This window comes from Bacillus cereus group sp. MYBK220-1, assembly GCF_051916445.1.
Classification (GTDB): Bacteria; Bacillota; Bacilli; order Bacillales; family Bacillaceae_G; genus Bacillus_A; species Bacillus_A cereus.
The window spans coordinates 1-57671 of record NZ_JBQAGQ010000008.1; the positions used below are offsets into that span (position 1 = coordinate 1).

The window sequence follows — 57671 nt, forward strand, 5'->3', positions numbered from 1 at the left end:
TAGTTTGTCTAGCATCTAAAATAAAAATTGACGTTTCACGTTGTTTGTTTCGTTCAGTTTTCAAAGAACTACTTGGTCGCTCATTTGCGACTTCCTTATGTTAACATCTTCATTTTTCAATGTCAACTAAGTTTTTTAATTTCTTTTTTGTCGTTTTCTGCGTTTCCGCATCAGCGACGGTTATTAATATATCATGCAGTATATACAGGGTCAATACTTTTTATAAAAAAATTTCACATCCCGTTAAAAACTTAAAATCCGCTTTAAAAATCATTATAGCGTCCATTCATTCTTGGCTCCCCTCCTATTCATTTCATATCTTATCTCTTTATCAATTCACACGAGAGTGAAAATTCTAAATTTTATGTTATATTATTAGTATAGGAGCGTGGTGAGAATGAGCATTAAGTATTCAAACAAAATCAATAAAATCCGGACCTTTGCATTAAGTTTAGTATTTATCGGCCTCTTCATTGCATACTTAGGTGTCTTTTTCCGCGAAAACATTATTATTATGACAACGTTTATGATGGTTGGCTTTTTAGCTGTTATCGCTAGCACTGTCGTTTACTTTTGGATTGGTATGTTATCTACTAAGACTATCCAAATTATTTGCCCAAGCTGTGATAAGCCAACCAAAATGCTGGGCCGTGTCGATGCATGTATGCACTGCAATCAACCTTTAACACTAGATCGAGATCTAGAAGGAAAAGAATTTGATGAAAAGTATAATAAGAAGAGTTATAAATCATAAGTATCAAGGGAAATACGAATTTGCAACACTACAAACGTTTCAACTCATTAAAAAGTTGATTTCTTAAAAAATCAACTTTTTAATTGTTTTATTAAATTTATTACACCTATTTTTTCGAAATAACAGCAAACATCCCTGTCATATTAGGCGAATAATCTTTAAAATCATATTTTTCGTAGAATGATGTTTTACCTTGCGACGCAAACAAACCAATGAATGCTTTATCTGGAGCATTCCCATTTAAGTATTCTACTAAAGTATTCATTATTTTCTTTCCAATACCATTCTTTTGATACTCTGGATGAACCACTATATCTTGAATATAGAAATAGATAGCCCCATCACCAACAATTCTCCCCATGCCGATGATTTGATTATTATCCTTGACTGTTATACAGTAAATCGAATTTTGAAGTGATATTTCCGCCACCTCAAAGTTCATATAGTTAGTCCATCCCACAGAATCACATAAATATTTATATTCTTCCAATGTTGGAATGTTATTTTTAATCTCATATTTCTTCAAAATGTCCCCTCCAAGAATTCATTTCCACCAATACAAAGTAAATTCGACAAACTTTTATCTAACCCTTCTTACTAACTTAGCACTGTAAATCCCGATTAACCTCACGCTAATCCTTATATAATAAAGAAAGAGGCTGACGTATAGCCGTCAGCCTCTTTCTTTATTATATATTACGCCTTATGACACTCTGGACAAACGCCATAAATTTCTAAGCGATGACTATTGATAACGAAGCCTGTCGTTTTCGCAGCTTCCTCTTCCAGCTTTTCCAAGCCTCCATAAGGAAAATCAACAATCTTACCACATTTTTCGCAAATCACATGATAATGTTGACTTGTAACATAATCAAATCTACTTGAAGCGTCTCCATAAGTTAATTCCTTTACAAGTCCAACCTCTTTAAACACACGTAAGTTATTATAGACAGTTGCAACACTCATATTTGGAAACTTACCTTCTAATGCTTTATAAATATCATCCGCTGTTGGGTGCGTCATTGATTCCACAAGGTACTCTAAAATAGCATGACGCTGTGGAGTAATGCGTACACCCGTATTTTTCAGCATTTCTAGCGCTTCTTTTAATTCTTCTTTGACCACCGTCATGCACCCCGATTCTATACGGATTATTATTTTATAATTCTTATAAAGAGTGTACTCCTTTTCTTATAAATCGTCAATATTTCTACTATAAGTATGTAGTTTATTTTTATATTCAGGACTTGTTTTTATGTATCTTTCCCTTTTTTCTTCATATATTCCATAGAAAAAAGTGCGACATAATCGCACTTGGAATACTATCATCTGAGGAGGTATGCCCTACACTTCCACTTTATGTAAGGCAGTAAAATATGTATAGACACTTGCCTTGTTTCTGCATATTTTATCTCCAATGTAGATTTATTTTATATAAGAAAGAACATCCTCAATATGTCCTTTCACTTTCACTTTACGCCACTCTTTTACAAGTTCACCGTCTTTATTAATAAGGAATGTAGAACGCTCGATTCCCATATACTCTTTCCCAAAGTTCTTTTTTAACTTCCAAACATCGTATAACTCTGCTACTTTATGATCTTCATCTACTAAAAGTGTAAATGGCAATTCATGTTTCTCAATGAATTTCAAATGTCTATTCGCTGAATCAGGACTTACTCCAAGAATAACCGTATCCTTCTCTTGAAATACTCCATACGCATCACGAAAATCACATGCTTCAGTTGTACACCCTGGCGTCATATCTTTCGGATAAAAATAGAGAACTACATTTTTACCGCGGAAATCAGCTAGGCGAACTTCTTCTCCGTTACTTCCCTCTAATGTGAATTCTGGTGCCATTTCTCCTACTGTAATCATAGTTATCACTCCTACTCTTTTCCTTTACTATAACAAATGCTTCCTTATTTTTCATTGTCTATTACAGACCTCATCACAAAAGCAAAAGGGAGTGTATATCCAATTAGCGCTTCTGCGATTGCAATCCATCGCCCAATTCCAATCGGAGATATGTCACCATATCCAACAGACAATAAAGTAACTGCGCTAAAATATAAACAAACTTCGACGAGTTGAAAAGAATGAGCGTTCAAACTTTCTCCGTCCTCTTTCAAAACTGCGAAACCCATTTCCTCTAATACAACGTAACTTAATCCAAATGCGATTAGTACTGTTGTATAGATTAAAAATAATGTGGCCAAATTATAGAGCGAAAAAAAACGCGTTGAATCCGAATAGGAACTCCATAATAATTGGACACTTTTCAAAATAGCGATTGCTGCAATTAATAGAATAAATCCCCATAACATGTCCTCCACCTCATTTTATATGTATGAGGTGGAGAACTGATTTATCCCTTAGAAACGAACAAGCTTCTATAATTAATTACCCGCGCCACGATACCTTTTTACCCCTTGGTTCCAGAGGGTGATTGCAATCGTAAAACAGATAACACCAACAATTGGCGTCGCAAATGCATAACTATTCCATTCTGTTTTTCTTAAAAAGTATGCCGCTGGATATACTCCAACAAACGCAAACGGTAAAACAAACGTTAAAATGAAACGAATTACACGATTATAAATATTAACAGGATAGCGCCCGTAATTACCTATGTTATACATAAGAGGCATAATTGAACTTTTCGCATCCGACCAAAAACCAAGGCTCGCCAGCGTAACAAATATACCTCCATATACAAGTGCTCCTCCTCCTACCATCAATATAAATAAGAAGAAATCATACCAGTAAAAAGATAATTGTAACTCCACAGCTGCATATCCCATTACAACAATCCCTGTAATAGCTCCAATTAAAGATTCAAGTTCCATTCTTTCTAATATAATTTGAAATAGGCTATGGATCGGCCGCGTTAATACACGATCCATCTCCCCTTTAATAATGTATCGATCATTAAAATCCCATATATTAAAGAAAGCTGAAAAGATGGCAAATGGTACTAAAAAGAAACCATAAATAAAGATTACTTCTTCTCGACTCCATCCCTTCAATGCTTGTGTATGCCCAAATACAACGAGAATAAATATTAAATTAACTGCTTGAAGCGATAAATCAGAAAGTAAACCAACGATAAAATCGCCTCGATACTCCAATTTTGTTTTTATATATTGACTTGCATATTGTAAAAATAAGTTTATATATAGCATCTCATCATCCCCCTTGTACAATTAGACGTTTTCTCGCCGTTCTCCACATGAGTACAATTGGAATAATAAGTACAATCGCCCAAATCACTTGAAATACTAAAGCCTCATACAACTTACTCCCCTGTATACCTTCAGAAAAAATCATACTTGGAATATAACTAATAGCCTGAAACGGTAAAAACATCATTGCTTTTTGGGCCCATAGCGGATAAAAACTAATTGGTAATAATAGACCTGAAAATAAATCAATAACAACGCGTTTTGCATACATAATCCCACTATTATTAAATAGGAAAAACGTAAGCATTCCCGTCATTAAATTAATTTGTGTATTAATAATAAAACTAAATATTAAAGATAAGAAGAAATATAACCACGTTTGAAAATTTGTTGTAATTTGCAACGAAAATAATAACGTAACGATAACCATGCCTGGAATGGAAAAGAAGGCAAAACGAAATATTCCCTCGCCAAGACCTTGCATAACTTTCATTCCCAAATAGTTATACGGACGAATTAATTCTACAGCCACACGTCCTTCTTGAATCTCCATCGCAATTTCCCTATCTATATTATTAAAATAGAAGGCACGTGCCATCCACGCGATTGCGATATACGTGGTCATTTGCGAAATAGATAAACTTTCAATATTCTCTTTTCCGCTATAAATTGCTTGCCATAAAAAATAGTAAGCACCGATATTAATCGTATAAATTAAAATCCCGCTATAGTAATTTGTACGATACGCAAGCATCATTAAAAAGCGAATTCGAATCATTTCAATATACTTACCCATGCGTAATACCTTCTTCATAAATGTTACGAATAATTTCCTCTGTAGACACTTCGTTAATTTTTAAATCTTTAATTTGAAAGGCTTGTACTACTTTAGAAATAAGCATTGAAATAATAACTTCTTCATTCGGAATTTTTGCAACCCATGCATTTTCCTCTTTTGCTTTCGACCAAACGACATGATTATCTGGCATAACCATTGATAAAGCCTGATAGGAAACTGGTGCAACAAACTGAAAGTGAATTTCCTTCTCCGCTCCCCACTGCGTACGAAGATTATTTAAAGAACCGTCATACATAATATTTCCTTCATCCAGCATGATAACGCGCTCACATAAAGCTTCAATATCAGTAATATCGTGTGTTGTTAATAAAATTGTTGTTTTATAACGTTCATTCATTTCTTTTAAAAATTCACGTATTTTCAATTTCACAAGTACATCTAACCCAATTGTTGGCTCATCTAAAAATAATAACGGTGGATTATGAATTAAGGCTGCCGCTAATTCACAACGCATCCTTTGACCAAGAGATAATTTTCGAACTGGTTTATCTAATAAGGGCCCTATATCTAACGTTTCAATTACGTGTTCCATATGCTCCTTATACTGAGCGTCTGATACACCATACACTTTCTTTAATAAACGAAACGATTCTTGTACTGCAATATCCCACCAAAGTTGCGAACGCTGTCCAAAAACAACACCAATTGTTCTTACAAATTCTTCTCTTTGTTTATGTGGGTTCATTCCATTTACTGTGATTTGCCCTGATGTCGGAGTTAAAATCCCCGTAAGCATTTTAATTGTTGTTGATTTACCAGCACCGTTCTCACCGATATAACCAACCATTTCACCTTGCTTCACAGTAAAAGATACATCATTTACTGCTGGTACTATTTTATAATTACGATTTAATAAATCGCGAAATGCACCCTTTAAGCCCGGACGACTTGAATAGGCTGTAAACTCTTTACGTAACCCTTGTACCTCAATTACCGATTTCATAATCGGACCCCCCTCCTAAATGTCACAACGAATAGTTTACCCAACTGCCTTCGCTATCACAAACAATACGTCTTTTCGAAAAACATGTTAGAATAATACATAGATTTTTGTAAGGAGATGAATTGTAGTGAATTTCACAAAGTCAGAAGCATTACATAAAGAAGCTTTAGAGCATATCGTTGGCGGTGTTAACAGTCCTTCTCGTTCTTTTAAAGCAGTTGGCGGCGGCGCTCCTGTTGCTATGGAACGTGGGAAAGGCGCTTATTTCTGGGATGTAGACGGAAATAAATATATCGATTATTTAGCAGCATACGGTCCTATTATTACTGGACATGCTCATCCGCATATAACAAAAGCAATTACAACAGCTGCTGAAAATGGGGTACTTTATGGAACACCAACAGCGCTAGAGGTAAAATTCGCAAAAATGTTAAAAGAAGCAATGCCTGCATTAGATAAAGTCCGTTTCGTAAACTCTGGTACAGAAGCAGTGATGACAACGATTCGTGTTGCTCGTGCTTATACAGGTCGCACAAAAATCATGAAATTTGCTGGTTGTTACCACGGTCATTCTGATTTAGTACTTGTGGCAGCTGGATCTGGCCCTTCTACTTTAGGAACTCCTGACTCAGCTGGCGTACCACAAAGTATCGCACAAGAAGTTATTACCGTTCCATTTAACAATGTAGAAACTTTAAAAGAAGCTTTAGATAAATGGGGTCATGAAGTAGCAGCTATCCTTGTAGAACCGATCGTTGGAAACTTCGGTATTGTAGAGCCTAAACCTGGATTCCTTGAAAAAGTGAATGAACTTGTTCACGAAGCTGGCGCACTAGTAATTTATGATGAAGTTATTACTGCTTTCCGCTTTATGTACGGCGGTGCTCAAGACTTACTTGGTGTTACACCTGACTTAACAGCGCTTGGTAAAGTTATTGGCGGCGGCTTACCAATCGGTGCTTACGGTGGTAAGAAAGAAATTATGGAACAAGTTGCTCCGCTTGGACCTGCATACCAAGCTGGTACAATGGCAGGAAACCCTGCTTCTATGGCATCAGGTATCGCTTGTCTAGAAGTACTTCAACAAGAAGGGCTTTATGAGAAATTAGATGAACTTGGTGCAATGCTTGAAAAAGGAATTTTAGAGCAAGCAGCGAAACATAATATCGACATTACATTAAATCGTCTAAAAGGGGCTTTAACTGTATACTTCACAACTAATACAATTGAAGATTACGATGCCGCACAAGATACAGACGGTGAAATGTTCGGTAAATTCTTCAAGCTTATGCTTCAAGAAGGAGTTAACTTAGCACCTTCTAAATACGAGGCATGGTTCTTAACTACAGAACATACAAAAGAAGATATTGAATATACAATCGAAGCTGTAGGCAGAGCATTTGCTGCCCTAGCAGACAATAAATAATCCCTTCATTAAAAGGAAAAAAGAAAGCTCACCTTTCTTTTTTCCTTTTTTCTATTTCATAAATCACGTATTAATAGTATAATTATTCATAATTATCTGTTTTATATTCTTTTACAGCATTACTATCTCTGTGTACAAGGTGATTTGCACCTTAAATAGTAAGATTATTCTAACTTTTACAAGAGGGGGGATTGACGGATGCTCAATAAAAAAAATACATGGACACCGTCTTTATTTCGAGATTATAGAAATGCAGAACATGATGCGTGTGGAATCGTTTCCGTTATGGAGAAACGAAAAATTGCTACAAAAGAAAACATTGACCTTTGCATACAATCACTCGTCAAAATGAATCATAGAGCTGGTTTCATTAATGGCGAGGGCGATGGCATCGGCATTCACATTGATATACCAAAAACGCTTTGGAATGAAAAACTAAAAAGTAGCGGATATAATCCAACGATTGTGGATCATCCCCACTTTATCGTTGGACATTTTTTTCTAAATAAAAAAGAAAACATTACTGCCTTAAAAGATTATATTCGTACGCAATTAAACAACAAAAACTTTGCAATCATTTTCGAAAGTGATGATGTAACAAACTCAGATGCGCTCGGTCCACTTGGTAAACAAGAAGAACCTTTATTTTGGCAAGTTGCCCTCATCGCAGAAAACGAAATTACAAATATTGAGCAAACATTATTTTCTGTCACAATAAAAATAGAGGAAAACGAAGCAATTCATGTTGCTTCATTAAGTCATGATCATGTTGTATATAAAGTTCTAGGTGCTGGTGATACGCTTGTTGCCTACTATAATGATTTACAACATCCGCTTATCGCTTCAACTATGACATTAGGACATAACCGCTACTCTACTAATACATTATCTAATTTTTTTCGTGTACAACCATTTAGCATTCTCGGACATAATGGTGAAATTAACACAATTGCAAAATTACGCGATCAAGCTGAAATGATTGATGTACCACTTACTGCAGGAGGCAGTGACTCTCAAGATTTAAACCGCACCTTAGAAACCCTACTTGTTCAATACGGCTACAGCTTATTTGAAGCAATGGAAATTCTATTCCCACCAATTATTAATGAAATTAAACTTTATGAAACACCTTTACAAGATTTATATACGTATATACGTGAAGCATGGGGACATTTTGCACAAGGACCAGCTGGCATCATTTCCCGTTTTAAAGATGAAGCTGTTTTCAGCGTTGATTCCCTTGGATTACGCCCAGTATGGAAAGTAGAGACAGAGAGCTCTTATATTTTCTCTTCTGAACCTGGAGTTGTATCACCAACTAAATATGTAGCAGAACCAAAACCACTCGCTCCTGGAGAAAAAGTCGGATTAAAATGGAATGAACAAGATGAACTTGTTCTTTATGAATATGACAAATATCAAATCCAAGTATATAACCGTTTTAAAAAGCGAATTGATACTACCAATTACCATTTAAATTTATCTATCCCTGAAACGAAAAAAATCCAAGGGCTATGTGATTCTGTTCAAGTTGAAACGAAACAATACGTCGCTTTCGGATGGGACCGAGAACATATTCAACTTCTTGAACAGATGGCAACAAAAGGCGTTGAGCCAATACGCTCACTTGGGCATGACTCACCACTTGCCGCACTCGATACTGATAGACGAAATATCGCTGACTTTATTAAAGAAAGTGTAGCTGTTGTTACAAACCCTGCAATTGACCGTGACCGTGAAATTGAACACTTCTCTACACGTACTGTACTTGGAGAGCGTCCAAGTTTATTAAGCGGCGCAAAACGGCCATTTGTAGTTGAAATGCTTTCACCAATTATTTTAGAAGGCAGCGTGGCACAACCTATTGCAGAGGAATTACACACAATTACGTACGAACAACTCATAGAGCTATTTAAGACTCATAACTCTATCGCCACAATCTCTGCTACATTCAGCTCGTCAGAAACTCTGCAATGCGCATTAAGCCGCATTAGTTCTGAAGCGATAGCTGCTGTTAACAATGGCGCTTCCCTACTAGTATTAGATGACGCAAAAGCCCATCTAAATGAACGATTGTGGATTGATCCACATTTAGTTACTGCTAAAGTACATCAAGCATTAAGTGAAAATAAATTACGCCGCAATTGTTCTCTCGTTATACGTTCTGGTGCTCTTCGCTCCTTACATGACATTGTCACGCTATATGGATTAGGAGCAGATGGTATTAATCCATATTTATTATTCGCGACTGTAAATGATGGAACAAAAACACCAATTACGAATCTATATAATGCACTTAATAAAGGATTAGAAAAAGTCATTTCAACAATTGGAATTCATGAGTTACGTGGTTACGGACGTCTCTATTCATCTATTGGGTTACATGAAGAAATCGCAAATATATTACAGATTACAAATTTCTTCGGTTCAAATGATTTAGCCTTTTCACTTGAATCACTTGTTGAAGATGCAAAAATACGTGCAGAGGATTATAACAATCCTAAAATTAGAATGCGAAAATCATTTCATATATTCCCGCGAATTTGGAAAGCAATCGGCGATGTTGCAAAAGGAAATTCTTATGATGATTACCGTGACAAGTTAAGTGAACTAGAAGAGAATAATCCAATTGCAATCAGACACCTTGTTCAAACGAAACAAACAAAACAAACAAAACATGTCGTTCCAACTGAAGAAGTATCTATCGGCATCAAAAATCATAATTTACCATTTATTATTAGTTCTATGTCATTTGGTTCTCAAAACGAAATTGCCTTTCGCGCATATGCAGAAGCAGCCGATCAGCTAAATATGATTAGCTTGAACGGTGAAGGCGGCGAAATTAAAGATATGATTGGAAAATATCCACATACACGTGGACAACAAGTGGCATCTGGGCGATTTGGAGTAAATGCCGAACTACTAAACTCATCAAACTTAATTGAAATCAAAATCGGTCAAGGCGCAAAGCCTGGGGAAGGTGGGCATTTACCTGGTTCAAAAGTGACAGCCAAAATCGCTGAAGCACGTAATGCGACAATCGGCTCAGATTTAATTTCACCTTCTAATAACCATGATATTTATTCAATTGAAGATTTAGCTCAAATGATTACAGAAATTAAAACAGCTAATCAACTTGCCAAAGTAGCCGTGAAAGTCCCTGTTGTTCCTAATATCGGAACAATTGCTGTCGGTATCGCCAAAGCTGGCGCTGATTTTATTAACATTAGCGGATTCGATGGCGGAACAGGCGCTGCACGTATTCACGCATTGCAGCATGTAGGTCTCCCTGTAGAAATTGGTGTTAAAGCCGCTCACAACGCTTTATTAGAAGCAAGCATGAGACATAAAGTAGAGATTTGGGCAGATGGTGGTATTCGAAGTGTAAATGATGCCTTGAAAATCATGCTCCTCGGAGCAAACCGTATTGGATTTGGCACACTATCAATGATTGCAATCGGCTGTACTACTTGCCGTGGGTGCCATCTAGATACTTGCCATGTTGGAATTGCGACACAAATCGAGTCTGAAGCACAAGCAAAAGAACATGGGTTACGCCGCTTCGTCCCACGCGAATTAGAAAGCGCAGTTGCTGGCCTGCTAAATTTATTCACCTCTTTCGGTGTAGAACTAAAACGATTAACAGGACAGCTTGGTTATACAAATTTACAAGCAATTGTTGGGCGTTCTGATTTATTAGAGCAAGTTCGAGGCGAAAATTTATTAAACTTACGTAATTTACTACAAATAATAGAACATCCATCTGTTACAACAACAGAAGGCGTACCGGAAAAACAATTTAAGACAGTTCATTCCGCTGACTCAAAAGAATTGGTAGGCGTTGGTGTAGAGCAACGCGTTATGGGTGGTCTAGAATCATGTTATCGCGTTCGCAGTAAACTATATGAAGCTACTCAACTTGAACCACTTACATTAAAGTATACGAATGGTTCTATTCCCGGAAATGGGTTAGGTGCTTACAATAGTGAAAATTTATTTATACACGTAAATGGCGGCGCACAAGATGGCATTGGTAAAACTTCCTTTGGTGGTGGGATTTATATAACGAAATCAAAAGGAAAAGACGGAGTATATTATAACGGTTCTGTCGGAAAAGGATTTGGATATGGTGCACAAAAAGGGGCACTATACGTGCAAGGGAACGCTGATGCTCGCGCTGGCATTCGCCTTTCTGGGGCAGACATGATAATTGGAGGTAGAATAACAAAACCACTCCGTGAAAAAGAGCAAGGAAATATAGGTGCATACTCCAATATTAAAGGTTTTGCTTTTGAATATATGACAAATGGGCGAGCGCTTGTTTTAGGTGACCCTGGTCCATGGATTTGCGCTGGCATGACTGGCGGTGTTGTTTATTTGCGCCGTGATTCAAACTTAGGCTTAACAGAACAGGCCTTAAAAAGAAGAATCGCAAAAGGCGCAAATGTTACATTACAACCAATTAGTAAAAATGGTTTGAAAGATGTAACTGAATTATTGCTAGACTATATTCGTGTACTAAACGAGCACGAGCAATATGAGGAAGTTGCTTTGTTAACACCATTATTAGATGATATACAGAACAAGTTTTTTGAGATTATCCCGAAAAAAGAACAGGCAGATCCATCTATCTCAACAGAGTAAAATGAGTAATTTTCATTATTAAGAAAAAATTGACGAAGTACGCTTCTCATAGTAATCTATAGTAACAATTTGAGACCTGCTGAAATTCAGCAGGTTTTTTTACTAAAAACTGATGTTTAAAAGGAATTAGGAAAAATTATAAAGTGAAACTTTAATTAGCCTACACCAATCGGACGTTTACCGGCATCCAGCTTCTGAATTTTGAGGCGTGAATCTTACTACTCACAATTAGCGGGATAAAATGAACACTAATTTCTTTTAACGTCACTAAAATATCACTTGCTAACATATTGTAATGAATGTATAGTATCATGTTGTACATTCATTATGACAAGAGAAAGGATCTTATTAAGGGTATGAAACTTGGTGCTCGCATTTTAAAAACGGGTATTGCCATCACGTTAGCTTTATTTGCTTGTATTTTACTTCAATTACCGAGTCCGGTATTTGCGGGAATTTCAGCTATCTTTGCTGTCCAACCGTCTGTATACCGTTCTTATTTAACAGCACTTGAACAAATTCAAGCAAATGTAATTGGTGCGATATTTGCTATCGCATTTGCTACTGCTTTTGGACATAATCCTTTTATTATTGGATTAACATGTATATTAGTAATTGCTCTTACATTACAATTACGATTAGAAAACACAATATCAATTGCTTTAGTAACAGTTATCGCCATTATGGAGTATCAAGGCGAAGATTTCTTTAGTTTTGCCTTACTTCGATTTGCGACGATTATGATTGGTATTATTGCGGCTTCACTTGTAAATTTAGTATTTATGCCGCCAAAATATGAAACAAAACTTTATCATCGTATCGTTGATAATACAGAAGAAATTGTAAAATGGATTCGAATGAATAGCAGGCAGGCTTCTGATTTTACAACGCTAAAAACTGATATTGATCGTATGAAAGAAAAAATGATCAAACTAAACCATTACTATTTGCTGTATAAAGAAGAAAGAAGCTACACGAAAAAAGTAAAGTTCGCAAAAATTCGTAAGCTCGTTTTATTCAGACAAATGTTAGCGACAACAAGCCGTGCTTTAAGTACGTTAAAATCATTACACCGTACTGAAAATGAACTGCGCTATATGCCGGAAGAATTTCAGGAATCTATCCAAAACGAACTTGACTCATTAACGCATTATCATGAACAAGTTTTATTAAAATTTATTGGTAAAGCAAAAAAACAACAATCAGTTGAAATGCTTGATGAAGTTGAAACAGGTAAACAAGAATTAATTGATATCTTTATGGAATATCAAAATAAAGACGATGAAGAAGCATATAAAACATGGTTACATCTCTTCCCTCTTATTTCTTCCATCATTAACTATAGTGAAGAAGTAGAGCATTTAGATTTGCTTGTAGATAGCTTCTACACATACCATAAACCAGAAAAAGAACTCCAAATCGATGATAAAAAAGAAGACGAATAAAAAACAGCTCCTTTTATGCTAAAGGAGCTGTTTCTGTTATATGTTGAAGTTGATATAAATTGTAATAAAATCCTCTTTTTCGCATTAACTCTTCATGAGAACCAGTCTCTTTAATCTCACCGTCTTCAATGTAAATAATCGTATCAACATGCGTAATCGTCGCTAATCGATGTGCAATTATAATCGTTGTCCGGTCAGCAGCTAACGTCTGAAGCGCCTCTTGAATATACCTTTCATTTTCTAAATCTAATGCTGAAGTTGCTTCATCTAATATAAGTACCGAAGGATTCTTTAGAAACACTCGTGCAATTGCCACGCGTTGTCTTTGCCCGCCCGATAGCTTCACACCACGTTCTCCAACGACAGTATTATAACCATCTGGTAAGTCTATAATAAAATCATGAATTTGCGCAGCTTTAGCAGCTGCAATCACCTCTTTCTCTGTAGCCTTCGGATTTCCATATAAAATATTAGCTCCAATTGTATCGCTAAACAATAAATTATCTTGCAGTACAATTCCAATATGACTACGCAAATTTCTCATATTATACTTTCTTACATCTATGCCATCTACATAAACCGTGCCTTCAGAAACATCATAGAAACGCGGGATCAAACTAGCAAGAGATGACTTTCCTCCCCCACTCGCTCCTACAAGCGCTACTTTCTCTCCAGGTTGCATAGTTAATGACAAGTTGTGTAATATCTCTTTTTCATCTGCATTATAACGAAAAGAAACATTGTCAAATACAATTTCTCCATTTAATTTTTTCGTTTGTACCGCATTTGGTACATTAACAATATCGTATTTTTCATCTAACAGTTCAAACACACGGTCCATCGATGCAAAAGATTGTGTTAATGTTGTAGATGAATTAACAAGGCGGCGCAGCGGACTATATAAACTATCCATATATCCAACAAAAGCTACCATCGTTCCTAGCGTTAACTGCCCTTGAATTACTTCATATGCTGCAAAACCAATCACAAGTAACGGACCTAAATCGGTTAACGTGTTTACTGCCGAAAATGTTCTTGCCGTCCAACTTGTATGGGTTAATGCTTTCGTTAAAAATTCATTATTTCTTTTTTCAAACTGCTTCCCCTCATACTCTTCTAACGCAAAGCTACGTGTCACTTGCATTCCTTGAATACGTTCATGCAAATACCCTTGCATCGTCGCTAACGCTTGTGAACGCTCTTTCGTCAATTTCCGAAGACGTCCGAAAAAATATTTCACTGCAATTACATAAATAGGTAAAATCAATAACGCAACAAATGTTAATTTTATATTCATAGAAAACATAACAATGATAGCAATAGCAATTGTTGCAGTATCTAACCAGACGTTCATCAAACCAGTAATTACAAAATCTTTCGTTTGTTCTACATCATGGATGACACGCGAAATAATCTCCCCTGTTTTTGTATTGGAGTAATAACGTAAACTTAACTTTTGTAAGTGACCGAAAATATGCTTCCGCAAATCATACAGTATTGTATTTGCGATACGTTGGGCGAAATATTGACGATAATATTCAATCGGTGGTCTTAATACCGCAAAAATAAAGAAAGCAATTCCAATCGCTGTTATTAATTGAGATGTTTTATCTTGAAGTGAGCCAGCGCCTTGAATTACATCATCGATAATATACTTTAATAACCACGGCATAATAAGTGGGATACCGAACTTAACTAGTCCAATAATAATTGTAATAGCAATAAGCCATCGATATGGTTTAACAAATTGTAAATATCTTTTTATGCCTTGCACATAATCCCCCCTCTAATAGGACAAACCTGCCGGGAAGCCCCCTGCAGGTTTGTTTTAATTTCTGTACATTAAATATCGTTCATACCACATATCTACGAAATCTGGTGCAAATGGACCTTTTCTTTGATGAATCCACTGTGTTAAATGTGCTACATTTCGTTTTAAAATTGTATCAATAACAGGTGGATACTGCATAATTTCACTATGTTTTTCATACTCATCTTCATCTAGAAGCGTATATGTCATATCTGGATATACTTTAATATCTAAATCATAATCAATATACTTTAATGCTTCAGGATCATACGCAAAAGGTGAGCTTAAATTACAATAATAATATACGCCATCTTCCCTAAGCATCCCAATCACATTAAACCAATAGTTGGCATGAAAATAACAAATTGCTGGTTCACGAGTAATCCATGTTCGGCCATCCGATTCTGTAACTACTGTACGATCATTCGCTCCGATTACAAGACTCTGTGTCCCTTTTAAAATTGTTGTTTCTTCCCACATTCTATGAATGGAGCCATTATGTTTATAACTATGTATTTGTACTTTTTCTCCTTCTTTGGGAAATCCCATATATGCTCCCTTCTTTCAACTGCAAATGCCCTTTGAACGGCATTCACTTTTTTTCTATTATAACTTTTTTGTCGAAATTTTAAAACTAAAGGGATAAGACTCTATTTTTCAAACTGAATATGCAGGAGGTTTATCGTTGAATACTATGCCCCACCGCTTCTTAGGAGATAAAAGGATTGTACTGTATTATTTATAAGCGAGGACATGTAATAGAAAAAGCCCTTCTCTATTTCCATACAAAGAAGGACTTTTCACCTAAAGATAACAATATATCTTATCCTAAATTTGAAATCATTTTTTCAGTTGCAAAAGATTGAATTACACTATTCGTTTGTTCTTCAAATTTCTCATGTAACATCTTCAACGCTACTTCTGTTCTATATATTTCCTGGCGGATAAAATGCAGTTCTTTTTTATCGCACGTATCTTTTTCATTCATTTCAATTTGTTGATACTTCTCTAGATGTGCTTGTAACTTTAACAATTCATCCATCGTTTCTAATTGCTCCCCTACCAACTTATCAAAATCGTTCATTACTTACCCCCTTTTGGACTTATTCATCAGTTATTATTCCTAATTACATAATTCTAATTGTTAACTTCCTTCTCCTTTGACTACATTTGTTGACTTATTAGAAGTTATGTCGTTCGCTTTCTTTTCATTACAACGATCCACGCAAAAAGAAAACACTTCTCCCGAATTAGAGAAGTGTTTTTCTTTCATTACTGATTTGAGCTAGAAGATTGTGATTGTTTTGCAGCTGACTTAGCATTTTGTTTTTTCACAGAATGCACGTCTGTTTCAGTTGCAAATTCTGTACCATAACTAGCGTTTGCACTTTGTGCACCAGAAGCTTGTGCTTTCTTTGCTTCTGATTGTGCGTTTGCTTGTTTTACAGCTTGTACATCTGTTTCAGTTGAAAACTCTGTACCATAACTAGCATTTGTACTTTGAATGCTAGCACCAGAAGTTGCTTTGTTATAACCTTGTTGTTTTTTACTCATCTTTCTCACCTCCACAATCAATAATGTAACCAATTCACTTAGAAGCTATCCGTAATTTTCTTTTGAATAATTTCCGCATATATCTTTTGTTACTTATTCAAACTATAAGAAATGGAGGTGGAAATATGTATATAGGACGCGATATGACTGAACTAACGATGATTTCAAAAAATGAATGGAAAGAAGATGAATTAGCTTATTTTCATCACTCACTACAACAGGTTCTGCCTTATTTAAATGTAGAAGGGCAAAGTATTTACAAAGAAATTGTAGTAGAAATCGAATCAAGAGGCGGCTTACAAGAAGGTGAAGCTAGTTGGACTCATGGGACAAAAATTTCTTACGATTAAAAAAGTGTTCCCTAGATTGGGAACACTTTTTTATTTATTGCATTGTAATTTTCTCCACACAATTTTCATAAATAGTACGGTGTGATTTTGAGAAAGGTAATTGCTCAAATACCTCTTTCGATACAAATTTTAATGTATCTGTATCAACAATATTACCGGTTACTTTTCCGTAAAATACAAATATATCCCAAGTACGATGTGTAAACGTATGTTGTACATTCATTGCGTATTCATCAATAGAAACCTCGAGCTCAAATTTTTCTTTCATATAATCTATAAGCTGTTCCTTCTGATTTCGAATACCTTCTCCAAGTTCAGCATTAGGAAACTCCCACATGTTAGCTAACAAACCTGTACTTGGACGTTTATTAATAACGTAACGACCGTCTTCAGTTTGAAGTACGCCTGCAACAATAGGTACCATTTTAGGAGCTTTCGCTTTACTTTTTACTGGTAATTCTTTTTGAACACCTTCAGCATATCCTCTGCAATGCTCACGCACAGGACAAAGTAAGCACGATGGATTTTTAGGAATACAAATCAATGCACCTAATTCCATCAATCCTTGATTAAAATAAGATGGGTTTTCTACTGAAATAATTTCACGCACAATCTCTTCAAAAACTTTTCGAGTCTTTGGTTTTGCAATATCATCCCATACTGATAAAATACGAGATAATACACGCATAACATTTCCATCAACTGCCGGCTCTGGTATACCATATGCGATACTTAAAATAGCACCTTTTGTATATGGTCCTACTCCTTTTAACTTTTCAATTTTCTTTACATCACTTGGTACAACCCCGCCGTATACTTCTTTTACCTCTTTTACTGCCGCATGTAAATTACGTGCTCTAGAATAATATCCTAAACCTTCCCATGCTTTTAATACTTCTTCATCATCAGCGTTCGCTAACGCTTCAAGTGTAGGAAACTTCCCCATAAAATTTGCGTAATATGGTTTTACAGCTTCTACTCTTGTTTGCTGCAACATAATTTCAGAAACCCAAACGCGGTATGGATCTTTATTCTTTCTCCACGGTAAGTCGCGCTGTTCTTCTTCAAACCAACCAATTAAATCATTTTGAAACTGCTCTATATTAAAATTGTTTAGTATTTCAAGTGTCAAACTTGATCCCCCTCATTTTTTTGCATATAAGTACTATTATAAAGATTTTAGGAAAAAATTTAAGTAAGATGACATAGGAAATAGAAGGCAAAGGACTTGAGGTATCGAATAAAAAGAGTTACATTAATAAAAAACGGAGGTGGATTTCTATGGACACAGCCACTCACCTTGTTATGGGTATCACTTTAGGTAGCTTAGCAACATTAGATCCAGCCATAGCACAAAGTGATATTGGCCCCCAAGCTGTTATGCTTGCTACAATTGCTGGTTCCAACATTCCTGACATTGACACAGTTTTAAAATTGCGTAATAACGCTAAATATATAAGAAATCATCGTGGGATTACTCATTCTATTCCTGCGGTAATTCTTTGGTCATTCCTTATAAGTGGCATCTCTTTCGCCTTCTTTTCAGAAGCTCCATATCTTCATCTACTACTTTGGTCATTTATTGCCGTCTTTCTTCACGTCTTTGTAGATATTTTCAACGCCTATGGTACACAAGCATTACGACCTTTCACAAAAAAATGGGTCGCACTTGGCATAATTAATACATTCGATACCGTAATTTTCTTTATCCATATACTTGCAATTGCTTGCATGCTCGTCGGTTCTCATAAGGGATATACAGCTTTAGCGGCATATATATTAATGATTGTTTACTATATCGGACGGATTATGATGCACAGAAATATAAGAAGCGTTGTACACAAACGTTTCAAAAATGTCGAAAAGATTATCATTTCTCCTTCTTACCGATTTTATCATTACCATTTAGCAGTCGTTACGGCTGATTATTACTACGTTGCGAGATGGCACCGTGGTAACATCATGATATATGATAAGTTCGATCGGATACCGTTCCCAGACAATAATATTATGCGAGCAGCTAAACAAGATGAAAACATCTCAGCCTTCCTATCTTTCTCTCCTGTATATCGCTGGGATATTTTTGATCATGACCATTATTATGAAGTACGATTCATTGATTTACGATATCGAAGTAAAGATTATTATCCATTTGTTGCAATCGTTCAGCTCGACCACAATTTAAATATTATTAGTTCCTATACAGGATGGATCTTTAGTGAAGAAAAGCTTCGAAAAAAACTGGAATTACTTCCACATTAAAAAAAGCGACTTAAGTCGCTTTTTTTAATGTTTCAAATGATCTTCTTGATTAATTAAATGACTATACTTCGGATTATTTGTCCGCATTTCATGAAGGCGTACACCATGATTATTAATCCATGATCGTACCACTTGTTCCGTCATTTCATCGCCTTGATAACGACCTGATTTTGCATAAGTTGTTTGAAAATCTTCCCATAGTAACTCAACCCACGCACGAGCTTGTGCGTAAGAAAGCTTGTCATTCTTGTCTAATAATTCTTTCGTTAATGTTTCATAAATATCATTCATATTATAATCTCCTTTTACCTATTTATCCCTTCATTTCTAAAGGATAGTTTCTTCAATTTTGCACATTCTATAATTGATACTTCTTAAAGAGGTATCAACCGATAATGAGGAGGGCGTTCGCAATGGGTAAACAAGCCGAATTTTGGTCTGAGTCAAAAAACAACAGCAAAATCGACGGTCAACCGAAAGCGAAATCACGCTTCGCTTCGAAACGACCTAACGGCACAATTAACACGCACCCACAAGAACGTATGCGTGCTGCAAATCAGCAGGAAGAATAGTACAAATTAAATTAACTTCCTACACGAGGTGATAAAGATGAGCTACCGTGATCGCTTAGATAGTCGTTCTGAATTATTTAACCATACGTGGACTCGTCCAAAACATGCGAAAGCACAAGTTAACGGACAGACGCAACAAACCCAGTCTCTCATTATATTGGCAAATGAATGTAAAAAACGCCAATTTTAGAATCTCCTATCTCCTTTAACGCCTACCAAAGATGAAAACCAGAGAGATATATGCTCTCTGGTTTTTATTTTTCTTGCAATAAGGAAATTGGTATGCCAATCTCTTCATTATCATTTTGCTTATATCCCCAAGCAAATACCCCATTGAAATACGTAATTTTAAATAATACACCAGGTTCTTCTACTAATTCATATGTTTCACCAATACGGAATTTGTTTACATCCGTCATATAAGCACGAGCCATTGCCATTTTTCTCATTAATACATCAAATTCATTGACAATCCCAAGCTGCTCAGCTTTTACTGCTTGCTCCTTCAAAGCGCCAATTTCTTCCCTTAGCTCATGCGGTGTCATTTCACTGTAGCGTTTTGGCATATTCATCTTATTCTCCTCATTCCTCTTCGCGTTTCATTTGCAAAAATATCTCGATTTCATCAATAGAGAATCCTTTTCGATATAACGCTTGTTTCATCTTGTTTTCAAATGTCCATCCATCATGCTTCTTATATTTCTCATAATATTTATTCCCATGATAGTGTAACGCTTCTTGTTGCTTTTCGTCATCTTTTTCGTCTTTCAATTCTTCCAAACAAATTTGAATTACTTCTCTAGAATATCCTTTTCGAACAAGCATCTCATCTAACTTTAGTTTCATTTGTAAAAAAGAATGTTTTTGATAAGATTTTTTCTTCTTCTCTATGAGAAACAAGGCATTCTCAATTTGCTTTTCCTTCGGATATTCTTGTAAACTATGTGTAATAATTAAATCCTGAACACCTTTATTTAATAACTCTCTTTTAATAACAGTTGGACCTTTTCGATTCACATTACTTTGCGTTCGCGTATATAAAACAGCATACTCTTTATCATTAATATATCGGTCATGTAATAATTTCGAAACGACTTCAGAGATGATGGCCTGTCCTACTTCTTTTTTTCGTAAAAAATCTTCTATTTCTTGTTTTGTTCTCATTTGATAGGATAAATAGGAGATTGCTTGTAAATATGCTTTTTGTACTTCTTCATTGTACAAAATATTTCCTAACTCGATTTCATCAATTTCTAAGCCTTTTTGTAATCCATGTTTTATTAAGATTACTTGATCCACACTAAATCCGTACTCTTCGCCTTGACCTTTATCAATATAAATATTAAATCGTTCTTTCGATCGTTTTTGTACTTCTATTTTTGTAATGACAGCCATACTCTCACCTCTCTATTATTTTAACATAGTCGAGGAACATTTTTTCTTTTCAAGAATATATATAATGAGGAGGAAATACTTGTGAAAATCGCAATTTCTGGTGGTACAGGCTTTATCGGTAAATCCCTTTCTACTTTTTTTATTCAAAAAGGATATACTGTTTACATTCTCACACGAAAAAAAACTACTGAAACTTCCGATCCTAACCTTCAGTATGTTCAATGGACACCAGATTTACAAACCTTCCCCCTCTCTTCTATTGATATAGTTATTAATCTAGCCGGAGAGTCTATTAATAGTAGATGGACAAAGCAACAAAAGAAAGTCATTTTAAACAGTAGAATTCAAACAACAAAAGGAATCATTAAACAATTGCAGACACTCCATACAAAACCACACACATTTATTAACGCAAGTGCTATTGGATACTATGGAACGTCTGAAATAGAGTCTTTTACAGAACAGCATGAGACTCCTGGAAATGACTTTTTAGCAAATACAGTATATTCATGGGAACAAGAAGCATCTAAAGCACGTTCTCTCGGAATACGAACAATCTACGCAAGATTTGGAGTTGTATTAGGTGCAAATGGAGGAGCTCTTCCCAAAATGCTACTTCCCTATCAATTCTATATCGGCGGCACCATTGGTTCTGGGAAGCAATGGTTATCATGGATTCATATAGACGATGTCGTTCGTATGATGGATTTCATCATACACAAAAAAGAAATTGATGGTCCTCTTAATATGACAGCACCAACACCCATAAGAATGAAGGAATTTGGAGAAAACATTGCAACTATAATGAAAAAACCTCATTGGTTGCCTGTACCTTCATTTATCATTCAAACTTTACTGGGTGAAATGAGCATACTTGTACTAGAAGGGCAACGTGTATTACCCATTAAGGCAATTGAACATGGATACCAATACACATTTCCGGCAATAGACCATGCATTACAAAATATACTTTCGCATACAATGTAGTACTTCTAAAACACAATTTTACATGGGCTCTTTCAAAACTTTCATTTTCTAGGATCCTAAGCATTACCATACAAATAACCTTTCAGTTACTTTCCCTTAACTTCCATTAGCATTATAAAGTAACAGAAATGAGGTACCTATGAAAATATTGCTCAAACAAGCCATTGTATACCCTATTACATCTCAAAAGTTTCAAGGAGATGTACTCGTTACAGGAGAGCGAATTACCGAGGTCAAACCTTTTATTCAACCTACTCAAGATATGACCGTTATAGATGCACGAGCACTCCATCTCTTACCTGGCTTTATTGATGTCCATACTCACCTTGGTCTCTATGATGAAGGTACTGGTTGGGCTGGAAATGATGCCAATGAAACATCTGAAGTTTCAACACCACATATTCGTTCTTTAGATGGAATCCATCCTTTCGATATTGCCTTTCAAGACGCTGTACAAAACGGAATTACAACCGTTCACGTTATGCCTGGCAGTCAAAATATTATCGGGGGTACTACTTGTGTAATAAAAACAGCTGGAACTTGTATTGATCATATGATTATTCAAGAACCTGCTGGTTTAAAGATTGCCTTTGGAGAAAATCCTAAAAAAGTCCATAGTAATGGAACAAAAGAATCCATTACACGTATGGGGATTATGGGGTTACTTCGGGAATCATTCTATGAAGCACAACACTACGGGCACGAAGCTGATTTTAGAATGCTTCCTATTTTAAAAGCATTACGTCGTGAAATACCCGTACGTATCCACGCTCACCGAGCAGATGATATTAGTTCTGCGCTACGCTTTGCAACGGAATTCAACCTCGATCTACGTATTGAACATTGTACAGAAGGACACTTTCTTGTTGAAGAGCTTTCGAAACACAATTTGAAGGTTTCAGTTGGTCCCACTCTGACACGTCGTTCTAAAATCGAACTAAAAAACAAGACATGGGATACTTACCATATATTATCTAAAAATGGTGTGGAAGTTTCTATAACAACAGATCATCCTTATACACCCATTCAATATTTAAATATTTGTGCCGCTGTTGCAGTAAGAGAAGGGTTAGACGAGAAAACAGCACTAGAAGGAATCACCATATTCCCAGCGCGAAATTTGCGTTTAGAGGATAGAATTGGAAGCATTGAGGTTGGAAAAGACGCCGATCTCGTGTTATGGACTCATCATCCTTTCCATTATTTAGCCAAGCCTGTACTAACTATGATTGATGGAAAAATAATTTACAAAAAAAATAAAAAAAACTAGTTTATTTTTTTGACTAGATAAAGTATTATACGATTATAAACTGAATGAAACCATAATCAATTTGTGTCGTGATTATCATTTTCAAATTGATGAATGGGGAAGGCAAATGGTGCGCCACCAGCGTTAGAAACTGGTTCTAGTGGGTTCGATTCCCACCCCGAAATTTTTTAAAGATTGATATAAAAATTTCGAGGGTGGGGTGTTTTTTCGTCATGCTACCCTCGTGTGAGGAGGAGTTAGTATGTTGAAAAAACGCGACTTACACGACAGCCACGTTCTATACGAGTTAATGGTGGATCCAGCTGTCTTCCCTTTTGTGCGTCAAAAGGCTTATTCTTATGAAGAATATTTATTCTTAACAAAACAAACGATTGAAGCTGAAGAACGTGGTGAATTAATTTCACGCACAATTTTAGATGAATGGGGTAACCCTATCGGAACAATTACTTTATTTGATGTGCAAGAAAAAGCTGGATTTCTCGGGACATGGCTTGGCAAACCATATCATGGAAAAGGCTATAACAAATTAGCAAAAGATTCATTTTTTAGTGAACTTTTCTATGAATTAGATATTGAAACAATTTTCATGCGTATTCGTAAAATAAATATTCGTTCTATTAAAGCTGCAGAAAAACTGCAATATGTGAATCTAGCAAACGAAACAAGAAAAGCCGTATATGATGAAATTAACGCAAACGAAGAAGTGTATAACTTATATGAAATTCCAAAAGATCAATACACACTTGCTACAATGCGAGATACAACCTTCCAAGATGCTCATCAATTAAAAGAAGCGTAATCTAAATTTTCTGAAATGATAATCAATCGTTAACATTTTCCATATGCGTATATCCCCTCATGTCTTTGGAAACGATAAATAGTAACTTTAAGACACGAGGTGATTTGTAATGGATAAAAAGAAACGTGATAAAGCAAAAAACACATTATCTAGTACACAAGAAGTTCTCTATCAACGCGAATTTCAAAAAGCAGATCGTGCAGCAGGATATCGCTCGAAAAGCATTTAAAGTGAAAATGAATAATTAGAAGTTTCCCCCCTAATTATTCATTTTCATTACATAATTTTCTCGACTGATAGAAGTAAGCAAAAAAGCCCCTTATACATAAGGGACTTTTTTTGCTGTGGACAACTTTATCCACAAAACCAACAGAATTGTTAGTAATTTTCAAAAACATTTAATATTTTTCTATATTAAAGCATATATCAGCTGTTTTAATTGTGGATATTTTTCTAAAAATTGTGGACAATGTGGATATAGTTGTTAATATTCCGACTTTACTGTTTAATGAAAGCGTAATCCTTTTGTGGATAACTGGCTGAATTTTCTTTGAAAATAATAAAGAACCCTCTTTACATATACAAAGAGGGTTTCATATTAAGTAAAAGATTGTGCAAGAGCAGGTGATTTAATAGGTATATGACGCGGTTCTGCATGATTTTCTGCCAAAATTGCATCTACAATATGACCAGCTGGCTCTGGAAGATAGATGCTTTTCATTGCTTCTTTCATTTGAAGAAGCTTCACATCATCTTGTAATAATGCCTCTGTTTTTGCAAAAACCTCACTATCATCGCGAATGACAACTGCTGCTCCCTTTCTTTCAAAGTACATCGCATTTTCATTTTCTTGTCCTGGAACAGGCTTATATAAAATGACAGGTACTTGCAACGCTGCTGCTTCACTTAATGTTATTCCGCCTGGCTTCGTAATCATACAAGAAGTAACACGGAATAATTCATCAATATTTTCAACATACCCAAACACTTTTAATGCATCGGAATTTTGCTTCTGTAAACTTAATAAATCCTGTTTTAAAGCTTCATTTTTCCCACAAACGACAACTATTTGTAAATTAGGCACTGACATAAATGATTGGCATAGTTCTTTTACATTTCCTAATACCCCATGAGCACCTGCTACAATTAGTAAAATCTTTTTATTCTTACATAACTGATATTTAGTATATATGATTTCCGGATTTACCTTTAACTCAAAACTACTCCGAATTGGAATTCCTGTTTCAACAATTTGTTCCGCAGGTACACCGATATCAACCATCAATTCTTTCACATGATCCGTTGCAACAAAATAACGATCTACTTCTCGATGAATCCATATTTTGTGCACGCAAAAATCCGTTAATACGTTATAGACAGGAATTGAAATACCTGTTTGTTTCTTCAATTCTGGTACAGCGATAATTGGAAATGTATTAATTACAATATCTGGTTTCTCCACCTGTAATAGTGTTTTCAAACGTTTTCTTCCAAAGTTCGCATACCAAGATGCTATTTTCTTATCATAAATTTTTTCTACCCCGTAATAAAACAAACGATATAATTCTTTTCCTATTGTATAACTTTTTAAATATAGATATTTTGTAATGTCAGTTATAAATGGATGTGATTCTCCAAACAAGTCGCATACAATAACATCTTCAATTCCTTTTTGGCGAAATGTTTGTTCTAATGTTTTTGCTACTTGCACATGACCATTACCGTAATGTGCAGTTAATATTAAAACCTTGGGGTTTTTTATCAAACAAATCCACTCCTAGCTTTTTGTTTCTCCATATTGCATATACGACAATAGGAAAAACATTTTCCTTAAAAATTACATAAACAGATTCTAATAATTCCCTTTCAGCTATGTACCTGTCGTGGATATGCAAAGCATATAAGATTGACCCCTTAATCCTATCTGTGCTCATATCTTTACATTATACTTTCCTATAAGAGCTTTCGCAATAACTTACAAATGTTCTCTATTCCATGATACTCACTCTTTTACTTCTTAATTCTTTTTACTATTTTGATTTCCCTTTACAATTATGTAAATTTCTCCATTTATTCCGTACAAAATTATGGATATTCTACTTTCAGTATACTCTTTTATCAATATATACTCTAGATTTTATTGTAAAGAAAGCAAAAAGCCTAATCCAATATTTGGATTAGACCGCTTGTAAAATATATTTAGCATGTTCTACATTTTTCTCAGTAGGTGGTTCTACATTTGCGAGTGGATACTTGTGTCCAAGCGCCTCCCATTTATATACACCAAGCTTATGATATGGTAACACTTCAACTTTTTGAACATTAGACAGACTTTGAATAAAGCTAGATAGTTTTTGTAGATCCTCTTCATTATCCGTAACACCAGGAACTAATACGTGTCGTACCCAAATTGGTTTATTCTTATCCGATAAATAACGAGCAAATTGTAAAATATGTTCATTTGGTTTCCCTGTTAATTTACGATGCTTTTTGGAATCGATATGTTTCAGATCCAATAAAACTAAATCTGTATAATCCATTAAAATATCTAGCTTATTTTGGAATTCTGGTTCCTCAGAATAACAACCACCAGAAGAGTCGATTGTGGTATGGATACCAGCCGCTTTACACTTTTTAAACAACTCAATTAAAAAGTCTAGCTGTAATAATGGCTCTCCACCGCTAACTGTTATACCGCCTCCAGAAGCTTCAATAAATGGAAGGTAACATGTCACATCCTGCATCACTTCTTCAACTGTTATTTCTTTACCTTTACCGATTTCCCACGTATCAGCATTATGACAATATTGACAACGTAATAAACACCCTTGTGTAAATATGACATAACGAATCCCTGGGCCATCAACAGTACCACAAGACTCTACAGAATGTATTCTTCCTTTTACCATGTTACTTCCTCCTTTATTGAAACAGCCTCCCTTCGCTATATATTAAGAGCGAAGGGACACTTTTTTCATTTACATGCTTTCATGCATTGTACGGTTAATTACATCAATTTGTTGTTCACGAGTTAATTTAATAAAGTTTACAGCATAACCAGATACACGAATTGTTAATTGTGGATACTTCTCAGGATGTTCCATTGCATCCATTAATGTTTTACGGTTAAATACGTTAATATTTAAGTGGTGCCCTTCTTTTACTGCATAGCCATCAAGCATTGATACTAAGTTACGTACTTGTACATCATCTTCTTTACCAAGTGCTTTCGGAATAATAGAGAATGTATTAGAAATACCATCTTGTGCATCTTCATATGGTAATTTAGCCACAGATAATAATGAAGCTAATGCACCTTTTGTATCACGTCCATGCATTGGGTTCGCACCTGGTGCAAATGGTTCTCCAGTACGGCGGCCATCTGGAGTATTACCAGTTTTCTTACCGTATACAACGTTAGATGTGATTGTTAAGATTGACATTGTATGAACAGAATTTCTGTATGTTTTATGTTTACGAAGTTTATTCATAAATGTTTTTACAAGATTTACAGCAATCTCATCTACACGATCATCATTGTTACCGTATTTAGGGAAATCTCCTTCAATCTCGAAGTCAACTGCAATACCATTTTCATCACGAATTGGTTTTACTTTTGCGTATTTAATTGCACTTAATGAATCTGCTACTACAGATAGACCAGCGATACCTGTTGCCATTGTACGAAGAACGTTTGTATCATGAAGTGCCATTTCAATACGTTCATAGCTATATTTATCATGCATGTAATGGATAACATTTAATGTGTTTAAATATAGACCCGCTAACCATTCCATTGTCATATCAAACTTATGCATAACTTCTTCATAATTTAATACTTCAGAAGTAATTGGTGCGTACTCAGGACCAACTTGTGCTTTTGACTTTTCATCTTTACCACCGTTAATCGCATATAATAATGCTTTCGCTAAGTTTGCACGAGCTCCGAAGAACTGCATTTGTTTACCGATTCTCATTGCAGATACGCAACATGCAATACCGTAATCATCGCCGTATTCAGGACGCATAATGTCATCATTTTCATATTGAATTGCTGATGTTTTAATAGACATTTTCGCACAGTAGTTTTTAAAGTTCTCTGGTAATTGTTTAGACCAAAGAACAGTTAAGTTTGGTTCTGGAGCTGGTCCTAAATTATCTAATGTATGCAAGAAACGGAATGAGTTCTTTGTTACTAATGGACGACCATCTAATGCCATACCACCGATAGATTCAGTTACCCAAGTTGGGTCACCAGAGAATAATTCATTATAATCAGGTGTTCTTGCGAATTTCACAAGACGTAATTTCATAATGAAGTGATCTACAATTTCTTGTACTTCTTCTTCTGTTAAAGTACCATTTGCTAAATCTCTTTCAATGTAAATATCTAAGAATGTAGAAGTACGTCCAAGACTCATTGCAGCCCCGTTTTGCTCTTTAATCGCTGCAAGGTATGCGAAGTATAACCATTGGAATGCTTCTTGTGCATTTGTTGCTGGCTTAGAAATATCGAAGCCATGAGAAGCAGCCATTTCTTTTAACTCTTGAAGTGCACGCATTTGCTCAGATAACTCTTCGCGTAAACGCATCGTATCTTCGCTCATTACACCACCAGTTAAATTCAAATCAGCTTTTTTCGCTTCAATTAAATGATCAATACCATATAACGCTACTCGGCGATAGTCACCGATAATACGTCCACGTCCGTATGCATCTGGAAGACCAGTAATAACACCTGATTTACGTGCATTTCTCATTTCTGGTGTGTATGCATCAAATACACCTTGGTTATGAGTTTTTCTCCACTCTCTAAAAATACGACTAAGTTCTTTATCCATTTCGTATCCATAAGATTCACAAGCTTGTTCTGCCATACGAATACCACCATATGGTTGTAAAGAACGTTTAAATGGTTTATCAGTTTGGAAACCGACTACTTTTTCAATATCTTTATTTAAGTATCCTGGGTCATGTGATGTAATAGAAGAAACAATTTTTGTATCCATATCAAGAACGCCACCGTTTTCACGTTCTTTCGTTGTTAAATCCATTACTTGATCCCAAAGTTGTTTCGTTGCTTCAGTTGCTTCTGCTAAGAAAGATTCGTCCCCTTCGAAAACGTTTACATTATTTAAAATGAAATCGCGAACATCAATCTCTGCTTTCCATTTTTCACCTTTAAAGTTTTCCCATGCGTTTTTAACATTTTCTAATACTTGAGTCATCCTAATCTCCTCCATTTTTGATTAGTACAGGACTAAGATTTTTTATATAACAGCTTACACACTTAGAATACTACTTTTTTACGAAAGTGAACGAAATAGTTGTGACATGTTTGTGAAATATTGAGCAAACTACTATATATATAGTGTTAACTTCATTTAAAAGTCTTTAAAATTAACCCTTTCCTTAATTGTATTTTTTTGGTATCCTTATATACGAGTCCTATTTTGTAATATAAGAACAATACCCATTGTAGAGCTGTAATACTCTTATCTCCTAATCTGTTATAGTTTTTATAACAGAACAAAAAAGTGTACACATGTTGTACACTTTTTTTGTTACTTCTATAAAACATCTCTTTTTCTATTGCCATCATAGAATCCGCCACGATTGTCTGTTAATGCAATTATTTGATCTAGTCCTTCTATATGATCACCTATAATTCGAAGTACAGCTGGTGGATGACCTATTTTAGCAAAATGTTCACTGGGACGAATACGGTTCATCTTATCGACCTCAACACGACTTACACATGCAACTTCAAATCCTGAAAGAATAGCTTTCACTTGGGCTACACACGGCGCCAGTAAAGATCTATACCCAATTTCTTTCAAACACTTACGGCTAAACGCATTCGGTACAGCGATAAGAGAGCCTACGCCTAGATCTTTTCTATCACAAGCTAAATTTAATGCATATTTAAATGCAGTTACAAGATGAAGCGGTACTCTTAAATCTAAATAATGATTTAGATCATTTAATGCAACATCTGTTCCATCTGCAATAGCTTTCGCAAAAGGATACAGCTCACTCGCTGGAATAACAAAATCGCCATCTATAAATAACACAATTTCTCCTTTTGCAAAATACGTTCCAAGTGAGCGCCCCACATCATTTCCGAGTGCTTCTTTATATACAATTGTCGTTGCCCCTTTGTCTTTTGCAATTTTTTTCGTTTTATCTGACGAACCATTTACGACAACGATAATTTCGAAGGGTTCAATTTTGCGAAGCTCTTCTATAACGTTTCCAATTGTTTTCTCTTCATCTTGTACGGGAATAACAACCGATAGTTGCTTTCCTTTATACAAATCAGATGTAACACCCCACCCTTGATAAAACTCTTCAAAACTTAAAGTATGATAGACACTATCCCTTTTCCTATTTCCATCATAATATCCTCCGCGCTCATCACTGCTTAATATCCGTTCTGCTACTGCTTCTATATGATCACCTATCATTCTTTTTTCAGATTGGGAAAGATTTGGCCCATATGCAGCATGCTGGAATGGACGAAATTTATTCGGCGTAATAACGTCAATGGCACAATGACGACTAATTCTCCATTTACTTTGAACTAGGTGTAAATGAGCCACAATAGGATTAACAAAACATTCATATCCGATGCTTTGAACGACTTCTTTCGTCAGCGCATGAGGTACATCTAATAAAGAATTCATTTTTAATTCTTCACGCTCTAACATTGCATTTAATATTTGGCGCCATACTGTAATAGAAGTGGTTTTTTGCCTTTTTAAAAATAATGCATCCAAATTATTTAAAACTACATCTGCCTGATCGTATAAAATCGGATTAAGGAATAATTTTAATTTTGAAGTTGGAATAGCAAAATCACCATCTATAAATAGTAATACATCACCTATCGCATGTTTTGCGCCGACTGCACGTCCAACATCGTTCCCTAGTAGCTCTGTATGCTTGATTACTTTACACCCTAAACGATCTGCAACATCTTCTGTTCCATCATTACAACCGTTTGCTACTACAATGATTTCTACTGGATTTAATGGTCTTACCGATTGAATAACGTCTGAAATCGTATCGACCTCATTACATGCAGGAATAATAACAGATAATGACTTAGCCATTGTTTTGTTCACGAAACCACTTAATTGTTTCCTTCAATCCGTTTTCCCACGTTACTTTCGCCTGAAATTGAACAAGCTCTTTTAATTTTGTTACATCTGGTCTTCTATTTGGAATTTCTTCAAAACCATGAGGATATACTTCTTCAAAAGGCACTTGTACAATCTTCGAAGAAGAATTCGTTAATTTTTTAATTACTTCTGCTACTTCTTTTATACTCTGTTCATTCTCAGAACCTATATTAATAATCTCACCATTTACCTTCTCATCCATTGCCCGAATTGTTGCTTCTACCGCATCACTCACATACGTAAAACAACGTGTCTGCTTTCCATCTCCATATACGAGAATGTCTTCTCCTTGCAGTGCCGCACGGATAAATCGCGGAATTACTCCTGCATACGGACCATCTTTCGCTCTTGGACCATAAATATTAAAATATCGAACAATCGTTACCGGTAAGCCTTCTAATGCGTATCCTAAACATAATGTTTCTTCTAACGTTTTACAAACCGCATAACTCCAACGAATTTTAGAAGTTGCCCCGTACAATCGATCTCCCTCTTCAGAGAAAGGCGGCTTGGCCTTACCATATACTTCTGAAGTAGAAGCAAAAACTACTTTCTTCTTTCCTTTTAGCGCTGCTTGTAAAATATTTCTCGTCCCATCAAAATTCGTTTCTATGAGCTCTATACTTTTTTCCATTGTTGTTTTCACACCTAAAATTGCTGCTAAATGAAACACGACATCATGCTGATCTACTAATTCATAAATAGAATTTTTATCTAAAACACTTATTGGAATAACACGGATTTCTTTCATTAACTCTTTATGGTACTTATTTTTACCTTTATAAAAGTTATCCACAACAGTGACCTCATAACCTCTTCTCATCAACTCTTCAGCTAAATGTGACCCGATAAATCCGGCTCCACCTGTAATTAAACATTTCTTACTCATTTACTCACCTTCTTTACAATCCCGCGTGTATCTATTACTCGGTCTATTCCTTTAAAAAGCTTCCAATCAATATTAGAATGATCCGTTAAAATTAAAATACAATCCGCTTTTTTAACTTTTTCTTCATCTAAAGAAACAGATTGGTACACCTTATCTCCAATTTCCGCGGAAGAAATATAAGGATCATGATATTCTATCTCGTATCCTTGATTTCTTAATAATTGAATAATCGGTAACGCTGGTGATTCTCTCAAATCATTTACATCTTTTTTATACGCAATCCCTACAATTAACACCGTTGCAGGTAATTGCACCACACTTTTTACTTTCCGGACCATTTTCTCTGGCATTTCTTCATTAATTATATGTGCAGCCTCAATTAATTGACTAATTGCTCCATTCTTTTTTATTCTCCATTGAAAATATAAAGGGTCTACGGGAATACAGTGTCCCCCTATCCCTGGCCCTGGCCAATACGGAGTAAACCCAAATGGTTTTGTAGATGCCGCTTCAATGGCCTCATAAAAATCAATGCCTAAACTTTCACATAGTGTGTTTAGTTCATTTACTAAAGAAATGTTAACTAAGCGCTGAATATTTTCAAATAGCTTGCACATCTCTGCTACTTTCGGAGAGCTAACAGGTACAACTTCGTCAAAAATGGTACTATATAAATCCTGTACCTTTTGTTTACACTTTTCTGTTTGTCCACTAATAACTTTTGGAATAGCTTGAACTGAATATTGACTATTTGCTGGATCAATTCTCTCAGGGGAATATCCGATATAGAAATCTTCCCCTACCTTTTTACCATTTTGAGAAATAATAGGTAGGATGACTTCTTCAAGTGTGCCTGGATATGTGGAGCTTTCAAAAATGAAGGTTTGTCCTTTTTGAAGGTTTTGTTGTATATAATGCGAAGCTGAAATGAGGGCACTTAAGTCTGGTTCTCTTTGTTCATTAATTGGAGTCGGGACAGTGACAATAACATAATCACTATTTTGAAAATCAGCAATGCCTTGATCCGGTGTATTTACTGTTAATTTTTTTTTCGTCAATAAACTTTGTAACTCTTTAGAAGAAACATCCGGAATATAACTTTCTCCTTTTATAATTGAGTCTATTTTTCTAATATCTTTATCTAATCCAAGTACTGTATGCCCTCTTTCTGCAAAATGTACCGCTAAAGGAAGGCCAACATACCCTAGCCCAATAATAGCTACTTTACTACTATTCATTTGTATTCTCTTCTTCCCTTCTCAATTGTTGAATTACATCTCTATCTCTATCTCCATCTGTAAAACCACCACGTTCGTCCGTACATTGTAATAAATACGCAACCGCTTCAAGTTGATCACCGAAAATACGATCAAACGCTGAAATACGCCCATTTACAAATTCGTGTTGCTCTGGACGTACTCGATTTGTTTTTATAACATCTACTAACTCTACTGTTGTAATAGAGAATCCTTCTAAAATAGCTTTCACTTGTGCTAATGGCGGAATGATAAGGGAATCATATCCTATTTTCTCTATTACCTTCTTATGAATGGCATGTGGTACAGCAGTTAGTGAGTTATTCCATAAATCTGGTCGTTTCGCTATCAAATTCACAAAGTATTTTCCCATACTAATTGGATCTGCTGGATGAAACATATCTAATAAGCATTGTAAATCATTTAACACCACGTCATTTCCATCTTCAACAGCATGTAAAAATAGAGTGAGTTTTTTTGCTGGAATAACAAGATCACTATCAACGAATAAACAAATATCTGCCGTAGCATGCATGGCACCTATTGCTCGTGCTACATTATGTCCAAGCGCCTTCGTAAATTCAACAACAATAACATTCTCTAGCTTTGCCTGTTTAACAGTCTCAACATCTGCTCCATTCGCGACAACTATAATTTCATCTACACCTGCTTCTTTCACTTCTTTTATAACAGACCTTATGGTCATTTTCTCTTCTGATACTGGGATAATGGCACTATATTTCGCTTTATTCTTTTGTAATAAAACTGGTTTATACTTTCCTACAAACTCTCTATCTCTATTGTCCTCTGAAAAACCACCGCGTTTACCATATGTTTCGATTACGTATTGTAAAGCTCGCAAATGATCACCCATAATACGACTAGTCGCTTTCGGATAAGGAGAGCCAGGTGATGTACCAGTATGCACAGGACGAACTTTATTTGTGTAGATGACATCAACTGAAGCCATATCAGAAATATCTACTCCTCTAGACATCGCCATCGCTTGAAATAATGCTGGATCTGCTAAATTCCACCACCCCAGTTTTTCAATCACTTTACGACTTATCGCATGTGGTATTGCAATTAAAGATCCTACAACAAACTCTTTCTTGTTCAAATAACGATTTAACATATATTTTCCAACCGTCGTATAATGCGGTCTCATCTTCAAGTAAACGGACCATGTTAAATTATTTAAAACAATCTCATGTCCTTGTCGTATTCCTTTAATAAAATTGTATAATTCTTCACTTTTCATGACGATATCACCATCTAAAAACAAAACAATCTCGCCTTTTGCTTCTCTAGCACCAATTGCCCGTCCCACATCATTACCAAGAGAATATCTATAATAAATCACACGGCAATTATGCTGTAATGCTATTTCCTTCGTCCCATCTGTCGATCCATTATCTACTATGATAACTTCATATGGTTCGAGCTTTCTTACCTCTACTAAAACTTTTGATAAAGTACTTGCTTCATTATGCACTGGAATAACAACTGACACTCTCATACTTGTATCACTCTTACCCTTCCAAGCGAACATAAGCAATAATAGGAATACGCACAACTACATCTTCTGGTGGTCCATAAGAAGGAGAAGTACGAACAATTACTGCCCCATCCGTCACAGATAAAAGAACGCCTACAATGATTTCTACGGCTGTCACAACTTGCACTAGTTCTCCAACATGGTTACGTAATTCATCAGTAAATAACATATATAACTCTCCTTTCTTACGCTTCTTTAATTGATATAATACTTGTAAATGGTAATAAAACTTCAGTTCCTATTCCTTCTTGCAATGTTAAGAAGTCATCACCAACTGCTACAATAACACCTGTTAATTGTCCAACTGTCACCGTAATTTCTACGTTTTTACCTAAATACTGCTTTGCAATTTCTTTAAAAGGTGATGTATTGCATTCTTTTAAAATGTTACAAATAATAGATTGAAATCTACTTGATTCAATAACTTCTTCCGTAGCTTGCTTAGAGTTTCTTTGAATAAATCTCGCGAAGTTTTGTGAAAATAAAAGTCTTTCCACAGCAGGCAATAACTTATTATCTAAAAAATAATCTAATTGTCTATTAAACAATCTTGATAATTTATGCCAATATTTTCTGAACAGACACATACACTTCTCCTCCTATTATTTTTAGATTATAAAATTTTACATCCATACATCTTAATGTATACAAAATGGATATTTTTGTGATAGGTAAGACATACATTTTCTAAAAGAAATATTTGTTTCAGAGCATAAAAAAAACTATCCAACAGGATAGTTTCTTACACTTCAATATTCCGCAATATCGAATAAATGTCATTATTCACTTTACCAAATGATTTAATATTATTTTGAATGTTAGATAATAAAACAACATATACACTACCATTTTTACTAAATCCGTTTAAGCAATTCCAACCTGGCATTACACCATGATTCGAATAGCTTCCTGGGTCTACGTACCATCCAAACCCGTAATCCTTTTTTCCACCCGTAAACATTTGATCGTAACTCTCTTTTGAAATTAATTTTCCAGAGAATAGTGCTTCGTTAAATAAATATAAATCATGCGCACTTGTGTATATATCACCACAACCATATAGTTGTGACATGCTTGGAATATTAGGTGTTGTCATATTATTATTTACTATTTTATAACCCGTTGATGGGAATCTTGTTTGTTCTAACGCTGTGCCAAAGCCAGAATGTTTCATACCGGCAGTGGCAAAAATATGTTGTTTAATATATTCTTCGAGTGACTGCCCACTTACCTTCTCTGCAATATAAGCAAGTATAGAGTAGTTCGAATCAGAATACTTCCACTTCTCTCCTGGACCACCAATACGCTTTTGATTTCCTATCCGCTTTATCAGTTCTTCATGAGAAATATCTTCTTTTCCCTGCTCATATTCGGGAATCCCTGATGTATGTGTTAATAGATGTTTTAGCTGAATATTATTACCTTGTGGAAAATCTGGAATATACTTCGCAACAGTATCTTCTACTTGTAATTTATTTTGATCTTTCAATTGCATAATAGCAGTTGCTACAAACGCCTTTGAAATAGAACCAATATAAAAAGTCGTCTCTGAATTATTCGGTACTTGCTGCTCTTTATTTGCCATACCATACCCTTTATTCAGAAGAACTTTTCCGTTCTTCACAATAACAGCTGTCCCGCTAAATCCTGCGTTTTGTAAATACTGGTCCAATTGAGCGTTTTCATTAATTTCTTGAGGTGGCCCTTCAGCAGGTTTCTCCGCTGCTTGCGCTTGCTTCATTTGTTCTTCCTGCTCTTTTTGTTTTTGCTTCTGTACTTCTTGTTTCTTTTTTTCTTCTTTCTTTTTTAACTCTTCTTGTTTCTTCATTTCTGCTGCCGCTTTTAAAGTTTCTTCTTTCTTATTATGCGCAACAATTTTTGTATACATGAAATATACAAGTGATAATAGTAAGACGAGAATGATTGTTCTTTTTATGTATACAATCGGCCGATGTGCTTTCCCATTCGCATTATTTTTTTCCTGATCCATAATTGCTTTTTTCCCCTTACTCACCAATAATTTAATTCCTCTACTAAAGATTCGTTTTAGTAGATTATGGATAATCCATTCTATATCATCCCTACTTTATCACGCACTGCACATATTACCAACCTATATGTACAAAAAAGAAAAAGAAAATTTACAAAAGTAAGATTCCCGTTAAATTATTAACAAAAAAAAAGAGGATATCCTCTAAAAAATTGATGTTATCAATCTTTTTGGACATCCTCTTATCTCATTATTTATACGTGTTTTTTCATATCATCGGCAACAGATTCAACATTTGTACCTACGATAACTTGTACACTTGTATTACTTAATTTCATAACACCTTTTGCACCAGCACGTTTTAATGCTGCTTCATTTACTTGACCAGCATCTTTTACTTGTAAGCGTAGACGTGTTGCACAGTTATCAATAACTGTTAAGTTTTCTTTTCCGCCTAAAGCTGCTACGTAAGTTTCACCAATTGAACCTGCAACTGGTGCATCACCATCTTCAACTAACTCATCGTCATCTTCACGACCAGGAGTTTTTAAATCGAACTTCTTAATTAAGAAGTAGAATACTATGAAATAAATTGCTGCGTAAATTAAACCGATACCTGCTAGTAAGACTGGTTTTGTTGCAATACCGAAGTTTAAAGCATAATCGATTGCACCGGCACTAAATGAGAAACCATCATGAATGCCAAGTGATGTTGTAATGAATAAAGAAAGACCTGTTAGTACAGCATGAATACCATATAATACTGGTGATAAGAACATGAATGAGAATTCAATAGGCTCTGTAATACCAGTTAAGAATGAAGTTAATGCTAGACCAGCTAACATACCAGTAACTGCTTTACGCTTTTCTGGTTTAGCAGCTGCAATCATTGCGAAACATGCTGCTGGTAAACCGAACATCATAACTGGGAAGAAACCAGTCATAAACATACCTGCTGTTTTGTCACCTGCAAGGAAACGAGCAATATCACCATTAACAACATTACCTGCTGCATTTGTAAAGTCCCCAAATACAAACCAGAAGTATGTGTTCATTACGTGGTGTAAACCAATTGGGATTAATAAACGGTTTAATAAACCAAATAATCCTGAACCAATTGCACCTAAATTAACAATTCCATGAGCTAATGCATCAATACCATTTTGAATTGTTGGCCAAATTTGTGCAAATAGAATTCCTAATATCAGCATCACAACTGATGTAACAATTGGAACGAAACGTTTTCCAGCAAAGAAACCTAACCATTCTGGAAGTTTAATCTTATGGAATTTATTATAAAGAAGTCCTGCTATAACACCAACAATAATACCACCTAAAACTTTCATATCTACTTTAGTCGATAATTCAGCAGCCTTAGATACTTGTGTCATTGTATCTGCAAGCTTAGATGGATCTACATTTGCGCTATTACCTATTAAATCTTGGACTTTACCTAATTTACCTTGTAATTCAGCAGTTGAATACCCTTTGCTAAGTGCATCAATACTATTTTTCATAACAAGATAACCAATTGCACCTGCAAGACCTGCTGCACCACTACCATCCACTGAAAGACCGATTGCAATACCAATTGCAAAAATAAGTGCTAAGTTATCAAAAACTGCTGCGCCGGCCTGTGCCATAACAGGAATATCAAATACATCTGGTTGCCCTAAACGAAGCAATAATCCTGCTGCTGGTAGTACTGCGATCGGAAGCATTAACGCTTTACCAATACGTTGTAAAAACTGCAACATTTTAATTCCCCCTAATTAAATTTATGAAATCGTTATCATTATAAGTACGCTTTAGAAAACGCTTTCTATTACATAACCATAATAACATATAGTTGTATAGATGTGTAGTTTTTATTTCTGAACTTTTTATGGATAAATCTCCTATTTCCAAACTGTTATATAAAAGGAAAATTCTCCTTTTTAAAATACAGAATACTCGAAACGAAAGACCTATTATATCACATTGAACTTTCGTTTTATCATTCCACTTTTTCATGTTATTATTTATTTCCGAGCATATCGGGAAAAGTAAACTTAGTTAATTCAAAATAGGAGCGTTGGTACTATGCAGTGCATTGAAACAAACAACTTACAACAGTTGTTAGAACAAGTAAAACCATATACGAAAAAAGGCAAACTTGCTACTTATATCCCCGAACTAGGAAATGCAAATCCAGACGATTTAGGGATTGCCATTTTCCATAAAGAAACAGAATATATCCATGCAGGCAACTCACAAACACTATTTACTCTTCAAAGTATTTCCAAAGTAATTACACTTGCCCTTGCCCTTTTAGACCGTGGTGAAGAATATGTATTTTCTAAAGTTGGAATGGAACCAACGGGTGACCCATTTAATTCTATTATTAAGTTAGAAACGACAAGTCCGTCCAAACCCCTTAATCCAATGATAAATGCAGGAGCATTAGCTATTACAAGCATGTTAGCAGGAAAAGATAACGAGGAAAAAATGGAACGTATTCTTCACTTTGTACGTGAAATAACAGATAATCCTACTATTAATTATTCCTCTAAAGTTGCCGATTCAGAACTAGAGACAGCTTATCTAAACCGTTCACTTTGTTATTATATGAAACAAAACGGAATTATCGATTGTGATATTGAAGAACTTATGGATTTATATACTCGTCAATGCGCAGTTGAAGTAAACTGCATCGATTTAGCACGTATCGGCTTAATTTTTGCAATGGATGGATATGATCCATATAAAAAGAAACAAATCATCCCTAAACATATTACAAAAATTTGCAAAACATTTATGGTCACATGTGGTATGTATAACGAATCTGGTGAATTTGCAATTCGTGTTGGTATTCCTGCAAAAAGCGGTGTAGCCGGTGGTATTTTTGGCTGCGTAAAAGGAGACATGGGAATCGGTATTTTCGGACCAGCTTTAGATGCAAACGGAAATAGTATTGCTGGTTTTAAAATTCTTGAACTTCTTTCTGCTCAAGAAGGTTGGAGCATTTTTTAATCGCGAGTTATCCTGCTATACTAGCAGGATTTTTTATTTCGCCAAAATCTCAATTTTGTGAGTTATCAATCTTCTTATAAAAACAGTGCTGAAAGTTTCTCTATATCATGCATATTTGTTCCCCCCTCCTGAATAATATAGTACAACCTAGCGCTATATGTGGAGGTGTGAAAGATGAAACTAATATTTCAAATGGGAAAACAACCTGTTCTTGAAAAAACAATCCTTCTTTTTATATTGAGTATTGTAGAAAGCTTGAAGTTAAAAGTTGTTTCACTCGACGAAGCTCACCGATACATATTCAATTTAGAAGTACTTGAATTATTAATGGATCGGAACATCGATGATCAAGTACTTGAACTTATTCATTTCGGGATGGGACTTGAAGACATTTATCACGTGCTTCCTGAAGAACTTGAGCATACGATTGAGGAATTAAAATGGCTTTGCATTCAAGTATTAAGTGAGTACAGTATGCATGAAGAATCGGAACAATTAATTGAAGATATACGGTAAAAAAGCACCTATGTAGGTGCTTTTAATGTTTTTTTAAACTATTTTTATACGCCTCAATATTTACTGGTAGCTCTTCCTCTTCCAAAGTATGTTCATTTACATCTTTATGAATGAACGCACCTTTAGGTGGTTGATGATCATGCCCTTTTTTCTTATGATCAAATGCTTTCCCGCGTCCCATACAAATCCCCCTTTCTTAAAAGAAATCCGTATTAGTATGGAGAAAAGTACGTCGATATATGCAATCCCTTGCTGTATTTCCAAGGAAATACTCGAACCTTGTTTTCTACTCTCCTTACAACAACTGATCAATCCCAATAAGAATTAATAACACTCCTGCGATAACTGTCGCCCACTTTCCTAAGTATTCTGCTAAAAATCGTTTCCCTACATACGCAAAGCCACTAATACAAATAAAACTAAACACCCCTGAAATAGTTGCTGTAAGCCAAAGGTTCAAATTTGTTATCCCAGCATCAAATCCACCTGCAATATTATTAATAGACAACGCAATCCCTAATACAATTGCTTCTGAAAAACTAATTGTTTTAGAACCATCAAAATCTGCTTTTTCTGGATCACGTAAAATTCCCATAAGTACATTACCATCTTTAGAGCCTACGGTATTTCTTTGCCCCAAGAAAGGCTGGCACAAAATAAACACCCCGATTATCCCTAAAACGATTGCTCCAATCAGGTTTGCTGTAAACTCTGAAATAAATAACGCGATCCAGTTCCCAAAAAATCCAGCTAATAAAGTAAATAAAAACCCAAAAAATGCGATGATAAAATTGTTGAACCACGAAATTCTAATTTTACGAATGCCATATGCAATCCCAACACCTGCATTATCTAAATTAGAAGCAATCCCGATTAAAAAAATTGAAAATAGACCTGCCGTACTCATAAATAGCCACCCCTTTTCCTCACTTTTCCATGCATCTTATGAAAATGTTGAGCAACTGTGCCTGTCTGTTTCATATACATGTAATAAATGCTCAACATTTTTTCAACAATAAAAAGGAGTGCCTTCGCTATGCCTAAAGAAAATCCAAATGAGCGGCTTAGTAGATTAATAAAAAAACTTTTAAAAGAACGTGCCTTATCTATGCGCCAACTCGGAATGCTTACAAATATTGATCCCGCAACAATCTCAAGAATTATGAATGGTAAACAACCGCCAAAACAAAAACACCTACAAAAATTCGCAGAATGTCTGCAAGTTCCACCCCAATTGTTATTTGATGAAATGTATCCTGATTCTCCTCACATTAATAAAGAAAAGACGGATATGTACACATCTCTTGATACAATTCAGCAAACTCTGCAATCCTCTAACTTATTCGATTTCGACTACACAACAACCCGCGTAAAACAAGAACTTGAAAACTATGAACGATATGCTCAAACAACAGAAGGTGAAAAGCGCATTCATGAAAGTTTCGCGAGCAAGTTAGAACAAATTGATAGTGCTGGCCCTTTCATTGAACAATTAACAGATATGTATCAACAATTTTGCAATGAAACGATTCCAAAAGAAGAGCGTGCAGTTCTTGGTGGCGCATTACTGTATTTCATTTTATCGACAGATATTATTCCCGACTATCTCTTTCCAATTGGCTATTTAGATGATGCGATTGCTGTTGAATTAGCAAAAGAGAAATTAATGGAACTAAAACGAAAGACATAGAAAAATAAAGAACTATTTCAGTTGTTTCTATTTAACTCTGAAATAGTTCACTAAAAAATCGTACAAGTATACATACCTGTACGATTTCAACATACTAATCTATTTTTTCATATGACACCATTCATATATAAATGCTGTTATTACTTTTGTAAATTCAATTAACTGCTCTACTTCTACTTTCTCATTTATTGAATGAGCTTCCTCTAATGTGCCTGGTCCGTAAATAACAGCCGGAATATGAAATTCACTAAACCAACCACCATCCGTTACCGTTGCAGACATATCTAAAATTGCGTTTTTAGAAAGAATTGATTCATGTACTGAGCTAAGCGTTTTTACAGCTGTATGTTCACTATCTATTTCTAAAGAAGGGAAAATTTCGCCACGATCCACAATCATTGATTCTCCGCCCCACTTAAATTGTGGTGGATTTTCACTTAGCCATGGATCGGCAGCTGCTACTTTACCGATATACTCTTCAATTTCTTTTATTATTTGTTCATGTGTTTCATTCGGATAAAAGTGCACTGTTATCCATAACCGGCACTCATCCGCAATAAAAGCTGCATGTCTTCCACCCTCAATAACAGCTGGATTAATTGTTGTTGTTCCAGACGGATAGCCTTCATATGTTTTCATAACTGCCCAATGACGCTCTAATTCTTGTAAACTTTGCACAATTTTCATCATTTTTTCAATTGCACTCGCTCCAAATAAACGTCCTCCAGCATGAATCATTTGCCTACGCGTTGCATCATGAAACGTTTGAGGGCTTTTCACAGTAATCCAGCCAGTAATTACGCCGCCCTGTCCTTGCATATGTAAATTACTCGTATCCACTACGACTGCAAAATCAGCATCATAACCTCTTTTGCAGCATTGAAGTGTACCAGCTTCTCCAACTTCTTCTCCAATTACGGATTGAAAGATTAAATCTCCAGGTAATTCAATACCAGCTTCTTGTAATAGCTGAATAGCAAATAGCGCTCCAGCTAGTCCCCCTTTCATATCAGCTGCACCACGTCCAACTAACCAACCATCTTTTATAAATGGCTCAAACGGATTTGTTTCCCACGCCTCATCTGCCGATACTTCAGCTACATCCATATGTCCATTAATAATAAGACTTTTATATGAGTCACTTTTTGCCCCTTTTTTCACACCAACAACGTTCGGATCATTAGGATATACATCCCATTTATCAACACTAAAATTTTGTTCTCTTAGAAACTCTGCAACAAATTGTTGTGCCTCATTTGTATTTCTCGCCGGCGGTGCTGGTGTTTCAAAACGAATTAAATTCTTTGTAAGCTCTAGTAACTCATCTTTTCGTAAATCAATCTGCTCTAATAGCTGTGAAACTTTTTTATTCATCGCTAATTCCCCTTTACATACGTAGTATGTTTCCAACTTTATTTTCACAAAAAAAGAGACTGTTTACAAATCTTACAGTCTCCAAATTAATTCATATTAGAAGCTCTCTACTTCCGTCGTATTTGTCTTTTCAATATGTTCTACTTTACGTGCCTTATTTCTTGTCGCACGGTAAAACAGTAAACAAACAATCATAAATGGAATTCCGCAATACAATGCCATTCTTTGCTCTGGAATAAAGGCCATACCAATAATTACTGTTACATTTAATACTAGTGCAAGCAGTGGTACGAATGGATACAGAGGTGTTTTAAATTTCAATTCTTTCACATCCCCGCCCTGCTTTATGTATGACCTCCTAGCTAATAAGTTAGATAGAGCAATAGATGCCCAAACTAATATCGCCCCGAACCCAGCAATAGAAAGTAGCCATAAATAAACTGTATCTTCCGCATAAATACCTGATAGTAATGAAAGGCAACCTACAATTGTACTTACAATCAATGCATAAATAGGAACACCGTTTTTAGATAACTTACCAAAAATCGGACTAATCATTCCTTGATTAGACATAGACCATAGCATACGAGAAGTTGCATATAATCCTGAATTCGCAACGGATAGAACCGCTGTAATGATAACAAAATTTATAATATCTGCTGCATAAGGAATACCAATTTTATCAAATACAACTACAAATGGACTTTCTATTACTCCTGCTTGTTGCCAAGGGAATAGTCCAGCAAGAATAAAAATAGATAGTACAAAGAAAACAAGTATACGCCAAACTGTATTGTTAATTGCCTTCGGGATTGTTTTCTCTGGATTTTCACTCTCACCTGCTGCAATACCGACTAGTTCCGTTCCTTGGAAAGAAAAATTAACTGCAATCATCGTAATTAAAATAGCTGATAATCCATTTGGGAACAATCCACCATAATCAGTAAAACTAGAGAACATCGGTGCTGGTTCATTTCCTTTCATATCTAGAAAACCAAACATTGCTGCCCCGCCCAAAATAATAAATGCAATAATCGTAATTACTTTAATACTTGCAAACCAAAATTCAACTTCCGCAAAACTTCTTGAAGATAACGCATTAATAGCAAAGAGGAGTAACGCAAACACTACGCACCAAATCCATGAAGGTACATCTGGAAACCATCGCTTCATTAAAATACTAACTGCAATTAGTTCAATCCCTATCGTAGCTGACCAGTTTAACCATGACATCCATCCAACTACATAACCCGCTGCAGGGGAAATATGCTTCGTAGCATACGTTTGATAAGATCCTGCGTCAGGCATTGCAACAGCTAACTCTCCAAGACAGAGCATCGTTAAATACATAACAAATCCTCCAACAAGATATGCTACAATCGCTCCTCCAGGCCCAGCTTCATGAATTGTATACCCAGATCCTAAAAAAAGACCGGTACCAATAACGCCTCCAAGTGCAATCATAAATATGTGCCTGCTTTTCAATTCTCTTTTTAATCCTTGATTTTGATTCATCATATAAATCCCCCCTTTTCACTTTGTAAACCCATTTAATGTAAGCGTTTTTAAAATTATTCACCGTAAAAATAATGATTTAAAAGAGCAAAAATACACGTCACTTACATTAATCACTGCCTGTTACTAAAAGGTCATCCCTTACTGTTATTAATAACTTTTGATCAGCAATAGCTTGTCCTTCTACTACTTCTAATGATTCAATATAACCACTGATCCCTATCTTAATTTCTACTTTCTGTTTATCTATTGTTTCAATTAATGCTAATTTCTCCCACTCATATACGTAAGAACTTTCCGTAACAAATAACTTCTCTACTTTCCCGTAACAAGGACTATACACGCATTCTATAACCGTCTTCACTTTATACACTCCTCCTTCTTATTAGTTGGTACTGAAACGTTGCATATCCCTCCTTTAGATATATCAATTATTATTTATGCAAAATGCGTACCAATCTCCAATTCCTATTTAAAATGAAGGTTTCTCAAAAAAAAAACTTCATAACCGCAAAATTTTTCTATCATTTCAGAGATTTTAAAAGGAAAATAGCAAAAAATTTTTGCGATTTTATAAGAATTTTAATAAAATTATAAAAAGTCAGTCTTCATAGGGTGGAATGAGGAGAAGATAATCTATGCGTACAGAAGAAATTAATTTAAAACAGATCATTGAAATGAATATGCTATATGAAACTTTACTCAATGAACTCGACATCGGAATTCATATTATTAATGAGGAAAGTAAGACGATTATCTATAACCGCAAAATGATGGAAATTGAATCAATGGAGCGCTCAGATGTGCTATATAAAAGTCCTTTAGAAGTATTCGCATTTGAGGAAAATAAAAATAGTACTCTTATAGAGGCATTAAAATTTGGAAAAACAAAGAAAAATATAAAACAAACGTATTTTAACAATAAAGGACAAGAAATTACAACGATTAACGATACTTTCCCTATAATAGAAAATGGAAAAATTAAAGGCGCTATTGAAATATCAAAAGAAATTAGTAACTTAAAGCAAACGATAAAAATAGGTCCTTCTCGAAAACAAAGCACTAAATTTACCTTTGATCACATAATTGGTGATTCTGAAGCCATTCAATCAATCATTACAGAAGGAAAAAGAGTAATTCGTACATCTTCCTCCATACTTCTAGTAGGAGAAACAGGCACTGGTAAAGAACTATTTGCACAAAGCATCCATAATGAAAGTCAGCGTTCAACAAAACCCTTTATTTCACAAAACTGTGCCGCTATACCTGATACCTTAATGGAAAGCCTACTATTTGGCACAAATCGAGGTGCCTTTACAGGAGCAATAGATAAATCAGGCTTATTCGAAGAAGCAAACGGAGGAACTTTGTTATTAGATGAAATCAATTCATTAAGCCCAATACTTCAAGCTAAGTTGCTGCGGGCTATACAAGAAAAAACAATACGAAGAATCGGAGGTACACACGAAAAAGAAATTGATGTTCGCATTATAGCAACTATCAATGAAGATCCCTTTGAAGCCATCGCACATAATCGATTAAGAGAAGACTTATATTACCGATTAAGCGTCGTTACTTTATGTCTTCCGCCTTTACGTGAAAGAAAAGAAGATATTCCAGCTCTTGTTCAGCACTTTATTGAAAAATATAATACTCAATTCGGGCTCAACGTAACCGATGTAGATGTAAATGTAAGAGAATTTTTCTATGCATACGATTGGCCTGGAAACGTACGGGAGTTGGAACATATAATTGAAGGTTCCATGAACTTGATAGAAGATGAAACCATCATTACAGCGTTTCATCTTCCTACTCGCTTTCGCGAACGAATAAAAACAGAATTCAATATGCAACATGCACTAACTACTCACAATACTGATGCACCTAAAACTTTAAAACACACAATAGAAAAAATGGAAAAGAACTACATTAACCAAATTCTTAAAGAGAATCATGGCAACATCTCACAAGCTGCAAAATTTTTAGGATTAAGTAGGCAAAACTTACAATATCGAATTAAAAAACTGCATTTACACATATGAAATAAACATGTCTCCAAGTGTAAAAATAAATTGGTAAAATATGTTATAATAAACATATAACATGCTAGAAAGGGGCTATATATATGAGTAATGATAAAAAATTAAAGTTATTACAATACTTATACTTTTTCCCCGCCATGCTCTGTATGATGTTATTCATTAATACCGATGTAAGCAGCTCTCCTTATGCAAAGCTATTAGGAACAATTTTTGGCTCCTTTGCAGCTATTATGCTTGCTGCTTTTTGGAATTTGAAGATACGTATAAAAAACGAAAAATCTTCTTAATACTAAAAAAATCGAGCTACTTAGCCCGATTTTTTTATTTGCCATTAAAACTCAACATTCTCTAAATACAACCCACTTGCCTCAGCAAGACAATTAATTTGATTGCGCTGCTTTTCCTCTAAAATGTTTGGAATTGCTTCAACATCTAATTGTCCTAATCCAACTTCAATTAATGCCCCGACAATTTTTCTTACCATATTATGAAGGAAGCCGTTACCACTTACTCTAATTTGTACAAACCCTGCCTCTTCCATCACATCAAGTGTATATACTTCTCGAACCATGGATTTTTTCTTTGATTTCGCATTTGAAAAAGCAGTAAAGTCATGTGAACCAACTAAATGTTTTGCAGCTGCTTTCATGCTTTTCACATTTAATTTTTTATTCACATGCATGCTGTATTTACGCATAAATGGATTTGTATGCTCTTCATTCCAAATTTTATACAGATATGTTTTTGCTTTAGAATTGTAACGAGCATGGAAACGATCATGTACTTCTTCCACATTCGTAATGCTAATATCGTTAGGTAAATATTGATTTAAATATTTTTTCACTTTATGTTCCACTAACTTCTCATCACTTTGAAAGTTAGCAACTTGATTCAAAGCATGTACACCAGCGTCTGTTCTACTACAACCGATAATTTCAATTTCTTTTCCGACCATTTCAGATATGACACTTTCGATTTTTCCTTGAATTGTATTATCGTTATTACCGAGACGTTGCCATCCTTTAAAACGTGCGCCGTCGTACTGAATCGTTAATTTATAATTATGCATAATATTCTCCTTCATAGAAAATATTCCCTCATACCATGAGGGAATATTAATAAACTTTACTTTCTAACAAGCTTCACTACATTCTCAACATGCGCAGTATGCGGGAACATATCAACTGGTTGCACATACTCCACTTCATAGCTCTTCATTAATGCTTGTACATCACGTGCTAATGAAGAAGGATTACAAGACACGTACACAACTTGTTTCGGCTTCACTTTTAAAATTGTTTCCAGTAATTTATCATCGCAACCTGTACGTGGTGGGTCGACAACAATTACATCTGGACGCCATCCTTCTTTTACCCATTTCGGTAACCATTGTTCAGCTTTACCTGCTTCATATTTCGTATTTGTAAATCCGTGACGCTTTGCATTTTTTCTTGCATCTGCAATTGCTTCTGGAATTACATCCATACCACGTACTTCCGCTGCATCATTTGCAAGCCAAAGACCGATTGTACCAACACCACAGTACGCATCCACAATCTTCTCGTTTCCTGTTAACGCAGCTGCTTTTTTCGCTTCATTATACAAAACAACTGTTTGCTCTGGATTCAACTGGAAGAATGCACGTGCTGATAATTCAAATGATAAATCGCCAAGTGTTTCTTGAATGACTTCTTTTCCAGCTAATTTAAATGTTTTGTCGCCAAAAATAACAGATGTTTTACGCCAGTTTACATTTTGCATAATTGATTTAACCGCTGGCATCTGTTTTTGTACTTCTTCAATAAATTGTTCTTTATTTGGTAATTCTTCTTTTGTTGTAATAAGTGTAACTTGTACTTCCCCTGTTTGAACTGCAGTACGTGTTACAATTGTGCGTACTAAACCTTTTTGTTTTTTCTCATTGTAAATAGAAACATTTAATTTTTCTAAAATACGTCTTACAACTTTTGTCGCTTCATTCGTTGCTTTATGTTGAATCATACAGTGAGCGATATCAATTAACTGATGTGAGTTTTGTTTATATAGCCCTGTAATAACCTTTTCGTCTTTACGCCCCACTTGTAATTGACTCTTATTACGATAATGCCATGGATTTTCCATGCCAAGCGTTGGGCGAATTTTCTCTTCCATACTATTTTTCATGTACTTCTCAAATGCTTGTACAACGATATCACGCTTTTGATTCAATTGTTCTTTATAATCTAAATGTTGCAGCTGACAACCACCACACTCCTCATATACTGGACACGGTGCTTTCACACGATGCGGTGAAGCTTTACGAACTTTTTTCACTTTCGCTTCAGCGAAGCCACGCTGAATTTTCGTTGTTTCTGCAACAACTTCTTCTCCTGGTAATGCCCCTGGAATAAAAACAACTTGTCTCTTAAAATAACCAACGCCTTCTCCGTTAATCCCAAGACGTTTAATTGTCACAGGAAACGTTTGACCAACTTCCAACTTACTCTCATGTTGCTTTTGTATCATTATTACACCTCTACTCTATACTTTTCCATAAATATAACGCTGCATAACTGCAGTACGGTTCACACTCTTGTTTCACTTTTTCTAAAAATGCATCATCAGGTTTATCATCTAATTGAAATATACCTTGCACTGCACGCTGAATCCCAATGTCCGCTTTCGGGAACATATTTTTCCGTCCAAGCCCAAACATTAAAAAGTTTTGCACTGTCCATGCACCAATTCCCCTAATTGGCAACAATTGTGCTGAAATGTCTTCTTCCGTCCCATTTTCTATACTCGCTAAATTTAATGTACCACTGACAATACTTCGACCTAATCCTACTATATATTCAGCCTTTCGCTGACTAAACTTCTGCTCTCTCAATTCTTCTATTGAAATATTTGCTACTATTTCCGGAGTGGGGAAAAAGAATACACCGTTCTTCTCTGTTCCATACCGTTTCACAAATTGTTCTGTTAACACAGTAGCAAATTTCAAATTTATTTGTTGGTGAATGATACAGCGAAGCAGACAAGCAAAATAATCAAATTCTAAAATAATTGGAGTATAAGCATATGTTTCAAATAGTGGACGTAATGATGTGTTTAAAAAATGATTTTGTATATCTTGAAACGGTTCATTCCAATGAAAAATGGCCCTCATTCGTTTCATGACTTTCTCTGGATCTCCTGTCTGACTAGAAATCCAAAACTGTGGATTTTGAACAGTACCAATCCCTTGTAAGCGAACAACAACCTGTTCCTCGTCTATACAAAGCGGGATATAAATAACTTTCTCATCTAATTGAATGACGTTAAGAGGATCAAAAGATAAACGTTTTAATACTTCTTCAAAATGATACGGATACTCTAACGTAACATGTTCGCTCCACATACGTTTCCCCATCCTTTTTACACATCATTATAGCATGAGAAAACCGTAAGCATACATGCTTACGGTTGATTGCCTTTTACTAAGTCATCTAGACTTTTAAAATGATACCCTTTCTCGCGCAAATCATCAATGATTTTCGCAAGTGCTTCTGCATTATCTTTTGATATTGCATGAAGTAATAAAATAGATCCTGGATGAATCATCGTCATTACATTATTATGCGCATATTGCCATCCTCTTTGCTGATCCACTTTCCAATCCAAAAATGCAAGTGACCAAAATACATTATAATAGCCCATTTCTTTCGTAAGAGCTAACGTTCTTTCACTAAATACACCGCGCGGAGGACGTACATATTTCACTTCTTTTTGCCCAGTTACTTTTTTAATTTCTTCCGTTACACTCGTTAATTCTTCACGAAGTTTCTCATCATTTACCGCTGTAAAATCAGGATGACTCCAAGAATGGTTTCCAATAATATGTCCTTCATCCTTCATTCTTAACAATAAATCTTTTTGCGTTTTAATGTAATGCCCCGTTACAAAGAAAGTTGCTGGTACTTTTTTCTCTTTTAATACATCTAATATTTTCCCTGTGTATCCATTCTCATATCCATTATCAAATGTTAAATAAATATCTTTTTTCTTCGTATCTCCTAAATAAAACCCGCCATTTTTTTGTAATAAATCTGTATATAACTTTCCTGCATCTGGTACTGTTTCATTTTTAGGACGCGGGATTCCCCAGTTATGTGGAGTATTTGTATAAGCCAGTGCTGAAACTGGAACAAGTGCCATCATAATTGAAAAAATGAGACCGATATATAACCATTTATATTTCATAAATAGTCTCCTTTCCATATATAATCGTACTTGTAGTTTCTGTTGCTACGCATTCTTTCATGCTGAACATGTTTTTCTATATATACCAAAAAAATGCATCTCGAATCATTCGAGATGCATTTTTTATTTACTTAAATACTGGCTCTTTAAAGCTAGCTAATTTTTCAAGTGATGTTTTATCAACATCTGCATGTAAGCTATTACCATGAGAGTCCATCGTTACAACTGCTTTAAACCCGTCGATACGTAAATGCCACATTGCTTCTGGAATACCAAATTGTAAGAAATCAACATCTTTCACTTCTTTAATACATTCAGCATAATATTGCGCTGCACCACCGATTGCGTTTAAATATACACCGCCGTGTTCTTCTAAAGCCGCTAATGTTTTCGCACCCATACCGCCTTTTCCAATGACAGCGCGAATACCGAATTTCTTCATAATATCGCCTTGGTACGGTTCTTCACGAATACTTGTCGTTGGACCTGCCGCTTTAATTTGCCAATTGTCATTTTCATCTTTCACAACAACTGGACCACAGTGGTAAATAATTTGTCCATTTAAATCTACTGGACAATCATTATCCATTAAATGCTTATGGATTGCGTCACGACCTGTATACATCATGCCATTAATTGTTACAACATCACCAACGCGAAGTTCACGAATTTGCTCTTCTGTAATTGGTGCTTGTAATACAATCTCACGTTGCTCTGTTTTTTCTTGTACTTCATGCTGAAGTGTATCTTCACCTTCTTGATATAGCCAATCCATAATGTCTCCTGTTTCAGGATGGATTTTCACACCAAGGCGACGATATGCCCAGCAATTATACGCAACAGATACATAGAAACTAGCTGGCAAACGATTATAGACGCCAATTTTACAACCAAGTAAAGTTGTTTCTCCGCCAAATCCCATCGTACCAATGCCCAGCTTATTCGCATTTTCTAATACGTACTCTTCAAGATGTTGTAACTCTGGTACTGGATTGACATCATCTAATGTACGGAATAATTGATTTTTTGCTAATTCATAACCTGATGTGCGGTCTCCCCCGATACCAACACCAATTACACCAGCGCTACATCCTTGCCCTTGTGCTTGATATACTGCATGAAGAAGGCATTTACGAATCCCTTCTAAATCACGGCCAGCTCGTCCAAGTCCTTCTAGTTCACATGGTAAGCTATATTGAATATTTTTATTCTCACAGCCACCACCTTTTAGGATTAAACGTGCATCAATATAATCTTTTTCCCATTGTTCAAACTTAATCACCGGTGTACCTGGTCCTAAATTATTTCCACTATTATCTCCAAAAAGAGAATCAACAGAATTGGGACGAAGTTTACCATCTTTTGTCGCCCGCTCAAGCGCATTATAGATAGCTTCCTTCAACTTTAATTGATTCACACCAACTGGTGTATAAATTTTAAACGTTGGCATCCCTGTATCTTGGCAAATCGGCGAGATGTTATCATCAGCCATTTTAATATTATTTGTAATTGTGCCAAGTGCCATCGCAGAACGAGTCCCTGCATTTTCTCGCTCTTTCGCTTGTTGAATCGCACGACGAACATCTTTCGGTAAGTTCGTTGACGTTTCAACAATTAGTTGATACATGCTTTCTTGAAGCTTTTCCATTGTTACTTCCCCCTCAATTGTGAACGCTACCAAAACGTTATGAGCTGAAAATTCAATTGTTATGCTCTTTAGCTATTTATTTGTTTCACGCTATTAGAGCATAAATGAAATTTTTCACAACTTGATTATACCTCTTTTTCTATCGTCCTTCTATTACCCGAACAGAAAAAGGCTACCAAATTGGAATTGGTAGCCTTTTTAATATATTATTCGTCTTTTTTAAATTGCTCACATTTTAATTCTAATTCATCTAACATTGCAAGAAGACGATCTACATCTTCTAATTCTACTTCTTCAGGTTCAATTGTATCAATTACTTCAATGAACATATTTAAACGTTCTTTTAAATATACTAATTGTGTATCTTTATCTTGAATTGCTTTTCCCATGAAGGCACTCTCCTTTTAATTCGAGTTGCTTTTATTATACCGCAAAAACGATTGCTATGGGCATGAAATTTCATCAATTTTGTCACAGTCATCCACTATAATGTAAGCCCTCTCTCTTTCCATGCTAAAAAGTTTCACTTTATAAAAAGCACATATTCTTCTATTATAGAGAATGGACAAATTGTTATTTCAATAGTCAAAGGAGTATTTCATATGACGATATCACAAAAAATGAAGCCGATTACTCCTTCTTACGATCCATGGGAAGCGTATATGGACCTTGAAGAGTACGGCAAACTACTATTAACAAATGTTGAATTTACAACGACGACGTTATGCAACATGCGCTGTGAGCATTGCGCTGTTGGTTACACGTTACAGCCGAAAGACCCAAATCCGCTTCCGATGGATCTTTTATTAAAACGATTAGATGAGATTCCTCATTTACGTTCTTTAAGTATTACTGGCGGCGAACCTATGCTTTCAAAAAAATCCGTCGACAACTATGTAACACCACTCTTAAAATATGCCCATGAACGAGGCGTTCGCACTCAAATCAACTCTAACTTAACTATAGATTTAGCACGTTACGAACAGATTATTCCTTATTTAGACGTATTGCATATCTCTCATAACTGGGGAACAATTGATGACTTCGTTGAAGGCGGATTTGCAATGATGGAGCGTAAGCCTACTTACGAACAACGTGCAAAATTATTCGAAAGAATGATTACAAATAGTAAGGCTCTATCAGATGCAGGTGTACTTGTATCGGCCGAAACAATGCTAAACAAAAGAACTCTACCACATATTGAACATATTCACCGCCAAATCGTCGAAGAGATGGGCTGTAAACGTCATGAAGTTCATCCAATGTATCCAAGTGACTTCGCGAGTAATCTAGAGATTTTAACAAAAGCTGAAATTCGTGATGCGATTGAACATTTACTAGAAATTCGCGATGAAAATGTATGGATGCTATTTGGAACTTTACCTTTCTATGCTTGTAGCGATGACGAAAAAGACATAGCTACATTTAAAAAATTGCAAGAGAGCAAAAATGTAACTGTTCGTAACGATCCAGATGGTCGTTCACGCTTAAATGTAAATATTTTTGATGGTAATATTATCGTTACTGATTTTGGTGATGTTCCACTTCTAGGAAACATACAAACAAACACATTACAAGAAGCGTATGAAAAATGGAGCGCTTCAAAAACAGCAAAATCATTAAGCTGTCACTGTCCTGCAGTAAAATGTCTTGGACCAAATGTTCTTGTAAAAAACAGCTACTATCCGACAGAAGATTTCTTATCAAAAACAGCAAACATTACATTATAAAAAAAACGTCAGCTTATAAGCTGACGTTTTTTTTGTTATTGCGAGTGAGAAGAAGAAATAAATTTAAAAAACAAATGATCATGAATTGGAATTGCCGCTCCAATTCCTTGAGAAGTAATATTTTTCACAACAAGTCTTTTTTGATTTCCCTTTAATACAAGATACACTTCTCCAAATGTTACTTTTCCCTTTTCATTTACTGCTGGTGTATAAGCGTATAAATATCCGAGTTGACTCGGACTAATATTATACACACGCTCATGTCCAGTACCATAACCAATAGTTGTTTTAAACGAAAGGGGCAATTGTACTTTTTCAAGCGCTTTGAGAAGCATCATTTTTTTCACATCTGCAGCATCTTTCATATCTGCTGTTAAATCGCCTTCAACCGTCTTTTGTGTTTCTTGCTTATAGCGAAGTGGATACAAACGGTCTCCTCCGCGATTATCATACACATTTCGATTCACTTGTTTATATTCCCAATTAATCGATGTGTCTACTGATTCATAATGTAAAGCCCATTGACCTAAATAAATTTTTGCCCGATACCCTACTGCAAGCGGAGCATTTGAAATTGTCGTTTCATTAAACATCCGAATTAAGTCTGGATTTTCAATTTTAATATTAGCCGTTTTCAATAGCTCTTGAGCAAATTTACTTGGTTGTAAACGTGGCAAATCTTGCGCATCATTTGGAAATGTATTGTCTTTTGAAATATTTAAAACAGATGAAGGCATTTTTGTTCCTACTGTTGTCTTTGCAAAACTCATGTTAGGAAATAATAAAATAAACGAGACCATAGTTGAAAGACATATGCTGTATACTCGTTTCACCTGTCTGGCTCCTTCCTATGTAGGTATATATACTACTTCGTTTATTGTTTTCTCTGAGCGCAATTGTTATGCCTATTTTTCATAATAAATAAAAACCAATTCCCATAATGACATACGCCGCTAGTAAAGTGCCACCTTCAAACCAGTTTGTATCTCCATCATTGGAAATCGCAATCGTTAAGAAAACGGCTGTAATCATAGACACAAGTTCTGGTATGGTAAATACTAAAGGCATCCTTTGCGCGAAGAACATAGATAGCAATACTAATACAGGAGCAACAAACATGGCGATTTGTAATGTAGAGCCTATTGCAATTTCGACTGCAATATTTACTTTATTTTTATAAGCCATAATAATTGCAGACGCATGTTCCGCTGCATTCCCAACAATTGCAACGATAATAACCCCTATAAATAACTCTGACCAACCAAATGACTTTGCAACAGTTTCAAAAGTATGTACGAGTGCCTCTGACACATAAGCTACTGCCAGTGTTGCTATCGCTAAAATAAGGAGCGCCTTCCCTTTTGACCACTCTGGCTCTTCTTCATGCGCTACTTCGTCACTTTTATGTTGATATACACCACGGTGCGTAACTAACTTAAATAGTAATGCAGCAAGGTACATGATAATCATAATAATAGAAACACCTATACTTAATTGATACGTCTTGCCAGCGTCCATCTTCATTGAAAAGATCTCTGGAATAACAAAGGCCACAACAACAGCAAATATTAATAAAGCTGAATTATGCCTTGCATCATATACATTAAAACTTTGTCTTTTGTATTTAAGACCTCCAACAAAGAAAGATAACCCTCCTACTAATAATAAATTTCCAAGTACAGAACCCGTTAAAGAAGCTAACACCACTTCAATTAACCCTGCTTGAAGTGCAAAAATTGAAATGATAAGTTCAACAGCATTACCGAAAGTAGCATTTAATAATCCGCCTATTCTAGGACCAGAAACAATTGCTAGACTCTCTGTTGCTCTACCCATAAAACCAGCTAATGCGATAATCGTAATACAATACACAGCGAACATAATTGTTTCTGGCCAATGAAGTGTTTTTCCAAGTACAGATAGTGGTACACCTATAAGCGCTACTATAAGAAATATTTTATTAAACATGCTTTTCATCCTTCCATCGTATGTATTTCTCCTCAATATTATTATTATTCTTCTCCTAACTTGTCCGATTTCATCACAATTACGTTTAAAAAATCGGATTGAAGAAAACAGTATGAAAGATATTTAAATTATCTTGTTTAAACAGACAGAATTATAAATTGTGAAAAGGGGTTAAAATTATGCACCTAAAAGAAAAAATCGCAACTATTATTCAAGGTCAACGTACTGGTGTATTATCTACAGTACGAAATGAGAAACCTCATAGCGCCTTTATGATGTTTTTCCATGAAGATTTTGTACTATATGTTGCAACAGATCGACAATCAAAAAAGATAACAGATATTGAACAAAATCCTAATGTCCATGTACTACTCGGACGAGAAGGGAAAAAATTAGATGAAGATTATATTGAAGTTGAAGGGTTAGCTTCAATCGAGGAAGACTCAACATTAAAAAACAAGTTTTGGAATAATAGCTTAAAACGTTGGTTACTCGGTCCTGAAGACCCTAATTACGTATTGATCAAAATCAATCCCGACACAATTTATTACATTGATGGTGCGGGTACGACGGAGCCTGAGTTTTTACGACTATAAAATAAAACAAGCCCCCCCCTTAGGTGGGCTTGTTTTGTCGAAAAGTTCTTTTAAAAAAAATAATAAAATAGGTGGAACTTTCCAAAGATTCTGTTATATAATAGCAGTAACTTAAATAAACTGTATTAAAACAGATTGAGAGGAGAAATAAAATTGATGAAGAGAGAAGAACGCAAAAATATGATTGAGTTTATTGAAAAGAAAAAAGGGATTGAGCGTGACGA

The 57671-nt window shown here is 35.3% G+C and carries 60 protein-coding genes and 1 pseudogene (1 of these 61 running past the window's edge); 20 read left to right on the forward strand and 41 right to left on the reverse strand.

Going from position 1 to position 57671, the window contains the following annotated elements; genetic code table 11:
* The first annotated feature begins 397 nt into the window (after positions 1 to 397).
* On the forward strand, positions 398 to 754 hold the full coding sequence (locus ACTFRU_RS24015; protein WP_000025058.1) for a YgzB family protein: 357 nt from the start codon (positions 398 to 400) through the stop codon (positions 752 to 754).
* Between the two features lie 106 nt (positions 755 to 860).
* Here ACTFRU_RS24015 and ACTFRU_RS24020 read toward each other — a convergent pair whose 3' ends face one another.
* The 7 genes from ACTFRU_RS24020 to ACTFRU_RS24050 form a co-directional block, all read right to left on the reverse strand.
* Positions 861 to 1280: a GNAT family N-acetyltransferase gene (locus tag ACTFRU_RS24020; protein WP_000759736.1), complete on the reverse strand. Its 420-nt coding sequence runs from the start codon at positions 1278 to 1280 to the stop codon at positions 861 to 863.
* Positions 1281 to 1450: 170 nt separating this feature from the next.
* Positions 1451 to 1879, reverse strand: a complete 429-nt coding sequence (perR, locus tag ACTFRU_RS24025) for a peroxide-responsive transcriptional repressor PerR (RefSeq protein WP_000237829.1) — start codon at positions 1877 to 1879, stop codon at positions 1451 to 1453.
* 300 nt (positions 1880 to 2179) lie between these two features.
* On the reverse strand, positions 2180 to 2635 hold the full coding sequence (bcp, locus tag ACTFRU_RS24030; RefSeq protein WP_000633710.1) for a thioredoxin-dependent thiol peroxidase: 456 nt from the start codon (positions 2633 to 2635) through the stop codon (positions 2180 to 2182).
* A 44-nt stretch (positions 2636 to 2679) separates the two neighbouring features.
* Positions 2680 to 3084 (reverse strand): potassium channel family protein, encoded by a 405-nt coding sequence (locus ACTFRU_RS24035; protein WP_000964343.1) that lies wholly within the window; start codon positions 3082 to 3084, stop codon positions 2680 to 2682.
* 72 nt (positions 3085 to 3156) lie between these two features.
* Positions 3157 to 3942: an ABC transporter permease gene (locus ACTFRU_RS24040; RefSeq protein ID WP_000965773.1), complete on the reverse strand. Its 786-nt coding sequence runs from the start codon at positions 3940 to 3942 to the stop codon at positions 3157 to 3159.
* A 4-nt stretch (positions 3943 to 3946) separates the two neighbouring features.
* On the reverse strand, positions 3947 to 4738 hold the full coding sequence (locus tag ACTFRU_RS24045) for an ABC transporter permease (protein ID WP_000521519.1): 792 nt from the start codon (positions 4736 to 4738) through the stop codon (positions 3947 to 3949).
* A complete protein-coding gene (locus tag ACTFRU_RS24050) occupies positions 4731 to 5744 on the reverse strand; it encodes an ABC transporter ATP-binding protein (protein WP_000843655.1) in 1014 nt (337 codons plus the stop codon). Before ACTFRU_RS24050 ends, ACTFRU_RS24045 begins: the two co-directional genes overlap by 8 nt.
* A 127-nt stretch (positions 5745 to 5871) precedes the next feature.
* On the opposite strand from ACTFRU_RS24050, the gene hemL reads away from it, so the two are divergent.
* The 3 genes from hemL to ACTFRU_RS24065 all read left to right on the forward strand — a co-directional run bounded on the left by hemL (position 5872) and on the right by ACTFRU_RS24065 (position 13259).
* A complete protein-coding gene (gene hemL, locus ACTFRU_RS24055) occupies positions 5872 to 7170 on the forward strand; it encodes a glutamate-1-semialdehyde-2,1-aminomutase (RefSeq protein WP_001011863.1) in 1299 nt (432 codons plus the stop codon).
* Between the two features lie 198 nt (positions 7171 to 7368).
* Positions 7369 to 11814, forward strand: coding sequence for a glutamate synthase-related protein (locus tag ACTFRU_RS24060; RefSeq protein WP_440037935.1), 4446 nt, complete (start codon positions 7369 to 7371; stop codon positions 11812 to 11814).
* Positions 11815 to 12170: 356 nt separating this feature from the next.
* The gene (locus tag ACTFRU_RS24065; RefSeq protein ID WP_000765787.1) at positions 12171 to 13259 is read left to right on the forward strand and encodes an aromatic acid exporter family protein; all 1089 of its coding nucleotides are present in this window, start codon (positions 12171 to 12173) and stop codon (positions 13257 to 13259) included.
* A gap of 13 nt (positions 13260 to 13272) precedes the next feature.
* Here the strand turns inward: ACTFRU_RS24065 and ACTFRU_RS24070 are convergent, their stop codons facing one another.
* The 4 genes from ACTFRU_RS24070 to ACTFRU_RS24085 form a co-directional block, all read right to left on the reverse strand.
* Positions 13273 to 15033: an ABC transporter ATP-binding protein gene (locus tag ACTFRU_RS24070; protein WP_001161598.1), complete on the reverse strand. Its 1761-nt coding sequence runs from the start codon at positions 15031 to 15033 to the stop codon at positions 13273 to 13275.
* 54 nt (positions 15034 to 15087) lie between these two features.
* A complete protein-coding gene (gene ntdP, locus ACTFRU_RS24075; protein WP_000506622.1) occupies positions 15088 to 15618 on the reverse strand; it encodes a nucleoside tri-diphosphate phosphatase in 531 nt (176 codons plus the stop codon).
* Positions 15619 to 15892: 274 nt separating this feature from the next.
* The gene (locus ACTFRU_RS24080; protein ID WP_000997575.1) at positions 15893 to 16153 is read right to left on the reverse strand and encodes a YgaB family protein; all 261 of its coding nucleotides are present in this window, start codon (positions 16151 to 16153) and stop codon (positions 15893 to 15895) included.
* A gap of 188 nt (positions 16154 to 16341) precedes the next feature.
* The gene (locus ACTFRU_RS24085) at positions 16342 to 16623 is read right to left on the reverse strand and encodes a gamma-type small acid-soluble spore protein (RefSeq protein ID WP_000039046.1); all 282 of its coding nucleotides are present in this window, start codon (positions 16621 to 16623) and stop codon (positions 16342 to 16344) included.
* Positions 16624 to 16748: 125 nt separating this feature from the next.
* Here ACTFRU_RS24085 and ACTFRU_RS24090 point away from each other — a divergent pair, with 125 nt between their 5' ends.
* Positions 16749 to 16973 carry a hypothetical protein gene (locus tag ACTFRU_RS24090; protein WP_000275436.1) on the forward strand — a complete coding sequence of 75 codons (225 nt, stop codon included), beginning with the start codon at positions 16749 to 16751 and terminating at the stop codon, positions 16971 to 16973.
* Positions 16974 to 17007: 34 nt separating this feature from the next.
* Here ACTFRU_RS24090 and mutY read toward each other — a convergent pair whose 3' ends face one another.
* Entirely contained in the window at positions 17008 to 18105 is a 1098-nt protein-coding gene (gene mutY / locus ACTFRU_RS24095) for an A/G-specific adenine glycosylase (protein ID WP_000171397.1), read from the reverse strand.
* Between the two features lie 149 nt (positions 18106 to 18254).
* Here mutY and ACTFRU_RS24100 point away from each other — a divergent pair, with 149 nt between their 5' ends.
* Positions 18255 to 19235: a metal-dependent hydrolase gene (locus tag ACTFRU_RS24100; protein WP_000379109.1), complete on the forward strand. Its 981-nt coding sequence runs from the start codon at positions 18255 to 18257 to the stop codon at positions 19233 to 19235.
* Positions 19236 to 19259: 24 nt separating this feature from the next.
* Here ACTFRU_RS24100 and ACTFRU_RS24105 read toward each other — a convergent pair whose 3' ends face one another.
* Positions 19260 to 19526 (reverse strand): YfhJ family protein, encoded by a 267-nt coding sequence (locus ACTFRU_RS24105; protein ID WP_000998166.1) that lies wholly within the window; start codon positions 19524 to 19526, stop codon positions 19260 to 19262.
* Positions 19527 to 19648: 122 nt separating this feature from the next.
* Between ACTFRU_RS24105 and ACTFRU_RS24110 the strand changes: the two genes are divergently transcribed.
* Both ACTFRU_RS24110 and ACTFRU_RS24115 read left to right on the forward strand, forming a co-directional pair.
* On the forward strand, positions 19649 to 19807 hold the full coding sequence (locus tag ACTFRU_RS24110) for a small, acid-soluble spore protein K (protein WP_000517891.1): 159 nt from the start codon (positions 19649 to 19651) through the stop codon (positions 19805 to 19807).
* 37 nt (positions 19808 to 19844) lie between these two features.
* A complete protein-coding gene (locus ACTFRU_RS24115) occupies positions 19845 to 19997 on the forward strand; it encodes a YpzG family protein (protein WP_000122093.1) in 153 nt (50 codons plus the stop codon).
* A 64-nt stretch (positions 19998 to 20061) separates the two neighbouring features.
* Here the strand turns inward: ACTFRU_RS24115 and ACTFRU_RS24120 are convergent, their stop codons facing one another.
* Entirely contained in the window at positions 20062 to 20379 is a 318-nt protein-coding gene (locus ACTFRU_RS24120) for a YfhH family protein (RefSeq protein ID WP_001057025.1), read from the reverse strand.
* 10 nt (positions 20380 to 20389) lie between these two features.
* Entirely contained in the window at positions 20390 to 21202 is an 813-nt protein-coding gene (gene recX, locus ACTFRU_RS24125) for a recombination regulator RecX (RefSeq protein ID WP_000268502.1), read from the reverse strand.
* Positions 21203 to 21283: 81 nt separating this feature from the next.
* Between recX and ACTFRU_RS24130 the strand changes: the two genes are divergently transcribed.
* From ACTFRU_RS24130 to ACTFRU_RS24145, 4 genes are all read left to right on the forward strand, one after another.
* On the forward strand, positions 21284 to 22189 hold the full coding sequence (locus ACTFRU_RS24130) for a TIGR01777 family oxidoreductase (RefSeq protein ID WP_000684379.1): 906 nt from the start codon (positions 21284 to 21286) through the stop codon (positions 22187 to 22189).
* A 139-nt stretch (positions 22190 to 22328) separates the two neighbouring features.
* The gene (locus ACTFRU_RS24135) at positions 22329 to 23459 is read left to right on the forward strand and encodes an amidohydrolase (RefSeq protein WP_000698317.1); all 1131 of its coding nucleotides are present in this window, start codon (positions 22329 to 22331) and stop codon (positions 23457 to 23459) included.
* A gap of 241 nt (positions 23460 to 23700) precedes the next feature.
* Entirely contained in the window at positions 23701 to 24258 is a 558-nt protein-coding gene (locus ACTFRU_RS24140; RefSeq protein WP_000914737.1) for a GNAT family N-acetyltransferase, read from the forward strand.
* A gap of 109 nt (positions 24259 to 24367) precedes the next feature.
* A complete protein-coding gene (locus ACTFRU_RS24145; protein ID WP_000358482.1) occupies positions 24368 to 24487 on the forward strand; it encodes a YfhE family protein in 120 nt (39 codons plus the stop codon).
* Positions 24488 to 24856: 369 nt separating this feature from the next.
* On the opposite strand, the gene ACTFRU_RS24150 is transcribed toward ACTFRU_RS24145, so the two are convergent.
* The 13 genes and pseudogenes from ACTFRU_RS24150 to ACTFRU_RS24210 form a co-directional block, all read right to left on the reverse strand.
* Positions 24857 to 26023 (reverse strand): diglucosyl diacylglycerol synthase, encoded by a 1167-nt coding sequence (locus ACTFRU_RS24150; RefSeq protein WP_000594690.1) that lies wholly within the window; start codon positions 26021 to 26023, stop codon positions 24857 to 24859.
* Positions 26024 to 26435: 412 nt separating this feature from the next.
* On the reverse strand, positions 26436 to 27167 hold the full coding sequence (gene pflA / locus ACTFRU_RS24155; RefSeq protein ID WP_000238458.1) for a pyruvate formate-lyase-activating protein: 732 nt from the start codon (positions 27165 to 27167) through the stop codon (positions 26436 to 26438).
* 69 nt (positions 27168 to 27236) lie between these two features.
* Positions 27237 to 29486 (reverse strand): formate C-acetyltransferase, encoded by a 2250-nt coding sequence (gene pflB, locus ACTFRU_RS24160; RefSeq protein ID WP_440037936.1) that lies wholly within the window; start codon positions 29484 to 29486, stop codon positions 27237 to 27239.
* Between the two features lie 152 nt (positions 29487 to 29638).
* Positions 29639 to 29860, reverse strand: a complete 222-nt coding sequence (locus ACTFRU_RS24165; RefSeq protein WP_002094217.1) for a hypothetical protein — start codon at positions 29858 to 29860, stop codon at positions 29639 to 29641.
* A complete protein-coding gene (locus ACTFRU_RS24170; RefSeq protein WP_006916162.1) occupies positions 29829 to 31373 on the reverse strand; it encodes a glycosyltransferase family 2 protein in 1545 nt (514 codons plus the stop codon). Before ACTFRU_RS24170 ends, ACTFRU_RS24165 begins: the two co-directional genes overlap by 32 nt.
* A complete protein-coding gene (locus ACTFRU_RS24175) occupies positions 31366 to 32331 on the reverse strand; it encodes an NAD-dependent epimerase/dehydratase family protein (protein WP_000037018.1) in 966 nt (321 codons plus the stop codon). The genes ACTFRU_RS24170 and ACTFRU_RS24175 overlap by 8 nt, the downstream gene beginning before the upstream one ends.
* The gene (locus ACTFRU_RS24180; protein WP_001088924.1) at positions 32328 to 33569 is read right to left on the reverse strand and encodes a nucleotide sugar dehydrogenase; all 1242 of its coding nucleotides are present in this window, start codon (positions 33567 to 33569) and stop codon (positions 32328 to 32330) included. The genes ACTFRU_RS24175 and ACTFRU_RS24180 overlap by 4 nt, the downstream gene beginning before the upstream one ends.
* Positions 33562 to 35106 (reverse strand): glycosyltransferase family 2 protein, encoded by a 1545-nt coding sequence (locus ACTFRU_RS24185; protein ID WP_001266468.1) that lies wholly within the window; start codon positions 35104 to 35106, stop codon positions 33562 to 33564. Before ACTFRU_RS24185 ends, ACTFRU_RS24180 begins: the two co-directional genes overlap by 8 nt.
* 13 nt (positions 35107 to 35119) lie before the next feature.
* Complete coding sequence (locus tag ACTFRU_RS24190; protein ID WP_000899470.1) at positions 35120 to 35314, reverse strand: hypothetical protein; 195 nt, start codon at positions 35312 to 35314, stop codon at positions 35120 to 35122.
* 16 nt (positions 35315 to 35330) lie between these two features.
* Complete coding sequence (locus ACTFRU_RS24195; protein ID WP_000335531.1) at positions 35331 to 35732, reverse strand: hypothetical protein; 402 nt, start codon at positions 35730 to 35732, stop codon at positions 35331 to 35333.
* A gap of 155 nt (positions 35733 to 35887) precedes the next feature.
* A complete protein-coding gene (locus ACTFRU_RS24200; RefSeq protein ID WP_033691709.1) occupies positions 35888 to 37135 on the reverse strand; it encodes a serine hydrolase domain-containing protein in 1248 nt (415 codons plus the stop codon).
* A 254-nt stretch (positions 37136 to 37389) separates the two neighbouring features.
* Complete coding sequence (nagE, locus tag ACTFRU_RS24205; protein WP_000938900.1) at positions 37390 to 38892, reverse strand: N-acetylglucosamine-specific PTS transporter subunit IIBC; 1503 nt, start codon at positions 38890 to 38892, stop codon at positions 37390 to 37392.
* A 141-nt stretch (positions 38893 to 39033) separates the two neighbouring features.
* Positions 39034 to 39148, reverse strand: a pseudogene (locus ACTFRU_RS24210) (transcriptional regulator).
* Between the two features lie 69 nt (positions 39149 to 39217).
* Between ACTFRU_RS24210 and glsA the strand changes: the two are divergent.
* Positions 39218 to 40147, forward strand: a complete 930-nt coding sequence (gene glsA, locus ACTFRU_RS24215) for a glutaminase A (RefSeq protein WP_001149850.1) — start codon at positions 39218 to 39220, stop codon at positions 40145 to 40147.
* 174 nt (positions 40148 to 40321) lie between these two features.
* Positions 40322 to 40663: a DUF3969 family protein gene (locus tag ACTFRU_RS24220; protein WP_000766604.1), complete on the forward strand. Its 342-nt coding sequence runs from the start codon at positions 40322 to 40324 to the stop codon at positions 40661 to 40663.
* A gap of 22 nt (positions 40664 to 40685) precedes the next feature.
* Here ACTFRU_RS24220 and ACTFRU_RS24225 read toward each other — a convergent pair whose 3' ends face one another.
* Both ACTFRU_RS24225 and ytaF read right to left on the reverse strand, forming a co-directional pair.
* Positions 40686 to 40844 (reverse strand): hypothetical protein, encoded by a 159-nt coding sequence (locus tag ACTFRU_RS24225; RefSeq protein WP_000532409.1) that lies wholly within the window; start codon positions 40842 to 40844, stop codon positions 40686 to 40688.
* Positions 40845 to 40958: 114 nt separating this feature from the next.
* A complete protein-coding gene (gene ytaF / locus ACTFRU_RS24230; RefSeq protein WP_000100724.1) occupies positions 40959 to 41570 on the reverse strand; it encodes a sporulation membrane protein YtaF in 612 nt (203 codons plus the stop codon).
* Positions 41571 to 41699: 129 nt separating this feature from the next.
* Between ytaF and ACTFRU_RS24235 the strand changes: the two genes are divergently transcribed.
* Positions 41700 to 42353: a helix-turn-helix domain-containing protein gene (locus ACTFRU_RS24235; RefSeq protein WP_001123718.1), complete on the forward strand. Its 654-nt coding sequence runs from the start codon at positions 41700 to 41702 to the stop codon at positions 42351 to 42353.
* A 99-nt stretch (positions 42354 to 42452) separates the two neighbouring features.
* On the opposite strand, the gene ACTFRU_RS24240 is transcribed toward ACTFRU_RS24235, so the two are convergent.
* The 3 genes from ACTFRU_RS24240 to ACTFRU_RS24250 form a co-directional block, all read right to left on the reverse strand.
* Positions 42453 to 43775 (reverse strand): acetylornithine deacetylase, encoded by a 1323-nt coding sequence (locus tag ACTFRU_RS24240; protein ID WP_100617805.1) that lies wholly within the window; start codon positions 43773 to 43775, stop codon positions 42453 to 42455.
* 48 nt (positions 43776 to 43823) lie between these two features.
* Positions 43824 to 45245 (reverse strand): amino acid permease, encoded by a 1422-nt coding sequence (locus ACTFRU_RS24245; protein WP_000981860.1) that lies wholly within the window; start codon positions 45243 to 45245, stop codon positions 43824 to 43826.
* A 106-nt stretch (positions 45246 to 45351) separates the two neighbouring features.
* Positions 45352 to 45606 (reverse strand): biotin/lipoyl-containing protein, encoded by a 255-nt coding sequence (locus tag ACTFRU_RS24250; protein WP_000859480.1) that lies wholly within the window; start codon positions 45604 to 45606, stop codon positions 45352 to 45354.
* 274 nt (positions 45607 to 45880) lie between these two features.
* Between ACTFRU_RS24250 and ACTFRU_RS24255 the strand changes: the two genes are divergently transcribed.
* Complete coding sequence (locus ACTFRU_RS24255) at positions 45881 to 47284, forward strand: sigma-54 interaction domain-containing protein (protein WP_001258445.1); 1404 nt, start codon at positions 45881 to 45883, stop codon at positions 47282 to 47284.
* Positions 47285 to 47367: 83 nt separating this feature from the next.
* Positions 47368 to 47571, forward strand: coding sequence for a hypothetical protein (locus ACTFRU_RS24260; protein ID WP_440037937.1), 204 nt, complete (start codon positions 47368 to 47370; stop codon positions 47569 to 47571).
* Between the two features lie 44 nt (positions 47572 to 47615).
* On the opposite strand, the gene truA is transcribed toward ACTFRU_RS24260, so the two are convergent.
* The 6 genes from truA to ACTFRU_RS24290 form a co-directional block, all read right to left on the reverse strand.
* Positions 47616 to 48353, reverse strand: coding sequence for a tRNA pseudouridine(38-40) synthase TruA (truA, locus tag ACTFRU_RS24265; RefSeq protein WP_000553119.1), 738 nt, complete (start codon positions 48351 to 48353; stop codon positions 47616 to 47618).
* Positions 48354 to 48409: 56 nt separating this feature from the next.
* Positions 48410 to 49789, reverse strand: a complete 1380-nt coding sequence (gene rlmD, locus ACTFRU_RS24270) for a 23S rRNA (uracil(1939)-C(5))-methyltransferase RlmD (RefSeq protein WP_440037938.1) — start codon at positions 49787 to 49789, stop codon at positions 48410 to 48412.
* Positions 49790 to 49799: 10 nt separating this feature from the next.
* Positions 49800 to 50663: a DNA-3-methyladenine glycosylase family protein gene (locus tag ACTFRU_RS24275; RefSeq protein WP_000269422.1), complete on the reverse strand. Its 864-nt coding sequence runs from the start codon at positions 50661 to 50663 to the stop codon at positions 49800 to 49802.
* 59 nt (positions 50664 to 50722) lie between these two features.
* Positions 50723 to 51505, reverse strand: coding sequence for a delta-lactam-biosynthetic de-N-acetylase (gene pdaA, locus ACTFRU_RS24280; RefSeq protein WP_000875956.1), 783 nt, complete (start codon positions 51503 to 51505; stop codon positions 50723 to 50725).
* Positions 51506 to 51632: 127 nt separating this feature from the next.
* Positions 51633 to 53153 (reverse strand): class I fumarate hydratase, encoded by a 1521-nt coding sequence (fumA, locus tag ACTFRU_RS24285; RefSeq protein WP_000413523.1) that lies wholly within the window; start codon positions 53151 to 53153, stop codon positions 51633 to 51635.
* 206 nt (positions 53154 to 53359) lie between these two features.
* The gene (locus ACTFRU_RS24290) at positions 53360 to 53542 is read right to left on the reverse strand and encodes an SE1561 family protein (RefSeq protein ID WP_000513558.1); all 183 of its coding nucleotides are present in this window, start codon (positions 53540 to 53542) and stop codon (positions 53360 to 53362) included.
* Between the two features lie 213 nt (positions 53543 to 53755).
* Here ACTFRU_RS24290 and yfkAB point away from each other — a divergent pair, with 213 nt between their 5' ends.
* Positions 53756 to 54883 (forward strand): radical SAM/CxCxxxxC motif protein YfkAB, encoded by a 1128-nt coding sequence (gene yfkAB / locus ACTFRU_RS24295; RefSeq protein ID WP_016125372.1) that lies wholly within the window; start codon positions 53756 to 53758, stop codon positions 54881 to 54883.
* Between the two features lie 35 nt (positions 54884 to 54918).
* Here yfkAB and ACTFRU_RS24300 read toward each other — a convergent pair whose 3' ends face one another.
* A complete protein-coding gene (locus tag ACTFRU_RS24300; RefSeq protein WP_002083605.1) occupies positions 54919 to 55716 on the reverse strand; it encodes a YfkD famly protein in 798 nt (265 codons plus the stop codon).
* 79 nt (positions 55717 to 55795) lie between these two features.
* Positions 55796 to 56851, reverse strand: coding sequence for a calcium/proton exchanger (cax, locus tag ACTFRU_RS24305; protein ID WP_000482133.1), 1056 nt, complete (start codon positions 56849 to 56851; stop codon positions 55796 to 55798).
* A 179-nt stretch (positions 56852 to 57030) separates the two neighbouring features.
* Here cax and ACTFRU_RS24310 point away from each other — a divergent pair, with 179 nt between their 5' ends.
* Together ACTFRU_RS24310 and ACTFRU_RS24315 are read left to right on the forward strand one after the other, a co-directional pair.
* Positions 57031 to 57447: a pyridoxamine 5'-phosphate oxidase family protein gene (locus tag ACTFRU_RS24310; RefSeq protein ID WP_000550220.1), complete on the forward strand. Its 417-nt coding sequence runs from the start codon at positions 57031 to 57033 to the stop codon at positions 57445 to 57447.
* Positions 57448 to 57603: 156 nt separating this feature from the next.
* Positions 57604 to 57671, forward strand: the start of a protein-coding gene (locus tag ACTFRU_RS24315) for a BH0509 family protein (protein ID WP_000817786.1). The gene runs 79 nt beyond the window's last position; the window shows 68 of its 147 coding nt (coding positions 1-68); the start codon lies at positions 57604 to 57606; its stop codon lies off the right edge, out of view.

Excerpts from the sequence above, each read along its gene's own strand:
- ACTFRU_RS24110 (WP_000517891.1), top strand. The coding sequence starts at position 19,649 with ATGGGTAAACAAGCCGAATTTTGGTCTGAGTCAAAAAACAACAGCAAA.
- ACTFRU_RS24045 (WP_000521519.1), bottom strand. The coding sequence starts at position 4,738 with ATGGGTAAGTATATTGAAATGATTCGAATTCGCTTTTTAATGATGCTT.
- ACTFRU_RS24115 (WP_000122093.1), top strand. The coding sequence starts at position 19,845 with ATGAGCTACCGTGATCGCTTAGATAGTCGTTCTGAATTATTTAACCAT.
- ACTFRU_RS24060 (WP_440037935.1), top strand. The coding sequence starts at position 7,369 with ATGCTCAATAAAAAAAATACATGGACACCGTCTTTATTTCGAGATTAT.
- ACTFRU_RS24200 (WP_033691709.1), bottom strand. The coding sequence starts at position 37,135 with ATGGATCAGGAAAAAAATAATGCGAATGGGAAAGCACATCGGCCGATT.
- ACTFRU_RS24040 (WP_000965773.1), bottom strand. The coding sequence starts at position 3,942 with ATGCTATATATAAACTTATTTTTACAATATGCAAGTCAATATATAAAA.
- nagE (WP_000938900.1), bottom strand. The coding sequence starts at position 38,892 with ATGTTGCAGTTTTTACAACGTATTGGTAAAGCGTTAATGCTTCCGATC.
- glsA (WP_001149850.1), top strand. The coding sequence starts at position 39,218 with ATGCAGTGCATTGAAACAAACAACTTACAACAGTTGTTAGAACAAGTA.
- ACTFRU_RS24145 (WP_000358482.1), top strand. The coding sequence starts at position 24,368 with ATGGATAAAAAGAAACGTGATAAAGCAAAAAACACATTATCTAGTACA.
- ACTFRU_RS24135 (WP_000698317.1), top strand. The coding sequence starts at position 22,329 with ATGAAAATATTGCTCAAACAAGCCATTGTATACCCTATTACATCTCAA.
- ACTFRU_RS24090 (WP_000275436.1), top strand. The coding sequence starts at position 16,749 with ATGTATATAGGACGCGATATGACTGAACTAACGATGATTTCAAAAAAT.
- bcp (WP_000633710.1), bottom strand. The coding sequence starts at position 2,635 with ATGATTACAGTAGGAGAAATGGCACCAGAATTCACATTAGAGGGAAGT.
- ACTFRU_RS24220 (WP_000766604.1), top strand. The coding sequence starts at position 40,322 with ATGAAACTAATATTTCAAATGGGAAAACAACCTGTTCTTGAAAAAACA.
- fumA (WP_000413523.1), bottom strand. The coding sequence starts at position 53,153 with ATGGAAAAGCTTCAAGAAAGCATGTATCAACTAATTGTTGAAACGTCA.
- ACTFRU_RS24260 (WP_440037937.1), top strand. The coding sequence starts at position 47,368 with ATGAGTAATGATAAAAAATTAAAGTTATTACAATACTTATACTTTTTC.
- cax (WP_000482133.1), bottom strand. The coding sequence starts at position 56,851 with ATGTTTAATAAAATATTTCTTATAGTAGCGCTTATAGGTGTACCACTA.
- rlmD (WP_440037938.1), bottom strand. The coding sequence starts at position 49,789 with ATGATACAAAAGCAACATGAGAGTAAGTTGGAAGTTGGTCAAACGTTT.
- pflB (WP_440037936.1), bottom strand. The coding sequence starts at position 29,486 with ATGACTCAAGTATTAGAAAATGTTAAAAACGCATGGGAAAACTTTAAA.
- pflA (WP_000238458.1), bottom strand. The coding sequence starts at position 27,167 with ATGGTAAAAGGAAGAATACATTCTGTAGAGTCTTGTGGTACTGTTGAT.
- ACTFRU_RS24255 (WP_001258445.1), top strand. The coding sequence starts at position 45,881 with ATGCGTACAGAAGAAATTAATTTAAAACAGATCATTGAAATGAATATG.
- ACTFRU_RS24050 (WP_000843655.1), bottom strand. The coding sequence starts at position 5,744 with ATGAAATCGGTAATTGAGGTACAAGGGTTACGTAAAGAGTTTACAGCC.
- ACTFRU_RS24120 (WP_001057025.1), bottom strand. The coding sequence starts at position 20,379 with ATGAATATGCCAAAACGCTACAGTGAAATGACACCGCATGAGCTAAGG.
- ACTFRU_RS24065 (WP_000765787.1), top strand. The coding sequence starts at position 12,171 with ATGAAACTTGGTGCTCGCATTTTAAAAACGGGTATTGCCATCACGTTA.
- ACTFRU_RS24100 (WP_000379109.1), top strand. The coding sequence starts at position 18,255 with ATGGACACAGCCACTCACCTTGTTATGGGTATCACTTTAGGTAGCTTA.
- ACTFRU_RS24185 (WP_001266468.1), bottom strand. The coding sequence starts at position 35,106 with ATGAGAGTGTCAGTTGTTATTCCAGTGCATAATGAAGCAAGTACTTTA.
- yfkAB (WP_016125372.1), top strand. The coding sequence starts at position 53,756 with ATGACGATATCACAAAAAATGAAGCCGATTACTCCTTCTTACGATCCA.
- ytaF (WP_000100724.1), bottom strand. The coding sequence starts at position 41,570 with ATGAGTACGGCAGGTCTATTTTCAATTTTTTTAATCGGGATTGCTTCT.
- truA (WP_000553119.1), bottom strand. The coding sequence starts at position 48,353 with ATGCATAATTATAAATTAACGATTCAGTACGACGGCGCACGTTTTAAA.
- ACTFRU_RS24225 (WP_000532409.1), bottom strand. The coding sequence starts at position 40,844 with ATGGGACGCGGGAAAGCATTTGATCATAAGAAAAAAGGGCATGATCAT.
- ACTFRU_RS24165 (WP_002094217.1), bottom strand. The coding sequence starts at position 29,860 with ATGATGGCAATAGAAAAAGAGATGTTTTATAGAAGTAACAAAAAAAGT.
- ACTFRU_RS24275 (WP_000269422.1), bottom strand. The coding sequence starts at position 50,663 with ATGTGGAGCGAACATGTTACGTTAGAGTATCCGTATCATTTTGAAGAA.
- ACTFRU_RS24015 (WP_000025058.1), top strand. The coding sequence starts at position 398 with ATGAGCATTAAGTATTCAAACAAAATCAATAAAATCCGGACCTTTGCA.
- ACTFRU_RS24105 (WP_000998166.1), bottom strand. The coding sequence starts at position 19,526 with ATGAATGATATTTATGAAACATTAACGAAAGAATTATTAGACAAGAAT.
- ACTFRU_RS24310 (WP_000550220.1), top strand. The coding sequence starts at position 57,031 with ATGCACCTAAAAGAAAAAATCGCAACTATTATTCAAGGTCAACGTACT.
- ACTFRU_RS24235 (WP_001123718.1), top strand. The coding sequence starts at position 41,700 with ATGCCTAAAGAAAATCCAAATGAGCGGCTTAGTAGATTAATAAAAAAA.
- ACTFRU_RS24080 (WP_000997575.1), bottom strand. The coding sequence starts at position 16,153 with ATGAACGATTTTGATAAGTTGGTAGGGGAGCAATTAGAAACGATGGAT.
- ACTFRU_RS24245 (WP_000981860.1), bottom strand. The coding sequence starts at position 45,245 with ATGATGAATCAAAATCAAGGATTAAAAAGAGAATTGAAAAGCAGGCAC.
- ACTFRU_RS24195 (WP_000335531.1), bottom strand. The coding sequence starts at position 35,732 with ATGTGTCTGTTCAGAAAATATTGGCATAAATTATCAAGATTGTTTAAT.
- ACTFRU_RS24085 (WP_000039046.1), bottom strand. The coding sequence starts at position 16,623 with ATGAGTAAAAAACAACAAGGTTATAACAAAGCAACTTCTGGTGCTAGC.
- recX (WP_000268502.1), bottom strand. The coding sequence starts at position 21,202 with ATGGCTGTCATTACAAAAATAGAAGTACAAAAACGATCGAAAGAACGA.
- ACTFRU_RS24170 (WP_006916162.1), bottom strand. The coding sequence starts at position 31,373 with ATGGCTAAGTCATTATCTGTTATTATTCCTGCATGTAATGAGGTCGAT.
- ntdP (WP_000506622.1), bottom strand. The coding sequence starts at position 15,618 with ATGGGATTTCCCAAAGAAGGAGAAAAAGTACAAATACATAGTTATAAA.
- ACTFRU_RS24140 (WP_000914737.1), top strand. The coding sequence starts at position 23,701 with ATGTTGAAAAAACGCGACTTACACGACAGCCACGTTCTATACGAGTTA.
- pdaA (WP_000875956.1), bottom strand. The coding sequence starts at position 51,505 with ATGAAATATAAATGGTTATATATCGGTCTCATTTTTTCAATTATGATG.
- ACTFRU_RS24175 (WP_000037018.1), bottom strand. The coding sequence starts at position 32,331 with ATGAGTAAGAAATGTTTAATTACAGGTGGAGCCGGATTTATCGGGTCA.
- ACTFRU_RS24190 (WP_000899470.1), bottom strand. The coding sequence starts at position 35,314 with ATGTTATTTACTGATGAATTACGTAACCATGTTGGAGAACTAGTGCAA.
- ACTFRU_RS24290 (WP_000513558.1), bottom strand. The coding sequence starts at position 53,542 with ATGGGAAAAGCAATTCAAGATAAAGATACACAATTAGTATATTTAAAA.
- ACTFRU_RS24035 (WP_000964343.1), bottom strand. The coding sequence starts at position 3,084 with ATGTTATGGGGATTTATTCTATTAATTGCAGCAATCGCTATTTTGAAA.
- ACTFRU_RS24180 (WP_001088924.1), bottom strand. The coding sequence starts at position 33,569 with ATGAATAGTAGTAAAGTAGCTATTATTGGGCTAGGGTATGTTGGCCTT.